Raw genomic sequence first — 56,658 nt, forward strand, 5'->3', positions numbered from 1 at the left:
CCGCCTGGGCGTTCGCGCAGTCCGGACACCGCCTCTACACGGAGACGTGGCGCGCGGTGCGCGGCTTCGCCGACCTGGTCGCCCTTAGCTGGCAGGAGCCCGACGCCGGCATCTGGGAGGTCCGCGAACCCGGCCAACACGTACATTCCAAGCTCATGGGCTGGCTCGCCCTGGACCGGGCCCTGCGCATCGCTGACACCCACCCACTGCCGGACCGCCAACGTCGACGCTGGCAGAAAACACGAGATGCCATCGCCGACGAGGTCCGGACACACGGCTTCGACCCGACGACGAACAGCTACGTCCGCAGCTACGGCTGCCGGGACCTCGACGCGGCCCTGCTCGTCCTGCCGCTGCTGGGCATGGACAGCGTCGACTCGCCCCGTGTGCATGGCACCATCGACGCCATTCGGGACAGACTTTCCGCTGGTGGTCCCCTCCTCTACCGCTACCCGCCGGGACGTGACGGCTTCCCCGGTACCGAAGGCGCGTTCCTGCCCTGCTCGTTCTGGCTCGTTCAAGCCCTCGCCCGCACCGGGCGCCGCATCGAGGCGCTCGAGCTGTTCGAGACCATGCTCGGCCACGCCAGCCCGCTCGGCCTCTACGCCGAGGAGCTGAACCCCGCGACCGGCGCCCACCTCGGCAACTACCCCCAGACGCTGACCCACGCCGCGCTCGTCCAAGCCGCACTCGCGATTCGAGACGCCCCCCACTCGTGATCCAGGCAGGTCGTCGCGGCTCGGCGCGGGCGTAGGGCTGCGGCAGGCAACCACATCCTTGCGGCGGTACGACTTCTGCGCGGGAGACGGGAGCGGCTTAGGCTCGTTATGACCCACTTGAAGGAGTTGGCCATGCTGAGCCTGTCGTCCCCTTCCACGACTGTCCTTCGTGCCGCCGTCGCGGCCGCGCTGGCCGTTGGCGTCGCCGCGTCCATGCCAGCCTGCACCTCGGCTGCTCCCACGGCTGGGGAAGCCACCGCCTCGCCGGTGACATCGGCACCCGCCAGCGGGGCCGTGGACACGCCCTCGGCCACCGGCTCCACCCCGGGCAACGAGTCGCAGCCGGCCGCCCCGGGGGCGGCCGGCAGCGCAGACCCGATCATGCGGGGCGAGCGGCAGGTCGTTCTGCGGCCGGTCGGGTCGTTCGAGTCGATCCTGGCGGTCGACGCCAAGGGCCGACTGAACCTGACCGACGGCGACACGGACAAGGGCCTGTTCGTGTTGTTGCCCGCCAGCGGCAACCGCTACCAGATCCGGACCGCAAAGGCCCACAACGGCAGCGAGCCCGACTGCATGGGCCTGCGCAACAACGGCAGCGCCCCGGCGACGGTCGTGGCCGCTGCCTGCGACGCCGGCCGAGCCGGCCAAATGTTCACCATCGAGAAGACGCAGGAAAAGAGCCAAGGCCGCCCGACCTACACCATCAGCGGCGAGGGCAAGGTCCACCTGCGCGCATCGGACGAGCAGGGCCTGATCGCCCAACGGATGGGCGAGGGCGACACCGGCGAAGGCCTCACCTTCGACTTCGTCGACAACGGCGCGGCGCCCGCGGGCCCGGGCGACTGAGCGCGCCGAGATCGCCGGGGCGGCGTCGTCGGGACGGACGCAGACACGCCGGGTCCTACCTGGAGGCCATGTCGGCTGACGACCAAGTCGGCGGTACCGACCCGGCAGATGCCTCACATGCTTCTCGTCGCCGCCGCCCTCGCGGCCGACCAGCCGGCCCCCGACGGCTGGCGGTCGAACCCGTCCCGCCAGACATTGAAGGACGCCCTTGAAAGGCCGCATAGCTCGTCCAGGACGATCTGGCTCGCTGCGGTGAGAGTTGACCGGCTGCGCACCGCCGCATAGACGTGGCGGCTCAACGGTCGGCGCAGCGGGCGGGTGTCGACGTGGTAGCGACGGTCGACGGCAAGCTCGGGCAGGAGCGACACGGACAGGCCGGCTTCGACATGCGCCAGAAGCAGTTCGTAGCTGGCGAAGCGGCCAGCCACCACTGGCTCGAAGCCGGCCTGCCGGCACGTACTCGTCACCAGGTTGGACAGGTACGTGCCGGGCATGTCGACGGACCACGCCGCATCGGCGAAGTCGGCCAGGTCCGCCGATTCGTCCGACGCGACCTGCGACCGTGGCAGCACGAGCACGATGGCATCGGTGAGCAGAGGGATGGTGTGCACGTCAGGATGCAGCGGCATGGACCCGTCGATGAAGTCCGCCGTCACGATGATGTCGTAGTCGCCGCGGCGCAGGGCCGGTTGGCTGGCCTGGGGATCGAGTTCGGCGACCTCGAGCTCGACCCTGGGATGCGCCTTCTGGAGCCGCACGGCGAGCGGAACGACGAGGGCCCGGATGGCGCTGGAGAAAGCCGCGAGGCGTACCGGTCCCGTTGGTTGTCCGGAGAGGCCCTGTAAGTCCACCTCGGCGGCCTTGATCTGGTCGAGGATGATGCGGGCGTGCCGGGCGAGCGTGCGCCCAGCAGGCGTGAGCTGTACGCGGCGGCCGGTGCGCCGCAGGAGTTCGGTGTGGGTCTCCGCCTCCAGGACCGCCAGCTGTGCCGACACTGCCGACGGACTCATGTGCAGGGCCGCGGCGACGGCCCGCATGGTGCCGAGGCCGTCCAGCAGGCTGAGCATCTCCAGGCGTGCTGTGTTGAGCCGCATCGGAAACTCCTTGTGCATAAATTCCGCACAGCGTAGCCAGAAACCTTGGCTTTTCGTGCATAACGAACGGCCCTATCGTGAGGCGTATGACGCTGACTACGGAGCAGAGCGCCGCCGAACAGTTCTGGTCTGACGTCGACCGCCATCTGGTGCGCTACGGCGGTCCGTTCACGCCCGAGATCATCGAGCGCGCGGCCGGCAGCTTCGTGTACGCCGCCGACGGCCGGCAGATCCTGGACTTCACCTCAGGTCAGATGAGCGCCATTCTCGGCCACTGTCATCCCGCGATCGTCCACACGGTGCAGCGGGAAATCGCCAGCCTGGACCATCTCTTCAGCGGCATGCTGTCGCGCTCGGTGGTCGACCTCGCGCGCCGGCTCGCCGAGTCCCTCCCCCCGCCACTCGAGAAGGCGCTGCTGCTGACGACCGGCGCCGAGTCGAACGAGGCAGCCATTCGGATGGCCAAGCTCGTGACGGGCAGACACGAGATCGTCGCCTTCGCCAAGTCGTGGCACGGCATGACGCACGCGGCGGCCGCCGCAACATACAGCGCCGGCCACCGGGGTTACGGGCCTACGCCGCCGGGAAACTTCGCGATCCCCACGCCCAACCCGTACCGCCCCGACTTCACCACCTCCGACGGCGAGTTTGACTGGCAGCGGCAGCTCGACTACGGCTTCACCCTCGTCGATGCCCAGTCGGCGGGGAGTCTCGCGGCGTGCATCGTCGAGCCGATCCTCAGCTCTGGCGGCGTCATCGAGCCACCGCCGGGCTACTTCGCCGCCCTGGCCCGCAAGTGCCGCGAGCGCGGCATGCTGCTGATCGTCGACGAGGCGCAGACCGGCCTGTGCCGCACCGGCACGTGGTACGCCTTCCAACGCGACGGCATCGTGCCCGACATCCTCACGCTGTCCAAGACGCTGGGCGCCGGCCTACCACTCGCCGCGGTGATCACGACCGAAGAGATCGAACAACGGGCACACGAGCTGGGTTACCTCTTCTACACCACCCACGTGTCCGACCCCCTCGTCGCCGCCGTCGGCAACACCGTGCTCGACGTCCTCCAACAGGAGCAGATGGACATCCGGGCGCGGGAGCTGGGCGGGTTCCTACGCGCCGGCCTGCTTGACATCAGAGACCGGCACGACGTGGTGGGAGACGTACGGGGGCGCGGCCTGATGCAGGGGATCGAACTCGTCATCGACCGGGAAACGCGCGAAGGCTCCGACGTCCTCGGCGCCCAGGTCACCCGCCGCTGCCTCGAACTTGGCCTCCACATGAACGTCGTGCAACTGCCCGGCATGGGAAGCACCTTCCGGATCGCACCACCCCTCACCACGACCCGAGAGGAACTGGCCCTCGGTCTGGAAATCCTCGACCAGGCGATCGGCGAAGCGGCGCCGGCCTGACCGGCCGCGTCACCCGTTCCCGTCGGCGCTGATGGCGTCACCTGGCCGCCGACGCAGACCAGATCGAGCAAGGCGTAGGGCGTACGCGTCTTGGCTCCTGCTCGAATACCGCGATGGCGCGTGCGCGCGGCGAGCCGGTCACGGTGCCGCGCCCGCCAGTGCGGCCCAGCTCGTTGATCAGGCCCTCGATCGTCGAGCGGGACGGGCGTGTCAACCGCCAGTTCGTCATGATCGCAGCACCCACCGCGGCATGGATAACGATCGCCGACACTCAATGACTCGCGACGAGACACGAGGTAACCGCTCAGCCGGGCCGACGTCGGGCCCGGTGTGCAGCGGACCGTCCCGGGCAAACAGCGCCCTCCAGCTCAGGACAGCACACGGTAGGTCACATGCGTAACCGAGGTCGCGGCTCGCGACTTCACCTGCTCGAGTTTCAGCGGCGGGACACCCTCGAACAGCCGCGTGCCGGCACCGAGCGTGAGCGGCACGATGTGCAGCCGCAGCTCGTCGATCAGGCCGGCGGCGAGGTACTGGTTGATGGTGGTCGCGCCGCCCAGGATCGCGACATCGCCGTCGCCGGCCACCGCGCGTGCCTGTGCCAGCGCCGACTCGACTCCGTCCGTGACGAAGTAGTACGTGGTGCCGCCGTCCATCGGCTGCGGGTCGCGCCCGTGGTGGGTGAGCACGAAGACCGGTGCGTGGAACGGCGGATCGTCGCCCCACCAGCCGTTCCACTGCCGATCCCACTCGCCACGCACCGGGCCGAACATGTTGCGCCCCATGATGAATGCGTTGGCGGCGGTCATCTGGTCGACCTCGGCCCGGTTCTCGGAGGGAGTGTCGAACATCCAGGCGTGCAGCTTGCCGCCCGAGCCGTCGCCGCCGTCGTCGCCGAACGGGCGTTCCTCGGTCTGGTTGAGCCCGGCCGAGTATCCGTCGGCCGAGATCGTGATGTCGCAGATCGCCCGGCCCATTCCGCTGGTCATTGCTTTCTCCTCCTCGTAACGGCATCCGTCGCCTTCGCAGGGTCGCGTCCCGCCGAGAGGGGCTGAGTCTCCGCTCGTCTTTTCGGGGGGTGCTGGTCCCAAAAGGTGTCGTCGATGAGCCAGTGGACGGCTTCCGATTCGACATCCTGCTGGACCGGCAATGTGTACCACCGTTCGCGCCATGCCACCGCCTCCAAGGAGGCGCTTCAGACCGCAGCGAACAACAACAAAGTGAACGATCCCACTTTAACGTATATCGCACCGGGGGGCTTGCCGCAAGACCCGGGGCTTACCGCAGAATCGTCGGCCGGACCCAAGAAAACGGATGAAGAAATGAGGGCACGACATGCGTGCGTCGTTGACGACCTATGGGAGGCGCGGTGACGTCGAAGCGCTGGTCGCGTTCCGGGTGCGATTGCGGCCGATCGACGCGGAGATGTGGGTGTGCGCACCGCCCGAATGGGCGGAGCGGCCAACCGACCGGCACAGGGGAAGGCAGGGAGAGACGAGGGCAAACCCAGCGGGTCGGACCGAGCTCGAAACGCGGGTGATCCGCCCGGTCGGTGGAGTGCGGCGGAGGACGGCCGCCTCGGAGGTATCGCGATGACCGAGCAGTACGTGACGAGCCTCCAAGAGGTCAACGAGATGCAGGCCGCGATCGTTGGCGGCAAGGGCGCGCACCTGGGGGCGTTGTCGCGGATCGACGACATCCGGGTGCCGGCTGGCTTTTGCGTGACAACGGACGCCTTCCGGCGGATCATGGCCGAAGCGCCGTCGATCGACGGCCGGCTCGATCAGCTGTCGCGCCTGAAGCCGGACGACCGGGAGACGATCCGCACGCTCAGTGCGGAGATCCGCCGGACCATCGAGGCGATCGCCCTTCCCGACGATGTGGCGGCAGCCATCACCCGGGCTCTCACCCAGCTGGGCGAGCGAGCTGCCTACGCCGTCCGGTCCAGCGCGACGGCAGAGGACCTGCCGACGGCCTCCTTCGCAGGGCAGCAGGACACGTACCTGAACATCATGGGGCGGGCGGCGATCCTCCAGCACGTCAGCCGGTGCTGGGCCTCGCTGTTCACCGAGCGGGCCGTGACCTACCGTCAGCGCAACGGTATCGACCACCGCGCGGTCCACATGGCCGTTGTCGTACAGAAGATGGTTTTCCCGCAGGTGGCCGGCGTCCTGTTCACGGCCGACCCCGTCACGTCCAACCGGAAGGTCGCCGCTGTGGAGGCCAGCTTCGGCCTCGGCGAGGCTCTGGTCTCCGGGTTGGTGAACGCGGACGCCTACAAGGTGCGCGACGGTAAGATCATCGACAAGGCGATCGCCACCAAGCGGCTTGCCATCCACGCCCTGCCGGCTGGCGGGACGAAGGAACAGCCGGTCGACTCGGAGCGGCAGGAGCAGCCGGCACTGGCGGATGCACAGGTCCTGCGGCTGGTGCAGCTGGGCCGGCGGATCGAAGCCCACTTCGGCCACCCGCAGGACATCGAATGGTGCCTGGTCGACGATGACTTCCAGATCGTCCAGAGCCGGCCGATCACCACGCTGTTCCCCGTCCCCGAGACCCGCGACGGGGCCAACCACGTCTACGTCTCCGTCGGTCACCAGCAGATGATGACGGACCCCATGAAGCCCCTGGGGCTTTCCGTGTGGCAACTGACGGCCCTCGCGCCGATGCACGACGCCGGTGGTCGACTGTTCGTCGACGTCACCCGGGCTCTGGCGTCGCCGTCGAGCCGCGCCGGCCTCCTGGAGCTCGTGGGAAGATCCGATCCGCTGACCAGGGACGCGCTGGAGACCATCATCGACCGCGGCGACCTCATCCCGTCGCTGCCCGACCAGGGTCCACCAGGGCAGCCCGCTGGCGGCGGCGCCCCCGAACCGGTCGAGACCGATCCGGCCATCGTCACCGACCTGGTCGAACGCAGCCAGGCCTCCATCGCCACCTTGCAGCGCGACATCGCGACGAAATCCGGGCCGGCGCTGTTCGACTTCCTCCTGGCGTCCTTCGAGGAGCACAAGCGGCTCATCGGCGATCCGCGGAGCATGCAGGTGATCATGGCGGGGATGGAAGCCTCGTGGTGGCTCAACGAGCAGTTGCAGGCGTGGCTGGGCGAAAAGAATGCTTCCGACACGCTCACGTTGTCCGCGCCCCACAACGTCACGTCGGAGATGGGGCTGGCGCTCCTGGACGTCGCCGACGTCATCCGCCCGCATCCGGAGGTCGTGACCTTCCTGCGGCAGGTCAAGGACGAAGGCTTCCTGGATGAGCTGACCGGGCTCCCGGGCGGCCAGGATGCGCGAGACGCAATCAGGGCCTATCTCGACAGGTACGGCATGCGCTGCGTCGGCGAGATCGACATCACGAGGCCGCGCTGGAGCGAACGCCCCACCACGCTGGTGTCCCTCATCCTCGACAACATCAGGAACTTCGCGCCGGGCGCTCGCAAGCGGCGCTTCGAGCAAGGACGCCAGGAGGCGGAGAAAAAGGAACACGACGTCCTGGAGCGCTTGCGGGCCCTGCCGGACGGGGAACGGAAAGCCGAGGAAACCAAGCGGATGATCGACCGGGTCCGCACCTTCATCGGGTACCGGGAGTACCCGAAGTACGTCATTGTCAGCCGCTACTTCGTCTACAAACAGGCCCTGCTCGACGAGGCCGAGCGCCTCGTGCAGGCCAACGTGCTTCGCGAGAAGGAAGACATCTTCTACCTGACGTTCCAGGAGCTTCACGACGTCGTGCGCACGAACCAGGCGGATGATCAGCTCATCCGGCAGCGCAAGGACGCGTTCAGGTCGTATCGAGCGCTCACACCGCCCCGGGTGCTCACGTCGGAAGGGGAAGGTGTCGCCGGGGCGTACCGACGAGACGATGTGCCGCACGACGCGCTGGTCGGCCTCCCGGTTTCCGGTGGAACCGTCGAGGGGCGAGCTCGCGTCATCCTGGACATCTCCGAGGCCGATCTCGCACCAGGCGACATCCTGGTCACCGCCTACACCGACCCGAGCTGGTCGCCCCTGTTCGTCGCGATCGAGGGGTTGGTGACGGAGGCGGGCGGCCTCATGACCCACGGGGCGGTGGTCGCCCGGGAGTACGGCCTGCCCGCCGTCGTCGGTGTGGAGCATGCGACCAGGCTGATCCGGGATGGGCAGCGGATTCGCGTGCACGGAACCGACGGGTACGTCGAGATCCTGCCCTGACTCCCATCGACCGAGAGGTCATCCGAGCTTCTGGCAGACGCCGAACTCGATCACGAGCGCCCGGAGCGGTCGGGCGGCGACCGCCCGTGGACGGGGACGTCACGGACGGTGCCGCGCGAACGGCACCCCCACGTGACCTCCGACGTCCACGGCGGCCGGTGACCGTTGCCGAGGTACGAGTACGGCGAGCCACCCGTTCCGTGCGGGTCGCCGAGGATCACACCTGGTGCAGCTCAGTGACGGTGGTCGAGCAGCGCGTCGGCGAGCTTCTCGGGGTCGATCCCGTTGACCGCCCGGAGCTGGTCGAACAGGTCCCGGGGGATGGCGGAGAGCCCGCTGACCGCGCCGGCCATCCCGGTCGCGATCGCGCCGATGGTGTCGGTGTCCCCGCCGAGGTTCGCCGCCAGCACGGCGCAGCGCAACGGGTCCGCGTCCGAGCGGACCAGCAGACCGATCGCGGCGGGCACCGTCTCGGCGGTCGCCACGCCACCACCGACCAGGTCGTAGAGGTCCGCGAGGAAGTCGACATCGTCCCCGGGCTGCCGCGCCAGGTCGGCGGCCCACTGGGCGCGGCGGACCACCGAGGGGCTGACCACCTGCTCGCCCCGGGTCGCGCCGAGCCGGCCCGCCTCATACCCGACCTCCAGCGCCCCGGCCAGCCGGGTGGGCCGGTCGGCCGAGCCAGGCGCCTCGACAGCGGCGCTGATGGTGCCCGCGACGAGGCTGGCACCGCTGATCGCCACGCTGGTGTGGTGGGACATCAGCGAGGCGGCCACCACCCCGTCGACCAGCGCGTCGAGTCGGTCGCTGCGGTGCAGCAGGCCGACCGGGGCGATCCGCATCGCGGCGCCGTTGGTCTCCCCGCCCTTGCCGGTCTCCGCCGGGTCGGCCCCCTCCCGGAGCCGCCGGATCGCCTGGGCCGAACTGGGGCCTAGGAAATTGCCCTCGCTCGCTCCCACCCGGTCGGCCCACTCGACGAGGTGCCGGGCGACCACGGCGGTGTCCACGGTGCCGCCCGCGGCGAGGATCGCCCCGGCGAGCATGTACGTCTGCTGCGTGTCGTCGGTGACCTGGCCGGCGACGAAGCCGTCCACCACGAAGTGGCCGTCCGGGCCGGGCAGGAAACGGTCGATCCAGCCGAAGGTCGACACGACCCGCTGGCGTGGCCACAGCTCGCCGGGCATGCCCATGGCGTCGCCGAGCGCGACCCCGGCCAGGCAGCCCCGCGCCCGATCCGCCGTGGTCACGGTGTCCAGCGTCGCTCGGTCGGTCATGTCGGGTACTCCATTCATCGGTTCTACAGTGGTCACAACGATCCCCACCCCGTCAGCCGGGCCCAGACGACCACGCCGACCACCACGGCGGTCACCACGGCTATGGCGGGATCACGCCAGGTCGGACGCAGGATGGTCAGCGCGGTGGGTTGCCGGGTGATGCCGTAGCCACGGTTGAGCATCGCGGCGGCCAACTCCTCGGACATCCGGATGCCGGTGGAGAAGAGCGGCACCATGATGGTGGTGTAGGCGCGAATCGCACCGATCATCCCGCCGTCGATCTTTGCGCCCCGGGCCCGCTGGGCGTCCAGTACCTGATTGGCCCGGTGCTGCATGGTCGGGACGAACCGCAGGGCGGTCATCACGATGAAGACCACCGGAAACGGCAGCCGGGCCATGCGCATCAGGGCGACGAAGTGCTCCACCGGCGTACTGACGATCAGCGCGGCGGTCAGGCACACCATGGTGAGGATCCGCAGGCCCAGGTTGGCGCCGTGGGCCAGGCCGCCGACGGTCAGCGGCAGGCCGTCACCGAACCAGAGGTGCACCAGCACCCGGGCGGAGGAGGACGAGCCGAAGTCGCCGGGGCCCCGACTGAGCGCCGCGAAGACCAGAATCAGGACGACGACCGGGGCCAAGGGCGCCAGTAGCTTGCCCACCTGCCGCCCCGGCACGCCAAGCGCGGGCAGGAGCAGCAGCGAGCCGACGGCCAGCAGCGCGTTGGGCAGCGGGTGGGCGAACTGGAAGGTCAACACCACCGCGACCACGAAGACGAGGAGCTTGGTGCGGACGTCCATCCGGTGAAAGAAGCTCGTGCCGTGCCGGTACTCGAGGAACATCAGGCTTCCTCCCACAGTTCGACGAACGCTTCCACGGTGGTGACCGGGGGCAGCCCGAGCCGCCGGGCCAGGCGGGTCACCTGGGGTGCGACGAGTTGGGTCCCGGCGAGCAGGTCCTCGTCGGCGAAGAGGTCGGCCACCGGAAGGTCGGCGCGCAGCCGCCCGGCATCGAACACCAGCGCCCGATGTGCGTACTCGGCGACCAGGGGCATGTCGTGAGTGACCATCAGGATGGTCCGGCCGGCCCGGTTCAACTCGCGGACCAGGTCCATGATCGCCCGCGCGCCGCGCCAGTCCTGGCCGGTCGTCGGCTCGTCGACGATGAGGATCCGGGGTTCCAGGGCCAGGACGCTGGCCACCGCCAGCCGCTGCCGCTGCCCCTTACCGAGCCGGAACGGGTGGTGGTCGAGGTGGGCGCGCATGCCCACCAGGTCGAGCACCTCGCGTACCTTCTCCTCGATCCGGTCGTCCGCCCAGCCCGCGTTACGGAGCCCGAACGCGACCTCGTCGCGGACGGTCGGGGCGAAGATCTGGTGATCCGGATTCTGGAAGACGTACCCGACGTCGGTGGCCAGGTCGCTGACCGAGCGGTCGCCGGTGGGGCGGCCGTACACCCGCAACTGGCCGGCAGTGGGACGGAGCAGGCCGTTGAGGTGCCGGGCGAAGGTTGTCTTCCCGGCGCCGTTACGGCCGAGCAGGGCGACGAACTCGCCCTCGCGGACCCGGACGTCCACGTCGGACAGGGCCTGGACCCCGGAGGGGTAGCGGTGGCCGAGGCCGGTCGCCTCGATCACGACGGCCGCGTCCGCCGCAACCGCCGGCTGCGGGGCTCGGGCGCTGGCGCGTGCCCGGGCGGTGACCGGCAGCCGGTCCTGGAGCACGGCGACCGCCTCGTCCAGGGTCACCGCCGTCCGGTCGGCGGGCAGCCGGTTGGCCCGCTGGAGCGCGTGGCAGACGGTGGTCACCTGCGGTGGTCGCAGTCCCACCGCCTCGGCCCGCTCCGCGGCGGCGAAGAACTCCGCCGGTGGGCCGTCGTGCACGAGGGCACCGTCGTGCAGGACGATCAGCCGGTCGGCCCACTGCGCCACGAGTTCCGGCTCGTGCTCGACCAGGACCACGGTCCGGTGGCGGTCGGCGGCGGCCTGCTCCACCACCGCGAACACCTGGGCCGTACCGGCCGGGTCCAGTTCGCTGGTCGGCTCGTCGAGCACGAGGATCTCCGGCGCCATGGCCAGGATGCCGGCGATGGCCAGCCGCTGCTGCTGCCCACCGGACATCTGCCCGGTGTCCCGGTCGGCCAGCTCGCCGAGGCCGACCGCGTCGAGGGCCCGGCGGGCCCGGTCGAGCACCTCGGCGCGGGGCAGCCCGAGGTTTGCCGGGCCGACCGCCGCGTCGTCCAGCGCGAGCCGGCCGGTGATCTGCGACTCCGGGTCCTGCATGACCAGGCCGACGTGCCGGACCAGGTCGACCACGTCGTGTTCGACGGTGTCCAGGCCGACCGCGGTCAGGTACCCGTGCATCTCACCGTCGTGGTGGTGCGGGATGAGCCCGTTGAACATCATCAACAAGGTGGTCTTCCCGGCCCCGGTGGCGCCCATGACGGCGACCCGCTCGCCGCGCCGGATCTGGAAGGAGACGTCGGTGAGCTGGCGCTCGGTGGCCGACCGGTACCGGAAGCCGACGCCGTCGGCGCGCAGCACGGCGTCCGGGTCGCCGGTGCCCCGCGACTCGCCGCCGGCGGCTCGGGTCAGTCCTCGGGTGGTCATGGTGCCTCCTCGGTCAGGTCGGCGACCACGCTCACCGGCAGCGGATCGGGGAAGGCGGCCCGGACCGCGGTCAGGTCGGTCGGGCGGCAGCTCACCAGGACGCAGGCCGACGGGCCGGCGGAGCGGTCGACCGGTACGGGATGGTCGCTCCGCCAGTCGACGGTGAGCCCGGCGCTGGCCGCGAGCTGCGGCACCTCCCAGGCCAGGCCCTTGGAGCCCACCGGGAGCGCGTCGTGGACGACGCCGCTGTCGAGCAGGGCCCGCAGGTCGGCGAGACCGACGAAGTCGGGGTGGCCGGGGACGACCCGGTCCCGGGGTGCCGAGCGGGGCAGACCCAGGCAGACCACCACGTCCCCCGGGCGGGAGGCCCCGGGGCGCAGCGCCCCGTGAGCCGCCTCGCCGAGGACGGTCACCCCGATGCCGGTGGCGACGGTGGGGACGTTGTCCTCGGTCGTACCGGTGACCCGGTCGGCGTCGAGGCCGACCTCGGCGGCGAGCGCGACGACCGCGGCGATCATCTCCCGGCCCTGCGGGTCGGCCTCCACGCAGAGCGTGTTGACCACGAGGGTCGGAGTGGCTCCGGCGCAGAGCACCTCCAGCAACGGCACGCGGGTGGCGAAGTGCGCGACGGTCGACGCCGGTACGGCCACCGTGTCGTGCGGCTTCGGGCCGATGCCGCCCACGGAGTCGCAGGCGACGACCAGGCAGCTGTCGGTGAGGTCGAGTACGGTGAGGTCCCGGATTCGCCGGACGCCGCGTACCGCGCCGGTCATCTGGTCTCCTCCTCTGCGAGGCCGGCGGAGCGCAGGGCCCGGGTCGCGGCGGCAGCGACCAGGATGTTGATCGCCGACCCGACGGTGAGCGGCAGCACGAGCGCGGCGAAGAGTCCGACGCCGCCGATCGGGATCATGATGGCGGCGCCGCCGACCCCGTTGAGCACGATGCCGACGACGATCGCGAGCCAGATGTTCACCCGGCGGGCCAGCAGGCCGAAGATCGCCACGAAGACGGCCATCTCGGCCGCGACCAGCAGGTGGACGGGGAGGCCGAGCGGGAAACCGGTGGTCAGGGCGGAGAGCAGGTGCCCGAGCGCCCCGACGATGGACCCTTCGAGCGGGCTGAACGCGGCGCCGGCGAGGAAGGCGGGCGCGGAGTCGAGCGCCACCGTGCCGGTCGGGCTGGGCAGCTTGATGAACGCGCCGACGGCGCTGAGCGCGACGAGGATGGCGATGCGGGCGATCCGGCGGGGGGTGAAGAAGCGCGCGGCACCGCGACGGCGTTCGACCCGCCGGGCTTCGCCATTGCTCGGGCCGGTTCTTTCCGGCGCTCGGAGACCGTCACGAGGTTCGTCCGGACCGTGCTTGATGTTTCGCTCGCTGGGCTCGCTCATGGGGGAACCTCCGGTCAGCTTTCGGGGGTGGGGGGTGTGTGCGGAGAACGGGCCGCCTCGAGGTCGAGGTCGGTGCGGATGGTGAACCGATCGGCGCGCAGGACGCTCTTGACGTACTCGACTGCGCGGTCGGCGGCGTCGTAGGTGACCCGTTCGACCAGGAAGGCGGGGGCGCCGACCCGCTGGTCGAGGCAGGTCGCCTCGAAGTCGTCGAGGACGGTGGCGGTGAGCTGCTCGTGCCCGCGTACCGGCTGGATGCCGAAGGCGCGCAGCGAGTCGTAGAGCGACCGGTCGTTCAGGTCGACGCCGAGCAGGGGGGCGCACCGGTCGGCGGGGAGCCACACCGTCTCCAGCGACACCGGGCTGCCGTCGAGGGAACGGACCCGGCGCAGCTCGATCACCGTGTCCGGGCCGTCGGCGACCCGGAGGACCTCGCAGAGCCGGGCGGAGGGACGGACGGTGCCCATGGCGAGGACGTTCGAGCGGACTCGGTGCCCGCGCCGGGCCAGCTCGGCGGAGAACCCGTGCAGGAACCGCATGTCGTGCTCGACCCGGGGTTCGGCCACGTACGTGCCGTCGCCCTGCCGCCGGTTGACGAGCCCATCGCGTTCGAGGCGGGTCAGCGCCTCGCGGACCGTCGCCCGGCTCACGCCCAACTGCTCGGCCATGGCCCGTTCGGTGGGCAGCCGGCTGCCCGGGGGGAGGTCGGAGCCGCCGAGCCGCTGCCGCAACGCCTCGTAGACCTGGTAGTACGCGGGTACCGGCCGGGTCTCGTCGACGACGACATCGCTGATGTCGGCGGGCTCGTACATGATCACCTCGAACATTGGGCGGCTATTGGTCCTGAACCGTAGACCAATGACCGCCCAATGACAATGCCCTGGTCAAGCTGCGTCTCGTGGGTGACCCCGCAACGGGCTCCCGGACGCACCCGACGGGTCGAGATCGCGGCACGACCGGCTCATCTGCCGAGCGGCGCCTCCTGGCGTGCGACGGTGCCGATGGCGTCGATGCGGCCCCACCGCCCTGGAATGTCGAGCAGTTCGATCCGACCGAACCGTTCGGGCAGTGCCGGCGCGACCACCAGATCCTCGCCGTACGGCTCAAGGCCGAGCAGCGTGCGCACCAGCAGCAGGGGGGCCGCGGTGGCCAGGGCCTGCGGGCTGTTCGCCGGCGGATACTGGACGGGGTGCCGGGTCAACTCGCGGTCGTAGCCGCCGAAGGCCTCCGGAAGGCGCCCCTGGAAATGCCGGGACGCGTCGAGGATTCCCTCGGCGATGCGCCCGGCCTCCTGGTGGAATCCGTAGCGGCGCAGGCCCCAGGCAATGAAGGAGTTGTCGAACGGCCAGACGGTGCCGACGTGGTAGCCGAGCGGGTTGTACCGCCCCTCGCCGTGCGCGAGGGTGCGTACCCCCCAGCCGGAGAAGAGGCGGGGGCCGAGCAGGTGCTCGGCGATCTTCGCGGCTCGGGATTCGTCGACGATGCCGCTCCACAGGAGGTGGCCGATGTTGGAGGAGAGGGCGTCGACCTGACGGCCGTCGCCGTCGAGGGCGAGCGCGTAGTACTCGCCGTCGTCGATCCAGAAGTCGCGGTTGAAGCGGTCCTTGAGTTCGGCGGCCTCGCTTTCCAGCCGATCGGCGTACGCGGGGTCGCGCCAGAACTGGCGGGCGAGTCGGGCGCCGCGGACCTTGGCGTCGTAGGCGTAGCCCTGCAGTTCGCAGGTCGCCCGGGGCTGGCTCGGCAGCCGGCCGTCGCGGAACGAGATGGCGTTCGGGGATTCCTTCCAGCACTGGTTCTCCAGCCCGGTCCGCTCGTTGCGGCGCTGGTACCAGACGTAGCCGTCGCCCATGATGTCGCCGTACTCGTCGATCCAGTGCAGCGCCGCGCGCGCCTCGTCCTCGAATTCGCGCACGAGTGTGGCGTCCCCCGTCCACCGCTCGTACTCGTCGAGCAGAATCACGTAGAGCGGGGTGCTGTCGGCAGCACCGAAATACTCCGACTGGGGGCGTTCCTCGAACGCGACCAGCTCGCTGTAGCGGACCTCGCGCGCGACCTTGCCCGGCTCCTCGTCGAGGAAGTCGTCGAGCACGGAGCCCTGGTCGATGCCGAGCATCCGCAGGGTGTGGACGGCCAACTCCGGCGTGAACGGCAACACCTGCAGGCTGGTGAGGATGGCGTCGCGGCCGGTGAGAGTCGCGTTCCACGGCAGCCCCGCCGCCGGCAACGGCTCGGTCGGCAGCGTCAGCGGCGCGAACCGGAGCGCGGCGAGATCGACCAGGCTGCGCTCGTAGGCCCGCTCCACCGGCTTCCAGTCGCAGCCCAACCGCGGAGCCTTGTCGAGCCACTGCCGCAGGTCGTCCTGCAGCCGCGCGGCGTCGCGTCGTTCGCGGGCGGGAGAAATGTGCTCTCGGACATCCTGACCGTCGGGGCGCAGCACCAGCCCCTGGACGTGCAGCTTGGTGCTCCACTGCCCGTGGGGTTCGATCCGGATGTGGTAGGTCAGCCCCTGTTCGTCGACCTGCGCCGGCTCAGTCGTGGAGATCACCGTCTCCCGCCGGAACTTCTCCCGCACGTAGCCGAGGTGCAGGCGCCCGTCCTCGACGTGCTGGTAGAGCCGACCGGGTCTCACCCATTCCTGTCCGATCGCGAGCACCGAGACGAAGTCACCGGCCGCGTCCACGCGGACCGTGAAATCAGCCGGTTCCCCGGAATGGTTGAGCACCGTCAACCGCTCCTCGAAGCTGCTGCCGACCACCGACCGTTCCCGGATCACCGACACCTTGGCGTCCACGTAGTGCGTCGGGGCCCCCGGCACCAGGAAGAACCGCACCTCGAAGTACGACGGGTCGTCCACGGCCAGCGCGCTCACCCGTTCGCCGTTGACGGTCAGCCGCCACCGCGACAGGAACCGGGTGTCGAACGAGAAGAATCCCAACGGGACGGTGGGGCCGGCGTCTATGTCGCCACTGCCGTCGCTCAACACGAAGACGTTGCCGTCCAGGACTCTGACGAGGTCGCTCTTCATCCCTGCCTCCGAACGTCACGGGCGGCGAACCGCGGGTGACGCGCGCCGGGCGGAGGCGCGAAAAGCCGCTCCAACAGGAGGACGAACCGGAACTGTCCTTCGGAGGTTATGTCGTTCCGCAGCCACGCCGCGAGCGGTTTGGCCTCGCCACGCGCCAACCGGTCGAAGAACGCGCTGTCGGCGCGGACGACCGCGTCGGCGTCGCTGTTCTGCTGCGACACCCGAACGGTGCCACCGCGGATCTCCACCAACCAGTGGTCGACCTCGTGGTCGTGCGCGAGGTCGAAGCGTATGGTGCCGTTCGTCTTCTTCAGCAGGCGTTCGTGGCCGTGGCGTTCGAGCGCCTCGAAGAACGTCCTGGTCGCCTCCGACATGGCACCACCTCCCGCAGAATCCGCCGGACCACGGGCAGCATCATTCGGACCAGGGTGGGGCCACCTCACCCGGATCGGATGAACCTGGCGGGCGTCCGCGGGCCCGCGCGGTGCCGCCGGCCCGCGGGGAGCAACTGCCCGCCAGGTCCGCCCCGGTCGGCCTGCCCACCGGGTACGCCCGACGGCTGCCGCCTCGATCGCGTGCGCCCCGGGAACGTACGCGCCTTCGCCCACGCCCGCGGACGGATACCTGGATCTCGGGTACGAGCGCGACCAGTTCCGGCGGGAGACGATCAACTCCACCAACGAGCCGGCGCGGGTCGACGAGGGCTGCAACCGCCACCGGCCGTGACTCGATCCTTACCGGTCTACAGGCGCTGCCCGTGGTGCCGGACCAAGCCGTGGCCACCTTGCGCCTACTCGGTCTCGATCAGGCTGCTGCCCAAGACGACTTCCGCGACGAGGAGCCGGGAAAGATCATGCACGAGTTCCGGTACAGCGAGTTGTCCGCGTTCGAGGAGCAGCCCGACACGCCGTACTTCGCCAGGACGTGGAGCCGACCATGAGACACGCAGCGGAGACCATCAGAGCGACACGACCCAACCGCCGTCGACGGTGAGCGTGTGCCCGGTGACGTACGCGGACGCGTTCGAGGCGAGGAACACCACGGCGCCGGCCAGGTCCCCCGCCTCGCCGACCCGGCCCAGGGGGATGTGCCTTGCCACCAGTTCGTCCTCGACTTCCCTGTTGGGCATGAGGTCGGCGGTCATCTCCGTGCGCATGTAGCCCGGGGCGATGGCATTCACCCGGATGCCATGCCTGCCCCACTCGTAGGCGAGGTTCTTCGTCAGCTGCACCACGGCGGCCTTCGACGCGTCGTACACCGAGGACCGCTCGCCGTCGACGACCAAACCGCCGATGGAGGCGAGGTTGATGATCCGGCCCCCGCCGCGCGGCCGCATGGCCCGCGCGGCGCGCTGGGCCACGAAGTACGTGCCGCGCAGGTTGACCCCCAGGGTCAGGTCGAACTCGGCGGCGGTGGCGTCCAACGCGCTGTTGCGCAGCGACACACCGGCGTTGTTCACCACCACGTCGGGGACGCGGCCTTGCTGTTCGAGGGCGCCGAACGCGGCCTCGATACTGTCGAGGGAGGTGACCTCCAGCGCCAGCGGAAGCGCGCGGACGCCCTGCTGGCGCAGGTAGTCGCAGGCCTGCTCGGCGCGGTCCGCCGTCAGGTCGGTCGCGATGATCTCGGCGCCGGCGTGGCCGAGGGCCAGGGCCTGGGCGCGGCCGAGACCGCCGTGGGCGCCGGTGACCAGGGCGCGTGCTCCGTCGAGGGTGAACAGGGATGTCAGTGCGGCCGGTGGCACGGCGCTGTCCTTTCCGGCGGCTCGGGCACGCCCCTCGGGCGGCTACAGGCCGTAGTTGGTGAGGATCTCGAACACCTGCTGGGAGTCGTGGCGGACGTGCTCGCGCATCTGCTCGGCGGCGGTGGCGGCGTCATCGTCGGCGATGGCCGCCGCGAGGGGACGATGGTCCACCGCGGTCCAGTCCGGGGTGGTGACCACCTTGGAGCAGAAGTACCACTGCCGCAGGGCCAGGTTGAAGTGGATCCGGGCGGTCGTCTTGAGGTACTCGTTGCGGCTCATCAGGTAGATGCCCTTGTGGAACGCGGCGTCCAGGTCGATGCACCGTTGCAGGTCGGTGGTGCGGGCCTGCTCCTCGGCGAGCGCGACGAGTTGTTCCTTCTCCGCTTTCGAGCCGCGGCGGCAGGCCAGCGTCGTGGCCAGGGACTCCAGTTCCAGTCGCAGTTCCATGACCGAGCGGGAGTCCTTGAGCGCGATCTCGGTGGCGTAGGTGCCGCTGCGCGGGTAGATGACCACCAGCTTCTCGAACTCCAGCCGCCTGATGGCCTCACGCACCGGGGAGAGACCCACGCCGAGGTCGGCCCGCAGGTCGTTCTCGACGAGCCGGTCCCCGGGCATGATCTCGGCGCGGACGAGTCGAGAGCACAGGCTGGCGTAGGCCGACTGGCTCAGCAGGGCGTTACCCGTCTGGTCAATGCCGACGAGCGCGCCCTTTCCGACGTACTCCGACAACATCGCGATTCCTTCCCCACGTCGTGCGCCGCTTCTGCGCAGCGGCCCCGCACTCTGGCAAGCTACCGGACGGTTACGGGCGCTTCGACGCTCCGGCGCGGGACGGGTCGCCGAGAAGGTCGTCGATCACCGTCGAGATGCCGTTCTCCACCGTGCAGGCATAGTCCCCGACGGAGAACTCCCCACCGAGCACCTCGACCACCTTCAACCCGACGCCGTTGACCGAGAGCGAGTCGGTGAGCTCGACGGCTGCGGGTCCGAAGCTCCGGTGCTTGAGAACGAAGTCCTTCGAGGTGTCCCGGGAGACGATCTCGAAGATCCGGAACCCCGGCCCGTCGGCTTCCGGCAGGGCGTGGACCTGAAGGTGCGGGTAGAGGGACATGTCGGCCCAGGCCGCGTTGTCGTGCCCGTCCCCGGGGGTCATCGAGATACCGAAGATCAGCTTGCCGGAGCGGTGCACGGCGCCGGAGACCGCGTCGGCGGTGTCGGTCAGCGCGATGTCCGCGTAATGCTTGGGATAGCCCCAGACCTCCCGGCCGAAGGCGACGCTCCAGGGCTGGTCCTCGTACTCGAAGAAGTAGTTGACTCCCCGGTGATCGCCGTAGCGGACGGGGATGACGACGCCCGAGTCGTAGAAGGGGCCGGGGGTGGCGTTGCCGAAGTCCGCGATCTGCACGACGAACCGGTCGTCGGCGAGCTCGAACGGGGTTGGCGCGAGGAGCGCCTCCAGGTTCGCCCGGTCGCCTCGGCAGTAGACGGAGAGGCTGCGCAGGTCCTTGCACCAGTAGGGCCGGTCGCCGCTCGGGTACCCGAGGTAGGTGAAGAAGTCCCTGGTGTCGTACGTCTTGCTCATCGGTTGGTTTCCCTGACCTTGTCTCATGGAGGGTGGGCCTAGTCCCGGCCGGCTTCGTGGATCTTGCGGAGGAACGACCGGAGTTCGGGCGCGGTGGGTGATTCGAAGATCTGCTCGGGCGGGCCCTGTTCGAGGATCACGCCCCGGTGCAGGAAGCAGACCTTCGATGAGATCTCGCGGGCGAAGGGCATCTCGTGGGTCGTCATCATCATGGTGATGCCGTCGGAGGCGAGTTCCCGGACCAGGTTCAGCACCTCGATCACGAGTTCCGGGTCGAGGGCTGAGGTGATCTCGTCCAGCAGCAGGGCCTGCGGGCGCATGAGCATCGCCCGGGCGATGGCGACGCGCTGCTGCTGGCCGCCGGAGAGCTGCGAGGGATAGGCGTCGGCCTTGTCGCGCAGGCCCACGCGGTCGAGCATCGCCCGCGCGTTGGCCTCGGCCTCGACCTTGCTCGCCACGCCGGCGCGGATCGGGGTGAGCGTGCAGTTCCGCAGCACCGTCATGTGCGGGAACAGGTTGTAGCTCTGGAAGACGATCCCGACCCGGCGGCGCAGCCCGACCAGGTCGACGCCCTCGCCGGAGACGACGTCACCGTCGAGGAGGATCTGCCCGCCCTGGACGTCCTCCAGCCCGTTGACGCAGCGCAGCAGCGTCGACTTGCCTGAACCGGAGGCGCCGATGAGCGTGACGACCTCGTGCCGGCCGACGGTGAGGTCGACCTTGTCCAGCACGGTGAGGTCGCCGTACCGCTTGGTCACCTTGTCGAACTCGATGAACGCTCGGGACATGACTCACGCCCCTGTCTTCCTGGCCCCGGTACGGGCGAGCAGGTAGTCGACGAACCGGGTCTGCGGGATGGTGATGAGAACGAAGACGATGCACACGGCGGTCACCGCGGAGAGGTTGAAATCGTTCGCCGAGTAGATCTTGGCCTGGCTGAACGCGTCGATGATGCCGACGACGATCACCAGCGCGGTGTCCTTCTGCAGGCCGATGAAGGTGCTGAGCATGGGCGCGGCGATGTTGCGGGCCATCTGCGGCAGGATGACGAACCGCTGGACGTCGGTCTGGGTCAGGCCCATGGAGAGGGCTGCGGAGCTCTGGCCGGGGTTGATCGACTCGATCCCGGCGCGGTACAGCTCCGCGTTGTAGGCGCTGTACGTCATGGCCAGCGCCACGATGGCGTAGACGACAAGCGATCCGCCGCTGAGGAACGGCACCTCGGTCAGCGGTAGGCCGTAGCAGACGAGGTAGATCAGGACGACCGACGGGATGCCGCGGAACACGTCGATGTAGGCGATGGACAGCGCCCTGACCGGGCGGAAGCCCCGGCCCGGCAGTTGCCGGCCGATGGCGAGCACGAGCCCGAAGACCATGGCGAGGACCTGGGCGCCGAGCGCGATCTGGATGTTGATCCACAGGGCGCGGAGGATGTCGAGGAAGCTGCGCGACATGTACTCGCCGTTGAAGAACGTCTTCTGCACCGCCCCGCCGTTGGTGAAGACCATCAGGGCGAGCACGGCCACGATGGCCAGGCAGCCGCTGAGTCCGAGGGACGAGATGGCGGCGTTACGGGAATGTGCCGCCGCCCGGCGGGCCTCGACGTACCGGCCGGCCCCCCAGTCCTGCCGGGAGCGGCGGCTGCGCCGGTAGGCCAGCGAGAGGGGCCAGCCGAGCGCGGCGACCGGGAGCGCGGCACCGAGCAGGATCCGGGTGGCGGGTGCGTCGACCAGCATGGTGGCGAGCTGGTAGCACAGGGTCGCGGCCAGGACGGTGAGGACGGCGGCGGCGGTGAGGTAGGCCGTCGTCGACAGTGGCCTGGTCGGAGTGAGGCCGGTACCGGACGTTGTCGGCGGGGCGTCACGTGTCTCGGGTGACTGTACCTTCATGGTCAGGCACTCCAGTCGGCCAGTTTGTCAGGGTCGCCGCCGAGGATCGGGTTCAGCCACTTGTCCATGATGGCGGCGAGCGTGCCGTCCTTCTCCATGTCGGCGAGGATCTGGTTGACCGCCGTGACGTTCTGCGAGCCCTTGGGGAACAGCGCTGCCACGTCGCCGCCGACCGGGTACTGTCCGATGACCTCGAGCTTGCCGTCCGAGCTGGCCGCCCGGGGCATGACGGTGGCGGTGTCGTTGAGCGCGGCGTCGACCTGCCCGGCCAGTACGGCGTTGAAGAGGTCGTCGTTGGAGGCGAAGACCCGCACCTGCTTGGGCTTGAGCGTCTCGTTGACGTACGTGAGCTGAACGGATCCGGCGAGCACGCCGACGGTGGCCGTCCTGATGCTCTCCTTGGTCAGGCTGGATCCGGTCTTGACGAGGACACCGGTGCGATAGGTGTTGTAGGGCGTGGAGAAGTCGACGGCCTTGCGCCGTTCGGGTGTGTCGTAGATGTCCCAGACCGCGAAGTCGAAGTTCGAGGTCTTGGCGGTGACGAGGGCCTCGAACGAGGCATTCACCAGCTTGATCTTGCTCAGTCCGGCGCGGTTGGCGATCTCGGCGTCGAGGCAGTACATGTAGCCGCCGTTGACCGATTCGAGGGTGTTGCCCCGGTAGCCGGCCGGGTAGGGCAGCGAGGCGGCGACGGTGAGGGTGCCCTCGGTCATGGTCTTCAACTCGTGGACCGTGGGGTTCGCTGTCACCTCACAGTCGCCGAAGCCGGTTGCCCCGGAGCCGGCGGACGAGGTGTCCGTGCCGCACGCGGCCAGGGCGAGCATCCCGGTGATGGCCGTGGCAACGCCGAGGGAGCGGAGTGACCTCTTCATCTGACACCTCCGTGTCGATGGTCATGACGCAATGGGGGAGAATGGAATGTCAGTGACATGTTAGTGAAGTGTGAAAGACGCTACACCTGATCAGCAGGTCAGTCCAGAGGGCTTTCAGCTGGTAGGGCCCGTCAGCGGGAGCCCATGTGGGGGTAACGATGGTCGCGCGGCGGGTCGAAGGTCTCCTTGATCGACCGCGGCGAGATCCAGCGGGTCAGGTTCGACGCCGCGCCCGCCTTGTCGTTGGTGCCCGAGGCACGGGAGCCGCCGAACGGCTGCTGCCCGACCACCGCCCCGGTCGGCTTGTCGTTGACGTAGAAGTTGCCGGCGGCGAACCGCAGCCGTTGGCTGGCCCAGGCGATCGCCGCGCGGTCGCGGGCAACGACCGCGCCGGTCAGCGCGTACGACGAGAATGATTCCATCTGGTCGACCGCGTCGGTGAAAGCGTCGTCGTCGAAGACGTGCACGGCCAGGATCGGCCCGAAGTACTCCGTGCGGAACATCTCGTCGGTGGGGTCGGCGCTGTGCACGACGGTGGGGCGGACGAAATAACCGGTCGAATCGTCGACCTCGCCACCGGCGAGCACCGTCAGCGAGTCCCGCCGGTGGGCCCGGTCGATCGCGGCCCGGTGCCGGCTCAACGCCCGGGCGTCGATCACCGCCCCCATGAAGTGGGAGAGGTCGGTGACGTCGCCCATCGTCAGTGCCTCCACCTCGGCGAGCAGCGGTTCGCGCACCCTGTCCCACACCGACCGGGCCACGTACGCCCGGGAGGCAGCCGAGCACTTCTGCCCCTGGTACTCGAACGCGCCCCGCAGCAGCGCCACCCGCAGCACGTCCGGATCGGCCGAGCCGTGCGCGAGCACGAAACCCTTCCCGCCGGTCTCTCCGACGATCCGGGGGTACGACCGGTAGCCCCCGAGGTTCGCCCCCACCGTCGACCACAAATGCTGGAACGTCGCGGTGGAGCCGGTGAAGTGGATACCGGCCAGGTCGCGATGGGCGAGCGCCACTGCCGAGACGTCGAGGCCGTCGCCCGGCAACATGTTGATCACGCCGGGCGGCAGGCCGGCCTCCTCCAGTAACTCCATGATCAGGCTCGCGGCGAGCTGCTGGGTCGGCGCGGGCTTCCAGAGCACCGTGTTGCCCATCAGCGCCGGCGCGGTCGGCAGGTTTCCCGCGATCGCGGTGAAGTTGAACGGGGTGACGGCGTAGACGAAGCCCTCCAGGGGGCGATGGTCGGTGCGGTTCCACACCCCACGGGAGTTCGCCACCGGCTGATCGCCCATGATCTGCCGGGCGTAGTGGACGTTGAACCGCCAGAAGTCGGCCAGCTCGCACGCGGAGTCGATCTCGGCTTGGACAGCGGTCTTCGACTGGCCCAGCATCGTCGCGGCGTTCAGTCGCTGCCGCCACGGGCCGGCCAGCAGATCGGCAGCCTTGAGCAGGATCGCGGCGCGGTCGTCGAGGGACAGCTCGCGCCAGCCGGGCGCCGCCTCCCCCGCCGCCGCGATGGCGTCCTCGGCGTCGGTCCGGGTGGAGTTACGCAGCACCCCGAGCACGTGGCGGTGGTCGTGCGGCTGCACCACCGCGATCTCCGCTCCCCCACCCATCCGGCGGCGGCCACCGATCGCGGCGGTCAACTCCACCGCTCGGCTCTCCTGCCGCGCCAGCTCCCGCTCCAGCTCTGCCCGCTCGGGGCTGCCGGGGGCGTAGCTCAGGGTCGCTTCGTTGACCGGGGACGGCGGACTCGTAACGGCATCCACTCTTGTCCTCCTCGCATCGACGGAATCCACGGTCCAACTGAGGCCGGACCGGCGGGTGGGCGCGGTTGGTGATGCCCGCCGAGGCTTACCCAGATCTGGGCACCTCGGCCGGCGGGCTGACATTACACTAAAATGTCAGATGGGCCAGCCCTCAACTCCTGACTCCCCTGCCGCCTGACCACTGACGCCGCCAACGCACAGTTGGTCTCGAATCGCCCCCGCGATCCCGACGCGGGTTCGCCCCACTCAGCCACGCCTGCCCGCGCACCAACAACATGATCATTGTGTGCGACCACCGCGCATGGACCCTCGAAGCCGAGACCGCGGATCTACACCCTCGGCGCACGCGGGCCGCCGCCCAGGCCCCTGCCGGCAGCACGGCCGGGCAGCGCCACCGGGCCGAGGACATCCAAGAGCGCGGTCGCGTCATCCTCACCAACCCTCGCTACAGCGGGGTGGCAGGTGTGGAACCAAGCAACGCGCCGACGAGGTACTACTGGACGTCGAGGACGTGGCGATGGACCACCGGCGTCATGCGCTGGAACGCCTGCGACAAGTAGGTGGTCTCCAGGGAGATCGCCCGTGAGCACTCATCAACGAACGAATCCTTCCCGAATTTTCGCCCCACCTTGCACTCAGGTCCCCTGCCAGTCTGGGGTATGGGACTGGACATCCGCCGGGATGCCGATTCGCCCATTCGTCAGAACAAGAGGCGTGATCTCCGTCGTCTCGCAGAAGCGCAGGTAGCCGACGAAGCACTCGACACCGTCACCGCAATCGACAGCGCGCAAGCCCAGCCACTCCAGCAGCGCCCGAAGCTGGTAAAACATGTCAGGATGCAGTTCCTGGCGCACAGTCAACGCCCAGCCGTCCGGCTGCTCCCGCCTGACCAACTCGGCGATGAGCGCGCCTCCCGCTCGCCAGGCCACGCCCCGTTGCCCGAACATCGGCGCTGGTTCGGCGGTCTCCCACTCGCAATCGGGATCGTCGGGATCCCCCAGCGGATAGGTCTCCAGATAGGCGTCCGCGCCGATCAGCAGCTGCCCAGGCCTGGGCCCCTGTCCCACGTGCCACCGCAGCTCGGCAAGCTCCCCGTCGGGGACGTCGCCACGCAAGTCGATACTCAACACAATTTCGTACAGGTCTCCCACTAAGCGCACCCTACCCTCTCTACCAAGACCAGATAAGACCCCCGAGGGACCCAGACCTCACGGAGAACAGCGGTGGCGTCAGGCTGGTTCGGGCGAGGAATCAGTCGAGCAGGTCGGGGCGGTACTGGATGCGCTTGAGCCGGTTCTCGATCCTCGCGAAAAGGTGGTCGACGCCGTAACAGCAAGTTGCCGATGCTGCGTTTCAAGTGCGACCGGACGCCCTCTAATACTTCAGAACACAGTAAACAACAGTGGGGTGCGTGAACCGGTACCAGTGGTTCCACCGGTAGTCCCGCGTGCACCTGTCGCCGTTGGACGCCCCTGGGACGATGTCGACAACGTGAACCGTGCCCTTTGCCTTACACTTCGACGCGCCGACGATCCAGCCATCATCCTTTGGGAATTTGTAACAGTAATTGCGCACCAGGTGAAGCTCCAGGCACAGGCGGTAGCCGTCTTCCGTAATGTACGCAGACTCGGGATCGGCGCACGCACCCCGGTCATAGTCCACCGAAACCACCCGATAGGTGCCACGCGTGCCGTTGCAGTTGCCAATCCCCAGGAAGTCACCGTCTTCGCTGACGACGATGCACTGCCCGATCTTCGCGGGCGGCGGTGGCGGAGCCGCCTCGGTCGTCCGGTCCTCCTCCTCAGGCGGGGAATACGTCTCCTCGGTGGACGGCGGTGAGGGTGTCGTCGGCGACGGCACGGGAGAGGATCCGTCCGCGACGTTTGTGGGCCGGCCATCGTCGCCCATGTTGGAGACGACGAGCGCGCCGGCCGCGACCACGCAGGTCCCGAGCAGGCACAACGCCAGCACCCCGGCGATGACGCCGATGATGAGCCCGTTGCGCTTCGGCGGCGCCGACGGCGGCGCGGCCATGCCGGGTTCCGGTGGGGTCACACCCTGGTTGTGGGGCACGTCAGACGGCGGAGGCAGCGTCACCCGAGGAGTGTGACATAGATCCACTAAGGACGGCCAGACTCTCGGCCCGGGCCAGATCAGCGGCCAGCAGGCTGGTCTTCAGCGGGCACCGTACCGCGCTGGCTCGGTAGATCAGCCGATGCGGGAAGGCTCACGCCATGCGATCGTCACCGCTGGCCCGCGACGGCGGCCGGGACCAGAGGGGATTCCGCCTTGAGATCGTGAATCCGCTGCCGCAGCGATTCTTCGACTCCCGGCGGCTGCGGTTCACCCCGGTCGCGGCGCAATCGGGCGAACGCCAGGTCCAGTTGCGCGGAGTGCAGACGCCTCATCCGGGTGTAGGCCGGACGGTCGCCACGCAGGAGTGCCTGTAGCCGCATCCGGAAGCGCAGTGGCGGATTCACCAGTACGGGCACCTCGGCCGGGATGATCGCGCCGCGCGAATCGCGGGCCTCCCTCCGGAGGTGCTGGTGCAGCGACCTGGTTTCTTGACGCAACGCGATGATGACGAGCAACAGCAGGATGGCGAACGCCGGTCCCTTGAGGACGACGAGGTTCAGCGGCTGCACCACGAACAGCTGAAGCAGGGAATTGTCAGACTCCCAGTACAGGCGGCCCATTGCGAAGACGTCCCAGATCAGGTGGGCCGCGATGGCGACGAGGAAGCCGCTACCGACGCAGACCGCCCGCCGCCGCCAGTCGTTGAACTGTGTGGCGAGTCCGATGCCGGCGCCGATGATCCCCGTGTAGGTGGCGTGGCTGACCAGGAGCCCGGTGACCTGCCGGTACCAGTGCTGGTAGAGCACGGTGCCGAAGTCTCCCGTCATGTAGGACATCGACTCGGCGAACTGGAAGCCGATTCCGACGCAGGCGCCGATGACGATGCCACCGAGCATGCCGTCGACGCGCCGCCAGGCGAGCAGCACGATCACGAGGACCCCCGCACCCTTGCCCAACTCCTCCGGGACCGCGGCGGCGGCCGCGTGACTGAGGATCGCCGCGGTGCCCGGCAGAAGCTCTGCCGTGATGACGACGTGCAGGATGCCCTCGACCATCTGGGCGAAGTACGCGGCGACGAACAGGCCCCAGGCGAAGGCGACCACGACCAGTCGCCACGGTGGCTTGCGGTTGCGCTGCATCCGGCGGAATGTCCACAGCGCGAAAAGGGTCGTTGGAATGCTCAGCAGCGCGCCCCGCCAGGCGATTCCCACCTGCAGGAGGGTGAGGAACACAACCAGGAGGGCGGGCACGGCGAACACCAGTCCACCGCAGATGGCCCAGGTCATGAAGCGGCGACGCGGCGAGCCACCCGCGGCTGAGGTTACGGCGACGACGACAGCGGCGATGCAGGCGGTGAACAGTGAGATGCCGGCAACCCCGAGGCTGACCATGCCGAGGACGCGTACCCCCGTGCCGTCATCGCGGATGACACCGACCAGCGACGCTACGGCGATCATCACCAGCAGCGCCTCACCCGTCGTGAGCGCGGCGCCGAGCCGGTCGAGCCGGTACGCCGCCGGCACGGTCGGATCCGGCACCACCGGGCGGGGCGGCGGTGCGAGGCCGAGCCCGGATCCCTCCGGCGGTGCGCTGGTCGGCTGCGGCGTCTCCTCCGTCATCGCTCGATTTCCACGTGCACCCAGGCGAGCACCTCCTCCGCCCGGTTTCCTCGGACGGTGGCCAACACAAACTGGTATGTCCCAGCGGGTACCGCGGAGGTGGCACTCAACGGCACGGGACTGGCCCGCAGGCCGTCGAGATCCGGCAGGTCCACGCTGTTGGTCCGGTGGCCGAACGCGTCGTACCAGCTCGCCCGCGCGGGTTCCGCGGCTACGGACGCGGCCACACCCTCGTCGATCGTGGCGGCCGGGATCTGTCCCTGCCGGAATCTCTCCTGCGGCAGATCGCCGATGCTCGCGGTGGCCGAGTCGTATGCGTAGAGCCGGATCGGCAGGGCCGGAGAACGTTGTGGGGTGGCCGGCCAGGACACGGCCAGGACGACAGCCGAGGCGAGGACGACGACCACCGCGATCAGACCGAGGACAGTCATCACGCGTACCGGAAGGCGAGCTTCCGTGGGCTCGGTCCCGTCTGGCACGGCTCCCTCCGTCCACGGTGGTGGGTTACCCTAGCCTAACCCGTAGCGGCGGTCGTACAAGCGTACGTGGACGCGCATGCGCATAGCTCAATCCCGACGCTCGGATTGGGAGGCTATGTCTGCGGCGGTGTCTGTCAACGTGCTGGCCGAGGGCGTACCCATCGATTGTGGCGGCATGGCCGACGGCCTCGCCGGCTGTTACGGAGCGGTCCCCGCCGTCGGCATCGCAGCGATCGCGGTGCTGGGTGGCGCCGCCCTCGCCGGTTACACGGCGTTCGCCGTGTTCTTTCCACAGGTGCTCGATGCCCTGATGGGAATACCGGCGACGACGGACTCGATGGGCCGCAGGTCGGACTGGAAAGATCCCGGCACACATCCGCACCAGCCGACCCGGCCGCCGGACTCGCAACTCGCCGGTGGCGACCCGGTCTACCACCGCCCGGGCGCCACGGCGATCGGCTACGACGAGCGGACCATGCGGAACTTCGACGCCGTCGCACCCGAGCCGGGTTACCACGACGTCGTGGTCCATGGTGAGCGCAACGGGCTGTTCCTGCCGGGCCTGATCGGGGCAGACGGTGCCGACCATCCGTCGAACTACACCCACCCGGCCCAGATCGCCGAGGCGATCCGCGGCAATCCGCACTACGACGGCGGGCCGGTGCGTCTGGTGTCCTGCCACTCGGGCACCGTGAGGCCCGACGCGGGTGTCCCGCCGCCGGCCCAGCAGGTCGCGGACGCGCTGGGGGTGACGGTCATGGCGCCTACCGACGCGGTCGGTGTGAACCGGTATGGTCCGGTGGGGCAGGTTCCTCGGATCAGGCCCGGCGGCCAGTGGGTGACCTTCTATCCCGGCGGGGGGACCGATGGGTAAGCCGGCGTTGCGGTTCGCCGGGATGTTCCGCGAACTGGGACCTGTCGGCCTGGGCCTGGTTCAGGAGAGCATCTTCGACAACGTCTCCGCCGAGGAGATGCCGGATGTCGACGAGGTCGTCCGTTACCTGAGAGCGGGGTACGTCCTCATCGACATGATGGACCTGGCCGGCGACCCGTTCGACTCGGCGCGACAGGTCATGAACGGGTCGACGATCCGCACCGACGGCGACTGGCTGTGGCGCGACGATCTGGCGTACTACGTCCACCGGCACCGGGTGGCCCTCCCCGAGGACTTCCTGGCGCTGATCCGCGAACGCCGCTACACCGTGCCGCACCGGGACGACGAACTGCTCCGCGAATGCTCACTGGTGGCCGAGGAACTGATGTTCTGACCACAACACCCTGGTCGAGGTCCGAAGCGTCAGCACTGGCGCGGCATCGCCCGGCCAGGCACCGCGTCGGCGGCAGTGGGGCCGAGCGCTGACAGGCGGCGTACGGCCACGAGCGCGGGACAGCGTTGCCGTCCAATTAAGCCAGGTCAGCCGATCCATCCATCGACGCCGGCGTCTCGACGCCGATCTCGTCGCGGACCCGACGCAGCGCCGCGAGCAGTTCGGTGCCGATCTCCCGGCCGCCGGAGCGGTCGGGGCGGAGCAGCTGGGACAGTCGTTCGCTGCCGATCATCGGCTGCCACGGGCGGTGCAGCGGTACGCCGGGGGCGGCCGCGTCCACCCGCAGGCGCACGGTCGGGGGTTCGCCGGTCGCGGGGAGCGCGGCGGCGGTGACCGGCGCGGAGAGCGGACCGGTGACCGTCACCTCCGGCACGGAGGCGACCGACGGGGAAGCGGGCTGGCCGATCCTGCGGCGCAGGCATCGGCCTGCGCCGCAGGATGGTCAACGGCCTCGCTGCGGCGTCAGGGGGTCTCCGGGCGCGGCAGGGAGAACTGCTCCATCCGCATCAGCGGCGCGACACGCTGCTTCATGGCGCCCTCGCTGAACGGCTTACGAAGCAGGTCCTGGGCGAGCGCGTTGCCCAGCGCCGCCATGACCATGCCCTGGTCCAGCGCCAGGTAGCGCTTCGACACCTGCCCACTGGTCACGTTGACGGCGTCGTAGAAGCCGCCAGGGCCGTACGCGTCGAAGTCCCGCCGCAGGTTGGCCAGGTTCCGCAGGGCGTCGTCCTCGGCGTAGCGCAGCGCGAGGAACGAGGCGTGGGGGGTCACCACACCCTGCCCGTACGCCGTGGGCAGCGGCTGCGCCGGCCGGCATTCGCCGTACCCGTAGTCGACGGTGGTGCGCTCCTGGTCGGAGCTGTACCCGCCGGCGTCCATCCCGATCGGGTCCACGCCGTACTCCCGGTACCCGCCGGCCGGGTTGTTCGACGGCGAGAATCCCCAGTAGCCGTAGCCGGCCTCGCGCAGCCCGTGCTCGATCTGCGCCCGGACGTACGTCGGGTGGTTGATCGCCCAGCTGTCCTTGCCCCACTGCTCCTCGGGTACGAACAGCGGCACCATCAGCGCCTCGAACATCGAGCCGCCCCAGGTGGGCACCAACTGCATGCCGCGGTAGCGGTAGGCGCCCTCGAACAGCCGCACCCCGAGGTAGGTGCGCCACTTGCCGACCGCCCGCTGCTCGGACCACGACCAGTCACAGCCCTCCGGCGGGAAGGTCCGCCACATGCCGAAGTAGTGCTGGGGCGGGATCTGGCCGGCGGCGATGCCCAGGTAGCTGGCGATGCGCGGCTCGGTGTTGAAGGCGCCGTAGTGGTGGCAGGTGTAGTACACGTCGGGGCCGCCGCGGTAGTTGCCGGCGACGGAGCAGCCGGGCGGCGGCTCCGCCCAGAAGCCGCCGCGGATCTGCCGCTCGGCCGGGTTGTAGTAGTAGCCGAAGTCCATCCGGCGCAGCAGCGCGTCGGCCGGCGCCGCCAGCTCCGGCACCTGGTCCTTGACGATCGTCAGGGCGGTGGCGATCCAGCCGTTGTCGACGCTGGACAGGAACGGGTGCAGGGTGCTGCCGTCGGCCGGCCAGGTGGTGAGCTTCGCCCCGGTCGACGGGTGGTACCAGTTGTAGTACATGCCCGATGCCTCATGGATCTCCAGCCGGGCCAGCGTGGCCAGGGTCTGGGCGATGCGGGCCCGTGCCTCGTCGGCCGGGATCAGCCGGGTCTCCCGGGCGACAACGGTGCTCCACAGGTAGGCGCCGATGTTGGTCGGTGAGGTGTACGCCGAGCGGTCGGCCGGGTCGAGGCCACCGCCGATGTTGTCGGCGACCAGGCCGGTGGCCGGATCGACCAGGGCGGCGAACGAGCGCCACGTGTCCGCGGCGTACTGGTGCAGGAGAGCGTTGTGGCCCGTGGTGGACCGGGTGGCCGGAGAGGGGGCGGCGGTGGCCGCGGGGGCGGCGGCGACGACCAGTCCGACGGACATGATCACCCCCGCGGCGACGGTCAGACGATTTCTGGGTCGCACGGAAGACTCCTCACTTGAGGCCGGTCATGGCGATGCCTTGCACGAAGTAGCGCTGCAGCAACACGAAGATGAGCAGGATCGGCAGGATGGTCACCACCGCGCCCGCCATCAGCAGGCCGTAGCGGGTGTTGTTCTCCCCGATGGCGTAGAGCGCGAGGGCCACGGGGAGGGTGTACTTCTCCTCGGACTGGGCGACGACCAGCGGCCAGAGGAAGTTGTTCCAGGTGGCCAGGAACTGCAGGATCCCGAGCGTGGCCAGGGCCGGTCCGCACAGCGGCAGGATGACTCGGGCGAAGATCCGGAACTCCCCGGCACCGTCCACCCGCGCCGCCTGGATCAGGTCGTCGGGCAGGCCCAGGATGAACTGTCGCATCAGGAACACCCCGAGTGGCTGGGCCAGCCACGGCAGGATGAGCCCGGCATAGCTGTTCACCATGCCGAGCTTGCTGACCAGCATGAACAGCGGGACGAAGGTGACCATGCCCGGCACCATCAGCATCCCGAGCACGAGCGCGAACACCGCCCGCCTGCCGGGGAAACGGAGCTTCGCCAGGGCGTAGCCGAGCATCGAGCAGAAGACGAGATTGCCCAGGGTGATGGCGACGGCCACCAGGGTGCTGTTGAAGAAGAACTGCGGGAAGTCCAACTGCGTGAACAGGTGCCGGTAGTTCTCCAGCGTTGCGGACTCGGGCAGCCAGGTGGGTGGCACCCGGCGGACCTCGGCGTTGGTCTTGAACGAGCCGAGCAGCATCCAGACGAACGGACCGACCAGGAGTACGAGCCCACCGGCGAGGACGGCGTACACCCACAGGTGGCCCCGGGCCTCCGGCGCGCCACCCACGACCCGGCGCCTTCTGCCGGTACGGCGCGGTGCGGGCGGGGCTGGTGTGTGCACGGACGTGGTCATGACGGCTCCCTCACGTCTTCGACCGGAGCAGCCGGAACTGCACCAGGGTGAGGACGAGGATGGCGATGAAGAGGACATAGCTGATGGCCGCGGCGTAGCTGTAATTGCCGAAGCCGAACTGGTTGTAGACGTAGAAGGCCACCGACAGCGTCCGGTCCAGGGGCCCGCCCTGCGTCATCACGAACGGCTCCTCGAAGAACTGCAGGTAGCCGATGCCGGTGATGACGCCGCCGAACAGCAGCGTGGGCCGCATCAGCGGCAGCGTGACGTGGCGGAACCGCGACCACGCGCCGCTGCCGTCCATGGCCGCCGCCTCGTACAGCTCCCCGGGAATCGCCTGCAGGCCGGCCAGGAAGATCACCATCAGGTACCCCAGGTTCCGCCAGGCCGCCATCAGGATGAGCGCGGGCATCGCCGTCGTCGGGTCGGTCAGCCAGCTCGGGCCGTCGATGTCGACGTAGCCCAGCAGCGTGTTGACCAGCCCGCCGTCCGGCTCGAGCACGAAGCGCCAGACGACGGCGACGGCCACGATGCTGGTGACGACGGGCAGGTAGTAGCCGACCCGGAAGAACGTCCGGAACCTGGTGATCCCCGCGTCCAGGCCGACCGCGGCCGCGAGCCCGAGCACCATCGTCAGCGGGACCCCGACCAGCACGAAGTACGCCGTGTTGATGGCGGCCTGCCGGAACGTGTCGTCACCGAACAGCTTGACGTAGTTGTCCAGGCCGACCGGGTTGACCCCGAGGGGGTCGCGCAGGTCGGCGCTGCGCAGGTCGGTGAAGCTCATGGCGAGCGAGGCCAGCACCGGGCCCGCCATGAACACCACGAACACGAGCAGGAACGGGAGCGCGAAGCCCCAACCCGCGATGCCCTCCCGGCGCCTGCCCGTGGTCGTCCGGTTGCCGCCGGTGCACGCGGGTCGCGCGGTGGCGGAGGTCATCTCAGCTCCCGGTGCCGATCGAGGACGCCTTGGCCTGCATCTCCTTGGTGGCGGTGGCGGGATCGGAGACACCGCGGACCACCCGCTCGATGCCGTCGTCGATGACGTCGGCGACCTGCTCCCAGGTGGCGATCGCCGGGGCCGACTTCGCGTCCTTGAGCTGCTGGCCGAACGCCTTCAGGAGCGGGTCGTCGGCCAGCTTGCCGGACTGCCAGGCCTCCTGCACCGACGGGAGGCTGCCGACCAGGTCGTACAGCTTCTGCTGCGCCGCGGGCGTGGTGAGGAACTGGACGAACTTCCAGGCCGTGTCGCGGTTCTTGGAGTCCTTGTAGACCACCAGGTCGGAGCCGCCGATGAAGGAGGTGCCGGCCTTCTCGCGGGGCATCTGCGCGACGTCCCACTTGCCCTCGAGCGCCGCGCCGCCGTCCTCACGCAGGATGCCCATGTGCCACGGGCCGGACACGAAGGCACCCACCTCACCCTTGATGAAGCCGGGTCCCACGGCTTCGGGGGCGAGCTGCGCCGACGCGAGTCCCTGCTTGAAGAACGAGGAGTAGCACTCCAGCGCCTTCTGCATCTCCGGGGTGTCGAGGGTGAACGTGCCGTCCCGCATGATGTCGGCGCCGGCCTGCCAGGCAAAGGGCATGAACGTCTGCCACGAGCCGGTCCCGCCCGGTTGCAGGTAGATGCCCCACTTGGCGCCGCCCCTGTCCTTCATGCCCTTGGCGAAGTCGGTGAGCCCCTGCCAGTTGGTCGGCTTCTGCACGCCCGCCTTCGCGGCGAGGTCGCTGCGGTGGAAGATCAGCCGCGTCTCGACATACCACGGGACGCCGTAGGAGGTGCTGTTGACGACCGTGGTGTTCCACGCGCCCTCGAAGAACTTGCTCTTGTCGACAATCCCGTCGGGGGTGGGGTCGAGCGCACCCGTCTTGGCGAACTCCCCCATCCACGTCGTACCCATCATGCTGACGTCCGGCGTCTGCCGACCCGCGATGGCGGTGGCGATCTTGTCGTGCGCCGCGTCGAAGGGGAACGACGTGACGTTGACCTTGGCCTCCGGGTTCTCCTTCGTGAATTCGGCGGCGAGCGCGGTCAGCTTCTCGCCCTCGGCGCCCATGGCCCAGACCGTGATCTCGCCCTTGGCCTTGCCTTCGGCGATCTCCTTGCCGGCGGGCTGGCCACCGGAACCCGAGCCGCCGTCGTCCCGGCCACAGCCGGTCACGCCCAGCGCAAGGGCAGCCACCAGGGCTGTGGCGTACCTCCAGTGTTTCTTCATGGCTTTCCCTTCCTTGGGGTGGTCGCCGACGCATGGTGGCGAGCTCCTCGATCGTGTCGTGGGAGACGGTTCCGCCGAGCACCGCCAGGCCGTCGACCCGGTGGGCCATCTCGATGACCTCGGCCTTCGAGTCGGCGCGCAGATGGGTGCAGAGAATGTGGACGCTGGTTCTGGTCTTCACCGCCTCCGACTCGAAGCCCTGGATCAGCTCGGAGAAGTAGGGCCCGGACAACCCCGGAAAGACCAGGCCGACCGCGCCGTGCCGGCGTGCCGCCAGGGCCCGGCCGAGATGGTCCGGCCGATAGCCGTGCTCTTCGATGGCCCGCAGCACCCGGCGGCGGGTCTCCTCGGACACCTGCCCGGTGCCGTTGGAGACCCGGGACACCGTCGCGACCGAGACCCCGGCCAACCGAGCGATCTCCCGGACCGTCAGCCGACTGTTGCTCATGCCACCACCGACCCGTTACGTCTTCGATCCCTGAAACCGGTTACAGCAGCACCATAGGCAGCTGTGTCCCAGTTCACAACCTCACGGCCCGAGATTTCCGACGACGAGGAGTTGGGACGCCACCGTCGCACCAGGGTCGAATGTGGAACCGACCCCACCGGACGGCCGCCGACCAGCGCGGCCACCGCGCCCTTCACCCCGGCCCCGATGGCCGTCCCCGGAGGCGAGACGCCATGATCGAACCAGTGCCGGTCAGTTAAGGTTCGCGCATGCCTAAAGCGCCATCGGGATCGCAATGGACGATCAGCTTCGGCAACCAGACCGCCGTCATCGTGGAGGTCGGCGGAGGCCTGCGGACCTACCAGGCCGGAGACCGCGAGGTCGTCGACGGGTACGCCGAGGACGAGATCTGCCCGGCCGGCGCCGGTCAAGTCCTCGCGCCCTGGCCCAACCGGCTGCGCGACGGGCAGTACACCTTCGGCGGGCACACCTACCGGCTACCGCTGTCCGAACCGGCGACCCACAACGCCGTCCACGGCCTGGTCCGCTGGGCCCCCTGGCGGCTGCTGGAGCAGACCCCGTCCGCCGTCACGCTCGGCTTCGACCTTCCGGCACAACCGGGGTACCCGTGGAGCCTCAGCCTGACCACCCGGTGGGAACTGGCGGGCGACGGCCTGACGGTGACCCACACCGCGACCAACGACGCCGCGGAGCCGGCGCCATTCGGCTTGGGTGTCCACCCCTACCTGCTGCCGCCGGTCTCGGTCGACGAGACCTGGCTACGCATCCCGGCCCGGTCACGGCTGCTCTTCGACGCGCGCCATCTGCCGATCGGGGAGGCGAAGGTCGCCGGCTCGGAGTTCGACTACACCGTCCCGAAGCAGATCGGGACCGCCCGCCTGGGCACCGCCTTCGGCGACGTCATCCTGGCCAGCCGAGATCGGCACACCGTCACGCTCGGCACCCCAGACGCGCCGGTCACCAGCGTGTGGGCCGACGCTGCGTTCGCCTGGTGGCAGGTGTACACGGCCGACAGCGTGCCGTCGCCCCGCCACCGGCGGTCGATCGCGGTGGAGCCGATGACCTGCCCGCCGGATGCCCTGCGGTCAGGTCGCGACCTGATCGTGCTCAAGCCGGACGAGCCGTGGAGCGCTTCCTGGGGCATCACCCCCCACTGACAGATGCTGATGAAGCACTACCCCGCGCAGTTCAAGGCCGACGCGGTGACGTTGTACCGGTCTCGGCCGGCTGCGACGATCGCCGGTGACGCGTTGGTCAGCGCGGGGCGGGGACGACGGCCGGGGCCTGTTCCAGCAGCGCCGCCGGAAGCTGGGGCCCGGCGGGCAGCGCCACCGGTTCCTTGGCGCGGATGACCAGGTCGACCACGGTTCGGCTGAGTCGCTGCGAGGACTCCGACATCGACTGGTTGGCGGTGACGATGGCGGTGACCACCTCGGCCCGCTTCTGCTGGCCGTAGCGGACGGCCTCCTCGATGCCCCGGGCCTGGGCGTCGATCGACTCGGCCACCTCCAGGATGGTTTCCGGGCGGACGGTGGGGGTCTGGATCACCCGGGCGATCTGCGGCACGGCCGTCTTCGACGCCGCCGCGTACGCGGACAGCACGTCGTTGGCGCCCGGTCCACCCGTCGTTGTCGCCCATCGAGCCGCTGCCGTCGAGGCAGTAGTAGACGGCGACCGGCCGGCGGTAGCGGGTCTGGTAGCGGACCAGCGCGGCCTGGATGACCAGGGCGAACGGAAACTGGATGGGCCGCGCGGGGTACCCGGGCCGTTGCCGGCGAAGTGGTCGGATGGACGCTGGCCGAGGGGCCGACGGCCCGAACCTTCGCGGTCCGGGCCGTCGGGTTGTCGCGGGTGCCGCTGGCGTCGCGCAAGCCCGGGACAGCCTCAGCCGGGCTGGCCCCGCAACTGCCGGCGCCACCGCGCCCTTTCCTCGGGAACGCGGAGCACGCCCGGCGCGACCCAGGTGCCCGCATCGTCACGGGCGCCGACGAGGGCGAGCCCGTAGAAGACGCGCGGTGCGCCATCCAGGACGAGAGACACGGTGCGGCCGGTCGCCGGCAGTTCGGTGACCTGCCCGATGGAGTCGACCTGGCGCACTGAGTCAGCCTTCGTGACGGCCGTGATCTCGGTCTTTGTCGGCCACGGGTCGACCCAGACCTCCGGGGCCGGGAAGTACCACCCGCTCGGGTCGTGATCGGGGTTGAGCAGGTAGCCGTCGGCGCGGTTCCACAGCACCGCCGCCTCGCCGTCCGGGGTGTCGAAGAGCAGCCCCTTGGTCTTCGGGTCGGCGAACGTGAGCCACCCGATGAAGTCGGCCCGGTCGAGCAGCCGCGCCGCGTTCGCGTAGGCCAGGAGCGACGGCTTTGCGCTGAGGTCACGGTTCATCAGGCCGAAGTGGTACTCGACGTTGCCCGGATCGGCCACCTGCGGGTTGCCGAGGACGCTGTCGTGGAACTGGTACCAGCAGACCCCGCGTACCCCTTCCGCCTTGGCGAGCGCGAGGGTGAGGAAGACGTTTTCCGCCGCGTGCCGGTAGGTGTCGTTCCACCAGGCGTTCGGCCGGGTGCACGCGTACGCCTCGGTCAGCCAGATCTCCTTCTCGCCGTACTCGGCCATGAGTGCCTTGAGTTGCCGCAGGCCGCCGAGGAAGTTCCAGTAGGTTCCCGTGCTTCCCGCGTCCCAGTCGTCACCGTCCGGCACGTAGTCGGGGGTGAAGTTGCCCCGCCCCGGGTGGTAGGCGAAGGCGTCGATGAGGTCCCAGCCACCGCCTGCGTAGAAGTTTTCGAGCCACGGCTTGTCCATGCCCGCCAGGCCGTTGTTCATGATTTTGATCGGCGCCCCGATCGCGGCGGCACGATCCGCCACCGGGCGTAGCGCCTTGTCGATGTAGGCCTGCGCCGCCAGCCCGGTGTTGAACGGGCGATTGAGCTCGTTGCCAACCTCGAAGTAACCTGCCCCCGCATCGAGCGCCGTCGCCAGGCTCGACGCGGCCCAGGCGGCGGCCTGCTCGTCGGTGACCTGTAGGGATGGCTGGAGCTCGATGTTGTGGCGCATCCCCCGCTCGTCGAAGGCGCTCGGCGGCAGGCCCGGTCCCCCGGCATACGAGATGCGGACGACACTGACCCCGACGGCTTGCCACAGGTCGAGCAGCGCGTCGGCGGACGGCCGCTGCAGCCACGGATAGTTGGCCATGCCGAACATGCTCGATGCACCCGCCTCGTACGTGTGCGGTTCGAGCACGGCGAGATTCGTACGGGCGAAGGCCTCGTCCCCTCCTGACGACGCCGTGACCTCAGAGACGCAGATGCCTGCGGGCGGGGCCGGGAGGCTGAACGTGTGCTCCCGTGCGGCCCGCGCTGGGACGGTGATCTGCGCGACATCCGTGGCGAGCTGCGCGCCGTCGAAGTCCCGGACCCACCACCTCAGGTTGACGACCCGGTCGCTGGCGCCGCCGTTCGCGACCAGGGCCGTCACCTCCATCGGCTCGCCTCCGGCCTGCCAGATGTTGAAGTCGCGGTTTGTCCACAGCTCGATGCCGAGGTCGCGACCACGACCGATGGTCGCCGTCGCCGAGGGTCGGGTCGCACTGAAGAAGAAGTCTGCTTCACTCCGGTATGTCCCGTCATTCTGGAGGACTCCTGGCGCGTGGATCCACGTCGAGTTCGTCCAGGCCTGTCGGGACCGCTGGAGGAGAAACATGCCGTGGAGGGTCGCCCACGTCGACACGTGCGCGACGCCCGAGGTCACCTCGAAGGGGATGCCGCCCCCGCCGTCTCGCACCCACTCGGTCACCGCGACGTAGTCGTCCGGCTCCGTCGGGCTGAGGATCGCCCGGCTGAAGAGGAACCCCTCGGGCACGAGGGTCTCGGGGCCCGAGACGTGCCATTCGATGTGCGCGCGGTCGGTCGACACCGACACGAGGGCGTGGACGGCGACCCCGCCCGCCGCCGGGCCGAAGGTGTAGTCCATGCGGATCATCGGCGATCCGTCCGCGCCTTCGACGAGGCTCGGGAGGCCGCCGGTCGACGTGTGGATCCCCGTGATCCGGTCCTTGACCTGGAACCGCGACCCCTGCGATCGGATGGTGCCAGCCCCGTCCCGGATCGCGAGCCGCCCACCGACACTCCCGACGACGCTGATCCCCGCCGCCGACAGCACGATGTCACCCGCGGTGGCGGCGGCGCTCACCGGGCTCGGCTCGACCATGAGGAGCACTCCCCCGACGAGGGTCGCTCCGAGGAACCCGCGCCGGGTCAGGCTGGGCTGTTGGGGCCGTGGTGACGCCATGGCGACCTTCCTCTCCCCGGCGGACGCCGAGTGATAATGCGTATCTGCGGATGAGTCGGCGCCATCGTGGACTGCCGGCGATGGCGCCGTCAAGACTCTTGCGCGACACCGCTGATACGGATTATCTTCACCATCCCCGGGTGCAGATACGGATTATCACGGTGGAGACCACATGACGTCCAAGTCCCGCAAGATCACTCAACGCGAGATCGCCCGCATCGCCGGCGTGAGCCAGACAACCGTGTCGACGGTCCTCAACGACCGGGAAGGGTCCACCGCGCGCATCCCTGCGGCGACACGCGCGCGGGTCATGGAGGCGATCGAGCGATCGGCCTACGTCGCCGACCCGGCGGCGCGGCGCCTCGCGGGCCTGGACAACCAGATCATCGGCGTTTTCACGTACGAGCCCGCCCTCTCCCCGGAGAGCATGGACTTCTACGGGCCGCTGCTCAACGGCATCGAGCGCAGCGCCGAGACGCTCGGCTGCGACCTCCTCTTCTTCACCAGTTCGCCGGTCCAAGACGGGAGGCGCAAACTCTTCCACCGCAGGACTCGCCTGGGGCTCGCGGACGGCTGCATCCTCCTCGGCCAGGAGATGGACGGGGCCGATCTCGATCGACTCGTCGACGAGCGCTTCCCCTTCGTGGCGGTGGGACGCCGGGACGAGACGGACGCTCGGGTCCCGTACGTCGGGATCGACTACGCGGCCCCGACCGTGGACCTCATTGACCGGGCGGTCGGGCTGGGCCACGAACGGGCCGTCTACGTCCACCGCGGCCGCGAGACCGCCACGGCGCGCGACCGGCGCGGGGCCGTGCAGTCCCCCGCCGCCACGCGCCGGCTCCGGACGACCCTCGTCACCGACGAGGACCTGACCGCCGTGGCCGGGACCGTGCGCGACGCGGGGGCGACGCTCGTCCTCGCCGAGGACGCCTTCCTCGCCGAGGACGTCGTCCACGTCCTGCACACCGAGGGCTTCGACGTGCCGAACGCTGTCTCCGTCGCCGCTCTCGCCGAAGTACGAGGGCACCGCATCGGCGAGCGCGCCCTCACCGGTTTCCACGTGCGACGCAGGCAGGTCGCCGCGGAGGCACTCGCCCTGCTCCAGCAGCTCATCACAACAACGCCTGAGGAGTGGGACGCCCTCGACACCCAGCGCCTCCTCAGCGCGGATCTCGAGGCCGGCGAGACCGTCGTCGAACGGCGGCCGGCATGAGGACCATCACCGCCGACGTCGCGGTCATCGGCGGCGGGCTCGGCGGCGTCGCGGCCGCCCTCGCCGCCCTCGAGCGCGGCATGCGCGTCGTGCTGACCGAGGAGCATGAGTGGCTCGGCGGCCAGTTGACGTCCCAGGCCGTTCCGCCCGACGAGCACGTGTGGGTCGAGCAGTTCGGCGTCACCGCCCGCTATCGCTCGCTTCGGGAGGGGATCCGCTCCTACTACCGGTCCTTCTACCCCCTGTCGGAGGAGGCTCGCACGGACCGCGCGCTCAACCCCGGCCGGGGACGCGTCAGCGCGCTGTGCCATGAGCCGAGAGTCGCTGTCGCGATCATCGACCAGATGCTCGCGCCCTATCGCTCCAGCGGACGGCTCGTGCTGGTGCAGCAGGCACGCCCGGTCGACGCGGTCGTCGTCGACGACGCGGTCCGCTCCGTCGTGGTCGAGGACCTTCGGTCCGGAGAGCTCACCACCGTAGCGGCGCCCTTCGTGCTCGACGCGACGGAGACCGGCGATCTGCTCCCGCTGACCAACACCGAGTACGTCGTCGGCACCGAGTCACGGACCGAGACCGGCGAGCCGAGCGCGCCGGAGCTGGCCGATGTGAGCAACGTGCAGGCCATTGCCTGGTGCTTCGCGTTCGACCACGCGCCCGGCGACCACACGATCGAGCGCCCGGCCAACTACGACGAGTGGCGCCAGCACGAGCTGCCCTTCTGGGGAGCGCCGATGCTGTCGTTCACCGCCCCGAATCCGCGAACCCTGGAGCCGGAGGCACGTACGCTCCACGTCAACCCCGAGCAGGACCCGACCGGCGACCCGCGCGTCGACCCGGGCGACCGCGACCTGTGGCAGTTCCGCAGGATCGCCGCTCGGCGCAACTTCCGGCCCGGCTTCTACGAGAGCGACATCGTCCTGGCCAACTGGCCGCAGCTCGACTACGTCGGCGGCTCGATCATCGACGTCGCCGACCGGGAAAAGCACCTCGCCGCCGCGAAGGCCCAATCCCGGGCGTACTTCTACTGGCTGCAGACCGAGGCACCGCGACCCGACGGGGGCCGTGGCTGGCCGGGTCTCCGCCTGCGCGGCGACGTCGTGGGCACCGACGACGGCTTCGCCCAGGCCCCGTACATCCGCGAGTCACGACGGATCCGCGCCCACCGGACCATCGTCGAGCAGGACATCTCCGTCGCCGCCCGCGGTCACGCAGGTCCAGCGCGCTTCGAGGCGTCCGTCGGCGTCGGGATGTACCGGATCGACCTTCACCCCTCCACCGGGGGCGACAACTACATCGACGTCGAGTGCGCGCCCTTCGAGATCCCCCTCGGGGCGCTCGTACCCCTGCGCACCACCAACCTCCTGCCCGCAGCGAAGAACATCGGCACGACGCACATCACCAACGGCGCGTACCGGCTGCACCCGGTCGAGTGGAACGTCGGCGAGGCCGCCGGCGAGCTCGCGGCCTTCTGCATCGAGCGATCCGTGCTGCCGGCCGCCGTCCTCGCCGACCAGGCCCTCGTCGCCGAGTTCCAGGCCCGCCTCGTCAAGGCGGGCGTCGAGATCCACTGGCCCCACATCACCGGCTACTAGAGAAGAGAAAGACCATGTTCACCCGAAGGAAGCTTCTCACCGCCCTCACACTCGCGACGGCCGTCGGGCTCGCCGCGTCGGGCTGCTCCGCCGCGTCGCCGCAGGCCTCGTCGGCCGCCCCCGGCAGCGTCGACCTCCGCATGACTGTCTGGACGTCGAACAAGGACCAGCTGGCACTGCTCGACTCGATCGCGCAGTCCTACAAGGCCTCCCGGCCGGCCATCAAGTCGATCACCTTCGACAGCCTCCCCTTCGCCGACTACAACTCGACGCTGACGACACAGATTGCCGGCGGCAACTCCCCCGACCTTGTCTGGATGGGTGACCTGTCGAAGGACCTCATCTCCGCCAAGGCGCTCGTCCCGCTGACTGACCACCTCAAGGCAACACCGGAGTGGGGCTACGACGACCTCCTCGAGAGCGTCACCGCCGAGTTCTCGGCCGACGGTCAGCTCTTCGCCTACCCGTTCTCGAACTCGCCCTTCGCGCTCTACGTCAACAAGGACCTTCTCGCCCGCGCGGGGCAGAAGCTCGACCCCGCGGGCCTCACGTGGGATCGGGTCTCGACGATCGGGGCTGCGGTCCATTCAGCGACCGGCAAGGCGGGCTTCGTCGTGCGCGACTTCGACTACTCGTCGTGGAACATGTTGGCGACCGTCTGGACGGGCTGGGGCGCCTCGGCATGGTCGGCGGACGGAAAGACGTGCACCTTCGACAGCCCGCAGATGACCGACGCCATGCGCTTCCTCCACAACGCGGCCTTCGTCGACAAGTCGATGCCGGGGCCGGGGACGAAGGTCGACTTCTTCGCCGGCGACGCCGCCTTCACCGTCGCCCAGGTTTCCCGCGCGTCGCTGCTCGACGGTTCCTTCGCCTTCGACGTACTCCCCCTGCCGAAGGGCCCGGCCGGCGCCTACTCGGTGATCGGGCAGGCCGGCGTCGGAGTCCTCGCCTCCAGCCGTCACGTGGAGGAGGCGACGAACTTCCTCGCATACCTGACCAACCCCGAGAACGCCCGCCTCCTCGCGCAGTACTTCCCGCCGCCGCGCGCCTCACTGCTCACCGGCGACAAGCTCGCGGAGAACAACAAGAAGCTCTCCGCCGCCCAACTGCAATCCGTCGTCGTCGACCAGCTGCGCGGAGCCGTCACCCTGCCGAACCACACGAACCCGGCCGAGGTCGCCAAGAGGGGCAAGGCTGCCCTCGACGGTCTCTGGACCGAGAAGGCCGACGTGCCCGCGGTGCTCGGATCCGTCTGCGCCGCCCTCGACCCCGTCCTCGCCAAGTGACGACCGGACCGCTTCTCACGGCCGGGGCGGAGCACGACGTCGCCCCGGCCGCGGGGCCACCGCCACGGCGCCGTCCCAAGCGCACCCGGCGAGGTGAGGGCCTCGTCGGCTACCTCTTCATCGCACCGCAGTTGCTCGGCGTGCTCGCCTTCGTCATCGTTCCCGTCGTTCTCGCCGTGTACTACAGCCTCAACAAGTGGAACATCTTCACCGGTCAGCTCACGTTCGTAGGGGGAGACAACTACGCGGAACTGTTCCGGGACCCGCAGCTACCCCGCGTGCTCGGCGCGACCGCGGTCTTCTCCCTCGGCGTCGTTGTCCTCAACATCACCCTCGGGCTCCTCCTCGCGGTCCTGCTCAACCGGCGCTTCCGCGGCACTGCGCTCTTCCGAACCCTGTTCTTCTCCCCAGTCGTCGTCTCGGTCGTCGCCTGGACGCTCGTGTGGGGATTCCTCCTCCAGGACAACGGTGGGGTCAACGGGTTGCTCGCGCTCGTCGGCGTCGACGGCCCGAACTGGCTCCAGCAGGGCGACACCGCCATGGCATCCGTCATCGTCACGCAGGTCATCCGCAGCGTCGGCGTCAACATGGTCCTGTTCCTGTCCGCGCTCCAAGGGGTGCCGTCAGAACTCCACGAAGCGGCCCGTATCGACGGAGCCTCGAACCGGACGATCTTCCGGCGGATCACCCTGCCCCTCATCTCGCCGACCCTCCTGCTCACCGCGATCATCACAGTCGTCGGCGCCCTCCAGGCGTTCGCTCAGGTCGCGGTGCTCACCGAGGGCGGCCCCGGCCTGTCGACCACCGTGCTCGTCTACTACGTCTTCCAGCAGGCCTTCGAGTTCAACAACATCGGCTACGGGTCGACGCTCGCGCTCATGCTCGTCACCTTCGTCATGCTCCTCACGCTGCTCCAGTGGCAGCTTCGCCGGAAGTGGGTCTTCTATGAGGCCTGACACCGCCACCGCCCGACCCGGCCGCGGTGCCCGCGTGGTCCGCCGCGCCGTCCTCATCGGCTCGCTCGCCCTGCTCGCCACCCCGTTCGTCATCCCCACCGTGTGGATGGTCACGTCGTCGTTCAAGCCATTGAGCGAGATATTCAAGGCACCACCGACGATGTTCACCGCCTCGCCGACGACCGCCGCGTACGCGGAGGTCTTCACCTTCCAGCCCTTCGCGAGGCAGTACTTCAACAGCCTCTACATCGCGACCGCGGTAACCCTCATCACGCTTCTGGTCTCGAGTCTCGCGGGCTACGCCTTCGCCAGAATCCGGTTCGCCGGACGCAACGTCCTGTTCATCGTCGTCCTCACCGGCCTCCTCGTCCCGAGCGAGGTCACCATCGTGCCGCTGTTCCAGATGTTCAAGCAGGCCGGCCTCGTCAACACCCACTGGCCGCTGATCCTCGTGACCGCTCTGGCGGCACCCTGCGTCCTGGCGACCTTCATCATGAGGCAGTTCTTCATCGCCCTGCCGGTCGAGCTCGAGGAGGCCGCCCGCCTCGACGGCTTACGGCATACGGGGATCTGGTGGCGCATCAGCCTGCCCCTCGCGCGGCCCGCCCTGTCCGCCGTCGCCATCCTCACGTTCCTCGCCTCGTGGAACCTCTACCTCGAGCCCACGGTGTACCTCACGTCACCGGAGCTGTTCACCCTGCCCCAGGCCCTGCCCCGCTACACGGACCCCTACGGCGGAGAGATGTGGAGCACCCAGCTCGCGGCAGCCACGTTGTCGGTGGTGCCCATGCTCATCGTCTTCGTCGCAGCGCAGCGGCACTTCGTCGAAGGCATCGCGCACTCCGGGCTGAAGGGCTGACGGGATGGCGGATGCACGAGAAAGCAGGTCGTTCCGTGGATGAGATCGAAACCCCTGAGCCGGACAAGGCGCGCTCGGTGCCCGCCGAATGGTGGCGTTCCGCCGTCATCTACCAGATCTACCCGCGTAGTTTCGCCGACGGCAACGGTGACGGCATCGGAGATCTGGCGGGCGTCCGCGCGCGCCTGGGCCACCTGGCCGGCCTCGGCGTCGATGCGATCTGGTTCAACCCCTGGTACGCCTCGCCGCAGGCGGACGCCGGCTACGACGTCGCCGACTACCGGGCCATCGACCCGGTGTTCGGCACCCTGACCGAGGCCGAGGACCTGATCCGCGAGGCGCATGCGCTCGGTATCCGGATCGTCGTCGACGTGGTGCCGAACCACTGCTCGAACGCGCATCCGTGGTTCGTGGAGGCGCTGCACAGCGGGCCGGGTTCGGCCGCGCGCGACCCGTTCTGGTTCCGCGAGGGGCGGGGCGCGGACGGGGAACTGCCGCCCAACGACTGGCAGTCCATCTTCGGAGGTCCGGCTTGGACCCGGACAGTCAACCCTGACGGCCGCCCCGGCGAGTGGTATCTGCACCTGTTCGCACCCGAGCAGCCCGACCTCAACTGGGAGCATCCGAAGGTCCGCGAGGAGTTCGAGGACGTGCTGCGGTTCTGGCTCGACCGCGGGGTGGACGGCATCCGGATCGACTCGGCCGCGCTGCTGATGAAGGACGGCGAGCTCGCCGACTTCGACCCGGACGACCTTCCGGTCCCGCACCCGTACACCGACCGGGACGAGGTGCACGACGTGTACCGGGCGTGGCGCGCGATCGCCGACAGCTACCCGGAGCCGCGCGCGCTGATCGGTGAACTCTGGCTGCCGGACGCCGAACGGCTCGCCGCGTACCTGAGCCCGGACGAACTGCACACCGCGTTCAACTTCGCCTTTCTCGGCTGCCCATGGGACGCGACCGCGCTGCGCCAGGTCATCGACGAGACCCTTGCGCTGCACGCCCCGGTCAACGCCCCGGCCACCTGGGTGCTGTCCAATCACGACGTGCCTCGGCACGTGACTCGCTACGGCCGCGCCGACACGTCGTTCACCCTTCAATACCGCCAGCTCGGCGCACCCACCGATCGGGCGCTCGGCCGGCGTCGGGCCCGCGCTGCCCTGCTGCTCAATCTGGCGCTGCCCGGCTCGGTTTACCTCTACCAGGGTGAGGAACTCGGCCTCGAGGAGGTGGAGGACATTCCCGCCGCGCTGCGCCAAGACCCGATGTTCTTCCGCACCCACGGCGAGAACCTCGGACGGGACGGGTGCCGGGTACCCCTCCCGTGGTCGGGCCAGGAGCCGCCGTTCGGCTTCAGTCCGGCCGATGCGGCGCGCGAGCCGTGGTTGCCGCAGCCGCGCGGGTGGCGTGACCATACCGTCGAGGCGCAGACCGGCGACCCCGACTCCATGCTGGAGCTGTACCGTCGCGCGTTGGCCTGCCGGCGCGGGCAGTCGGCGCTCGGCGACGGCCCGTTCGCGTGGCTGCCCGCACCCGATGGGGTCCTCGCCTTTACCCGGGGGTCTCATCGAGCGTTCGCCTGTGTGGTCAACCTGTCGGGCCGCCCGATCGAGTCTCCGGTCGCCGGGACGGTCGTGCTCGGCAGCGGCCCGTTGGACGAGGGCTGGCTGCCGCCGGACACGGCCGTCTGGGTGGTGCCCGGATAGCGAGACGGGACCGATCGACGGCAGGCGTTGGCAAAGTTCTCCGCACCCCGACCGCCGGCTGGGCCGGCGAGCCGACTCCCTGCCTTCCGGTGGGTCGGCCACGGTCACCGGTATGTGCTCCATGGCGACCTGCCAGCGATGCTGCCGGCCCACCCGACCGGTGGCGTCACAGGGCAGCGTCAGGTGATGGCGAGTAGCACCGCTTGGCCACGGGCGGCGGCCATCCGGTAGAACCGGCACAGGTCGGCGAAGGCGGGCGCCGCACCGACCCCGTCACCGATCTTCCACGCGGTACCTGGCGGGCGACGCCGCTCGCTCGTGTCGAGTCGGGGCCGGCTGGTAGACGCTCGCGTCGACGTAGCCAGCGTACGGGTTGATCGGGAGGTCGAAGGTTCGGTTGGTCAGTGCGGACAGGTCGTTTCCAGGTAGATTGACGATCTCGCCGCGGATCGCCGTTCTGGTGATCCCGGTCCGTCTTTGCCGGGGCAGAAGGCCGCGGGATCGAAGCGGTCGGCTGCGGAGAACGGCACGGGCGGTAGCGTGATCGCCCAGGCATCGGCAGCCGGGCCGACCGCGGCGGTGGCAGATGGACGATCTGACCGGGCTGCAACCGTGACAGGTCGTCCGGCAGTTCGAGCATGACGAGCATGCTCGGCCCCGAGCCGGTCGCTCAAGCCTCATGGGCCTGCCGTGATTGTGCTTGTCCCCTACCAGGTCGCGGTGCACGACCGCGTGACTGAGGAAGAAGGAGGGTCGTGCGGTGCCGACCAACCGGCTGGAGGCGTTCAGTGATGGCGTCCTTGCCATCATCATCACGATCATGGTGCTGGAGCTCAAAGTCCCGGCAGGTCACGACCTCTCTGACCTTGTCCGCACGACCGGCGTCGGGCTGCTGACGTATCTCCTCACCTTCGTCTATGTCGGCATCTACTGGAACAACCATCACCATATGTTCCATCTGGTACGGCAGGTCAGCGGCGGAGTACTGTGGGCGAACCTGGCGCTACTGTTCTGCCTGTCGCTGTTCCCGTTAACGACGGCCTGGGTCGACGACTCAAGGTTCGAGCCGATCCCAGTCGTCATCTATGGTCTGAACCTGCTCAGCGCGGCCATCGCATATTTCGTGCTCCAGACGGTGATCATTCGGCAGCAGGGACCGGCGTCGGCGCTGAGGCGGGCCATCGGCACCGACATCAAGGGCAAGGCCTCGCCCGTTCTCTACGTCGCGGGGATCCTCAGCGCTCTGCTGATCGACAGGAGCGGACGTGTCGGAGTTGGGCTAGCCCTGGCGTGTTTCGTCGTCGTGGCGATCATGTGGGTCGTACCCGACCGCCGCATCGACCGGGCGGTCCGCCAGCACGAGACCCCCGACTCCTGATCAGGGCGGTGAGCACGGCACGGTCGGCCCAGTCGTCGATCACTGCTCGCCGCCGGGAGATGCACCAGAATCCGAGCGAATCCCTGCCCGTTTGGACCAGTTCCCCGACGCCCGAGCAGCCACTGGGCAGCATGGGTCGCCGTTCACGACGCCGAGCCGCGAACCACCGAGACTTGCCGCCATGCTGGAGGGGTGAGCCCGCCAGAAGTCGGAGTACCGGGCGTACGACGTGAAGCGGGGCCGGCCCGATGGGACCGGCCCCGCTCCGGGGTGTTCCCCGTTGAACCCCTCGATCAGCGCTTGGGATCGACCACCGTCAGGGTGAATTCGTCGTACGACGCCGCGTGGGTCTTGTCGCCGCCGTAGACCGCCCGCACCTTGTGGGTGCCGGGGCCGGGCAGCATTTTGACCGTGCAGGAGGCGGTGCCCTTCTTGACCGGGGCCTCGCAGAGCACGTCCTCACCGATCATGAACTGCACCGGGCCGGTCGCCGTGGTCGGCGTGACGGCTGCGGTCAGTTTCAAGGTCTGCTTCCAGTTGACCTGCACGTCGTTGGCCCGGACCGAGGTCGGGGTGAGTTCCACGATCGGGGCCGGGGTGACGGTGACGACCCGGTTGGCGACCGCCTGGTTGCCGTTGGTGTCGGAAACCAGGTAGGTCAGCGGGTAGCTACCCGGGGTGGCGGTGTCGACGGTGCCGATCACCTGGATCCGGTCGGTCACGTCGCCGTCGGTGTTGTCCACCGCGGTGACCCCGGCCAGCGGATCGAAGGCCTGGCCCTGCTTGACCGAGGTCGAGGCCGGGACGGTCAGCACTGGCGCGGTGGCGTCCGTGCCGGCGGCGGTGGCGATGAAGATGCCGCCGAACTGGTCGACCGAGCCCACCTGGTCACCGTCGCCGGTGCGGCTGGTGGTGGTCCAGGCGTAGAGCTCGCGCTCGGTCAGGCCGCTCCACTCCACCGTGGCCGGCCAGCCTGACTTGACCGTGTCCTGACCGATCACCGTGTCGGTCGGCGTGACCAGAACGAGACCGTCGGTGCTGAAGCTGGTCTTCCGTGACGACAGGTCGATCGGCAGCACCATATTGTCCTCCGCGCCGTTGTAGCGCTTGCGGTCGTCGTACTCGGTGGCACCGAAGTTGTCGAGCATCGGCGAGTAGGTGTCGATGCTCATCTGGGCCCGGTCGACGTCGATCTGCAGCAGCCGCAGGAAGCTGGCGCCGAACTGCAGCAGGTCGTCCTTCCTGTGGTCGACGGTGCCGTCGCCGTCGAGGTCGAGGTTGCCGTTGGCGTCGACCTTCTCCGGCCACAGCTCGCCGGCGGTCATCTTGTAGAACTGGTAGTCCGCGAGCAGCTCGACCACGTTGTGCTCGACCGTGACGCCGACCCCGGTCTTGAGGTTGGTGCCGACGCCGTGCTCGTGGCCGGCGAGGACCAGGAACACGTTCGGGTTGGCCGCGACGATGCTCGAGAACGCCCGCGACCCGTCGGTGGAGAAGTTGGCGCCTCGGCCGTCCGGCTTACCCGACGGGGCGATGTAGGCGTGCGTCAGCAGGATGCCGTTACGGTCGTGGTAGCGCCGGAAGATCGAGCTGGCCCAGTCGGCCTCGGCCTGGGTGACACCGTAGGAGAGGCCCACCGCGACGAAGTCCAGACCGCCCGCGGAGAAGAGGACGTAGTTGTTCTGGTTGTCCTTGCCGCGGGTGACCACGGCGCCAGAGGCGTCGGTGGTCTCGTCCCAGGCGTGGTACGACGCCCTGTACTCGGCCGGCCACAGCTTGGACCCCTCGTAGTAGCGCTCCGGGCCGTAGTACCGGTTGAACCGCGAGTCCGGGCCGGTCTCGGCACCGCCCTGGTTGTCGTGGTTGCCCGCGACGACCTGGTTGACCAGTCCAGCCGCGTCCAGGGTGCGCTGCGCCTCGGCAGTGAACTGGAACTCCTTGGTCACCTGCTCGTCCAGACCGGGGCGGAGCAGGTTGCCGTTGGCATCGGTGGCCAGCGGGTCGTAGTAGTCGTTCTCCGTGATGTCACCGGTGTGCGCGGTGTAGGCGATCTTCCGCTTGGCGGCGTTGTCGGCCAGCCACTGGGTGGTGTCCCGGTAGGACTTCGCCCAGAGCGCCTGCTCCTCCATGGTCATCTTGTCGCTGGGCTCGTCGATGCCGTCGAAGTCGTCGTACGTGCCACCGACAGCGCCCTCGGCGAGGTACTGCGTGTCGGTGAAGTGGGCCAGCGAGAAGTCGTAGGTCGACGGGTCCCCGAAGTGGTCCCGGTTGACCGGGGCGCCGGCGGTGGCGTCGCGCGGCGCCAGGTCGTCGGCGAACGGGTCCTGGCCGGTGACCAGGACGTGGATCACGCCGTTGTCGACCAGTTCCGGCCGGACGACGGCCTTCAGCCCGGTCTCACCCTCGGCCTGGCCACGGGCGGTGGCGAGCTCGGTCCACGCCTGGGTGGTGCTGTTCCAGGCGTGCAGCGAGACCGCGCGCTCGGGGTCGACCACACCGTTCCACAGGATCTGGCGGCGCTCGGCCGACGCCGGCACCTGGACGTCGTACCGCTGGAAGGGGATGTCGCCCGTGGAGGGGCTGTCGATGGCCTTGCCGTCGGGGCGCGGTGCGGTGCCGATCTGGCTGCCCTCGCTGTAGGAGAAGTCCAGCGTCGAAGGCATCACCGGGACGACACCCTGGATGCCCCCGGTCGGGACGCTCGGGGTGGCCTGCTTGAAGGTGGTGGTGACCTCGCCGCCGTCGGGGTTGTGGGCGATCGCGGAGAGGGTCACCCGGCCGCTGCCCTGACCGACGTCGGTGCCGCCGCTGGTCGGAATGGCGTCGGAGGTAAAGCTCACGGTCTTGCTGATCGGCTTGCCGAAGACGTCCGTCGCCGAGATCTGCAGGGTGTGGCTGCCGGACTTCAGGCCGGCGCCGATCTCCTGGCCGACCTGCACCGGCGCGCCGTCGAGCAGGTACCGCCAGCCGGTGGCGTTGCCCTGGTTGGCGACGGTGATCTTGAACTCGGTCGGGCTGCGGAGGTGGGCACCCTCGGCCGGGACGGTCGAGGTGACGGCAACACCCGCGTCACGGACGTCGCCGAAGGCGGCGATGTTGAGCGCCTTGACCTCGTCGAGGGTCAGCACCTTGGAGTAGATCCGGGTGTTGAGCACCGAGGCCGGGGCCCAGAACTGGTTGACCGCGTCGGCGCCGATGTAGAAGGCGTTGCGGGCGGCGCCACCGGGCAGCCCGAGCGCGCCGGCGGCCGGTGCCTCGGCCGCGAGGACGCCGTCGACGTACAGCCGGATCGTCTGCCCGTCCCAGGTGCCGACCGCGTGGTACCAACGGCCGGAGGCGATCTGGGTCTGCGCCGACTTGTAGCCGCCACCGACGTGCGCGGTGAAGGTCAGCTTGTCGCCGTAGATCACGATCGAGTAGCCGCCGCCCTCCTTCTCGGAGCAGACGGAGTGCTCACCGCTGTTGGGCAGGGTGCCGTTGGACTTCAGGGTGCACTCGATGGAGACCTTGGTGCTGATCTTGCTCCACTGGTCGCCGAAGGCGTAGGAGTAGGCGTCGTCGGAGCCGTCGAAGGAGGCGACCCGCGCCTTCACCGCGGTGTCCTGCGCGATCACCGGGTTGCCGTGGATGGTGACGGCGAGGTTCTGCGCGTCGTCCTTCGGGGTGCCGTCGTCGAAGTCGACGTCGAGGACGTCGGCCACCGGGACGGGCGGCTTGGTGTTGTAGGCCGACGCCAGCTCGGCAACCTGAGCGCTGGTCAGTCCCGTGCTCCAGACCTTGCTCGCGGCGAACGAGGCGGGCGGGGCAAACTGGCCGACTCCGGTCGGGGCGGCGTCGGCGCCGATCACGAATCGGCGCGCGGTGGACGCCGGCGGGGTGAGCGCACCGGTGGCCGCGGTCGAGCCGGCCAGCTGCCCGTTCAGGTAGAGGCTCAGGGTCCGGCCGTCCCAGACCGAGACGGCGTGGAACCAGCGGTTACCGCTGATCGGGGCCAGCAGCGACTTGTAGCCGCCGCCGATGTGGGCCATCGTGCCGAGGTTGCTGCCGTTGACGTAGATCGAGAAGCCGCCGGCCTCCTTGTCGGAGCAGAGGTCCCTCTCGGGGCTCACCGGCATGGTGGTGTCGACCCGGAAGACGCACTCGATGGTGAAGCCGGTGGAGAACTTGCTCCACTGGTCGGTGAAGTCGAAGGAGACCGCGTCGTCGACACCGTCCACCTTGAGCAGGTCGTGGCCGAACGCCGCGTCGGTGGCGTAGCTCGGAGCGCCCCAGGTGGTGGGGGCGCGGCCCTGGGCGCGGTCGGTGGTGGCGCCGCCGGTGAAGGCGACGTCGAGCACGTCGGCCGCCGGTACCGTGGCAGCCTTGCTGGTGCCGAGCAGGGCCGGAGCGGCCTGGGCGGGCGACATCAGCGCACCGCCGGCCACCGCGAGCCCGAGGGCGGCCGCGGTCAGACGGCGCCACCTCCGGGCGTACGGATGGAGTCGTGTGGTCACGACATCTCCTTTTCGGGGGTCATCTGTTGGTGTTGGGTGGGCAGCTGGCCGGGAGGCCGAGGGAGCAGGTCAGGTGCCGGGTAGGCCGGCTACGGCGGCGGCGGAGATGCCGACGCCGATGAGGGTGATCCCGCAGGCGGCCAGCACCGGGGCCACCCGGGTGGCCAACTGCAGGAGGACGTGGGACTTGGCGGCACGCGTCACGAGGGAGCGGCCGGTGAGAGCCATGAGGCCGACGGTGAAGAGCACCGCGGCGAGCCCGAGGCCGAAACAGACCACGAGGACGAGAGCGAACCCGGCCCGCCCGGCGAAGATGCCGGTCACCAGTACGAGGAAGGCCGCCGGCGAGGGCGTCAGGCCGCCGGACACGCCGAGGAGGAGGAGACCCGGGCGGGACGTGCTGGTGTGGCCATGTCCGTGGTCGTGCGCGTGGCCATGTCCGTGGTCGTGCGCGTGACCGTGCCTGTGGCCGCGTCCACGCAGGTGGCGTCGCAGCAGCCAGAGCCCGACGGCGACGACGGTCAGGCCAGCCGCCAACTGCAGTCCGGTGGTCAGTCGCTCAAGGCTGACCAGGTCGGAGAGGGAGAAGAAGGTCCAGGCGACCGCGATGGCCAGCACCGAGACCGAGTGCATCACGGCCACCGAGAAGCCCAGCCAGGCAGCGTCGCGGACCCGGCCCCGGGAGCCGATCAGGTACGCCGCCGCGAGACTCTTGCCGTGGCCGGGAGCGAGCCCGTGCGCAGCCCCAGCCACGAAGGCGATCACCAGTGCCATCGGCACGAAACCCGGCGACTGCACCGTCTCGATCAGCCGATCGCCGAGGTCAGCGGCTCCGAAGAAGTCGACCTCGAGAAGGGCCACGGGGCCGGAGCCGAGGGGTGCCGCTGCGGCGCCGACGCTGGTGGTGGTGTTCATGGTTCAGGCCTTTCGTCCGCGCCGGCGGTACCAGAAAGTCCCGGCCGCTCCGGCGGCCAGCAGGACGCCCCCGACGACCGACAGTTGCAGGGCACTCCCGCCCGAAGACACCGCGGCGACGGTCCGGGCGGACGCGGGGCGGGAACCGGTGCCCGTGCCGGCGCTGATGGCCCAGTCCGCCGACTCGTGCGTGGCGTCGTACACCGCTTTCTGCCCATCAGGGCCCCTGGCGAGGGTCCGGTAGGCCTCGTGCAGGTCGGTGAGCATCCGCGACGTCACGGTCACCGTGCTCACCGGTTCGGGGCAGGTGAACAGCACATCGGCGCCGCCCGAGGCCGGGTCGCCACTCACGCTGGCCTCGCCCTCGCAGGGCCGCCCGTCCTGGGTCACGGTGATCCGCTCGGTCAGGTACCCGGCGAACTCGGGAGCCCCAGCCAATGCCTCAGCGTCGGAGGCCTCGTAGATCACCGCGCCGTCCAGCATCACCCGGTCCTCGGGGAGCACGCCGAGGGCGATGCCGAGCAGGGTCAGGTCATCGGTACCGCCAACAAGCCAGCGGACCCGCACACCGTGATCGCCCTCGCCTGCGACCACGATCTGCTGTGGGGCACCGAACGGATGCGCCGAGGCCGAATCCGGAACCAGCACCCCCATCAGCACCAGTACGAGTACGCCGCAGAAGCAACGCCAGGCGTGGCGCAGGGCACGGCACAGGGCAGACACAACAGACTCTCACTCGCTCGGAGACCGACCGGAAACGCAGTGACTGTTGTGGCCGCACATGACCAACGAGGTCACGGAAACTGAGCGAACCCTTACGGAGAGATTGCCGGACCACGAAACTATGAGCCCTTGTCATCGTGGGTAGCCGGTATGCACCACCACGCGGCGGGCCTTTGACGTTGTAGAGCGGGCCCCACGTCACGTCGGGGTGGTCGGACTGATCGGGTTCTGCCATCCTGGCCCGGGGTGAAGCCCAACCTGGAAAGAATCCCGGGGAAGCAGGACCGACTGGCGGAGGCGATCCTCGCGCGCACGCCGCGACGCATGGATCAAGGGTTCGTCAGTTCCCTTGATCCCTCTGCTGCACTCGCCCTCGGGCGATACGGCGTCCGCCTCGCCACACTGGCACTGCGGCGAAACTCTTCCGACCTACTACACCGTTCATTGCTGGCCACAGGGCTCGCCGGGTGTTTGGAGCCCGATGATGGCCGGGACCTCATGGTGGGTTTGGCATTGCCGTGGATCGTGGCACAGCAGCTCGGGGCATCCCCGGCCACGGTGTTCGCCACCGTCGGCGACAGTCTTCCGGACGGCCCGGTCGCCAAACTGTTCAAGGCCTTCGGTGCCCGGACAGACATCACATTGGAAGCCTTTGGCTGGGAACTGGTCACAACCGCCAGCGGCCCGGATTTCCGCCCGCTGTACTGACCACCAGGAACACCCGGCGCGGCGACACGAGCGGCGGTGGCGTACCCCATGCCGCTGCTGCCGCCGACGACGATCAGCTTGCGTCCGGTGAAGTTCATGTCCGGAGTTCCCATGGTGGCCTTTTCAGGCGGTCTCGTAGATGCGGACCTCAGGCTCGGCCTTCAGCAGCGGTGAGAGCGCTTCGACGACATCCTTGGTGAACAGCTCCGTCGACAGGTAGGCCTGCGCGTTGGCGGTCGTGGCGAATCCGTGCAGCACCTGAACGTCCTCGTCGCGCACGAGCAGCTCCTTGCTGGTTGCACCGACGGGTCTGCTGTCGAGCGGGCGTTCCGCGACCAGCTCACGCGCATGCTCGGGCGGCAGGCAGACCATGTGCGTGAGATCCACGTCGTCGACTGGAGCCGCGAGCGGTTCACGGTCCCACGACACCCCGCGTACCGGACGTCGACGGACACGTTCGGGGCGGCGGTGTTCCAGCAGCCGGTGCACGATCGGGTCCACTGGGCCTCGACGGAGACCGCGACGGCTTACGCCGGGCACATCGAAGGAGCGGTCCGCGCCGGTTTGAGCGCCGCCAAGACGATCGCACGAACAGTGCGCGGAGAACGACGCTGAGGGCCGACGCTTGGCGTTGAGCAGGTGACCCTCAGCGTTGACACCCGCGCCGACGAGATCGCCCCCGAATTCAAGCGCCCTCGGGAGGCGCCAGCGCTCTCGGACACGTGCAGCACCTCGTTGCTGGGATCGCAGGGCCAGTCATGCCTCGTGCACCTCGTGCTTTCGAGCACTGGACACGGTGGTGGCGGCGTCGCGGGTACTGGCGCGTCTGCGCCGCACCTGCATGAGGCTCCATGCGGCCAGGGCGGCGGCGATGACGATGGCGACGACGAGGAGGTCGGGGACCCTGTTGGCGCCTTGCAGAACGGCGCCCTCGATGCGGGCCTGGTCGGCGGCGCCGAGGACGCCGCCGAGGAGAGTGGTGCCGCCGGTGGCCAGCAGCAGAATTCCGACGGCGACC

General features: G+C 69.4%; 52 protein-coding genes and 1 pseudogene (2 of these 53 running past the window's edge). 19 read left to right on the forward strand and 34 right to left on the reverse strand.

Annotated elements, in window-relative coordinates; translation table 11 throughout:
* Together ACGFZ2_RS19005 and ACGFZ2_RS19010 are read left to right on the forward strand one after the other, a co-directional pair.
* A protein-coding gene (locus ACGFZ2_RS19005) for a glycoside hydrolase family 15 protein (protein ID WP_393268614.1) crosses the window boundary here: on the forward strand, positions 1-719 show its end. It extends 1,096 nt beyond the left edge of the window; the window shows 719 of its 1,815 coding nt (coding positions 1,097-1,815); the start codon falls outside the window, past its left edge; its stop codon occupies positions 717-719.
* Positions 720-851: 132 nt separating this feature from the next.
* A complete protein-coding gene (locus tag ACGFZ2_RS19010; RefSeq protein WP_393268617.1) occupies positions 852-1,565 on the forward strand; it encodes a hypothetical protein in 714 nt (237 codons plus the stop codon).
* Between the two features lie 113 nt (positions 1,566-1,678).
* On the opposite strand, the gene ACGFZ2_RS19015 is transcribed toward ACGFZ2_RS19010, so the two are convergent.
* Positions 1,679-2,659 carry a LysR family transcriptional regulator gene (locus ACGFZ2_RS19015; protein ID WP_393455106.1) on the reverse strand — a complete coding sequence of 327 codons (981 nt, stop codon included), beginning with the start codon at positions 2,657-2,659 and terminating at the stop codon, positions 1,679-1,681.
* Between the two features lie 86 nt (positions 2,660-2,745).
* Here ACGFZ2_RS19015 and ACGFZ2_RS19020 point away from each other — a divergent pair, with 86 nt between their 5' ends.
* The gene (locus ACGFZ2_RS19020) at positions 2,746-4,068 is read left to right on the forward strand and encodes an aspartate aminotransferase family protein (RefSeq protein ID WP_393455109.1); all 1,323 of its coding nucleotides are present in this window, start codon (positions 2,746-2,748) and stop codon (positions 4,066-4,068) included.
* A gap of 368 nt (positions 4,069-4,436) precedes the next feature.
* Here the strand turns inward: ACGFZ2_RS19020 and ACGFZ2_RS19025 are convergent, their stop codons facing one another.
* The gene (locus ACGFZ2_RS19025) at positions 4,437-5,057 is read right to left on the reverse strand and encodes a dihydrofolate reductase family protein (RefSeq protein ID WP_393455112.1); all 621 of its coding nucleotides are present in this window, start codon (positions 5,055-5,057) and stop codon (positions 4,437-4,439) included.
* Positions 5,058-5,171: 114 nt separating this feature from the next.
* Between ACGFZ2_RS19025 and ACGFZ2_RS19030 the strand changes: the two genes are divergently transcribed.
* Positions 5,172-5,441 (forward strand): hypothetical protein, encoded by a 270-nt coding sequence (locus ACGFZ2_RS19030; RefSeq protein ID WP_393455115.1) that lies wholly within the window; start codon positions 5,172-5,174, stop codon positions 5,439-5,441.
* A 219-nt stretch (positions 5,442-5,660) separates the two neighbouring features.
* Positions 5,661-8,261 (forward strand): rifamycin-inactivating phosphotransferase, encoded by a 2,601-nt coding sequence (gene rph, locus ACGFZ2_RS19035; protein WP_393455118.1) that lies wholly within the window; start codon positions 5,661-5,663, stop codon positions 8,259-8,261.
* A 233-nt stretch (positions 8,262-8,494) separates the two neighbouring features.
* On the opposite strand, the gene ACGFZ2_RS19040 is transcribed toward rph, so the two are convergent.
* From ACGFZ2_RS19040 to ACGFZ2_RS19075, 8 genes are all read right to left on the reverse strand, one after another.
* Positions 8,495-9,535 (reverse strand): ADP-ribosylglycohydrolase family protein, encoded by a 1,041-nt coding sequence (locus ACGFZ2_RS19040; protein ID WP_393268631.1) that lies wholly within the window; start codon positions 9,533-9,535, stop codon positions 8,495-8,497.
* Positions 9,536-9,567: 32 nt separating this feature from the next.
* The gene (locus ACGFZ2_RS19045) at positions 9,568-10,374 is read right to left on the reverse strand and encodes an energy-coupling factor transporter transmembrane component T family protein (RefSeq protein WP_393268634.1); all 807 of its coding nucleotides are present in this window, start codon (positions 10,372-10,374) and stop codon (positions 9,568-9,570) included.
* Positions 10,374-12,140 carry an ABC transporter ATP-binding protein gene (locus ACGFZ2_RS19050; RefSeq protein WP_393455121.1) on the reverse strand — a complete coding sequence of 589 codons (1,767 nt, stop codon included), beginning with the start codon at positions 12,138-12,140 and terminating at the stop codon, positions 10,374-10,376. The genes ACGFZ2_RS19045 and ACGFZ2_RS19050 overlap by 1 nt, the downstream gene beginning before the upstream one ends.
* A complete protein-coding gene (locus tag ACGFZ2_RS19055; protein ID WP_393455124.1) occupies positions 12,137-12,913 on the reverse strand; it encodes a hypothetical protein in 777 nt (258 codons plus the stop codon). Before ACGFZ2_RS19055 ends, ACGFZ2_RS19050 begins: the two co-directional genes overlap by 4 nt.
* The gene (locus ACGFZ2_RS19060) at positions 12,910-13,530 is read right to left on the reverse strand and encodes an ECF transporter S component (RefSeq protein WP_393268639.1); all 621 of its coding nucleotides are present in this window, start codon (positions 13,528-13,530) and stop codon (positions 12,910-12,912) included. The genes ACGFZ2_RS19055 and ACGFZ2_RS19060 overlap by 4 nt, the downstream gene beginning before the upstream one ends.
* 14 nt (positions 13,531-13,544) lie before the next feature.
* Positions 13,545-14,357 (reverse strand): GntR family transcriptional regulator, encoded by an 813-nt coding sequence (locus tag ACGFZ2_RS19065; RefSeq protein WP_393455127.1) that lies wholly within the window; start codon positions 14,355-14,357, stop codon positions 13,545-13,547.
* Between the two features lie 134 nt (positions 14,358-14,491).
* Positions 14,492-16,555, reverse strand: coding sequence for a glycogen debranching N-terminal domain-containing protein (locus ACGFZ2_RS19070; protein WP_393455130.1), 2,064 nt, complete (start codon positions 16,553-16,555; stop codon positions 14,492-14,494).
* Positions 16,552-16,929 (reverse strand): SCP2 sterol-binding domain-containing protein, encoded by a 378-nt coding sequence (locus ACGFZ2_RS19075; protein WP_393268647.1) that lies wholly within the window; start codon positions 16,927-16,929, stop codon positions 16,552-16,554. Before ACGFZ2_RS19075 ends, ACGFZ2_RS19070 begins: the two co-directional genes overlap by 4 nt.
* Before the next feature lie 401 nt (positions 16,930-17,330).
* Here ACGFZ2_RS19075 and ACGFZ2_RS19080 point away from each other — a divergent pair, with 401 nt between their 5' ends.
* Positions 17,331-17,495, forward strand: coding sequence for a hypothetical protein (locus ACGFZ2_RS19080; protein WP_393268650.1), 165 nt, complete (start codon positions 17,331-17,333; stop codon positions 17,493-17,495).
* An 18-nt stretch (positions 17,496-17,513) separates the two neighbouring features.
* Here ACGFZ2_RS19080 and ACGFZ2_RS19085 read toward each other — a convergent pair whose 3' ends face one another.
* From ACGFZ2_RS19085 to ACGFZ2_RS19135, 11 genes are all read right to left on the reverse strand, one after another.
* Complete coding sequence (locus ACGFZ2_RS19085; RefSeq protein WP_393455133.1) at positions 17,514-18,299, reverse strand: SDR family NAD(P)-dependent oxidoreductase; 786 nt, start codon at positions 18,297-18,299, stop codon at positions 17,514-17,516.
* 42 nt (positions 18,300-18,341) lie between these two features.
* Complete coding sequence (locus ACGFZ2_RS19090) at positions 18,342-19,031, reverse strand: GntR family transcriptional regulator (protein WP_393268655.1); 690 nt, start codon at positions 19,029-19,031, stop codon at positions 18,342-18,344.
* 70 nt (positions 19,032-19,101) lie between these two features.
* On the reverse strand, positions 19,102-19,881 hold the full coding sequence (locus ACGFZ2_RS19095) for an acetoacetate decarboxylase family protein (protein WP_393455136.1): 780 nt from the start codon (positions 19,879-19,881) through the stop codon (positions 19,102-19,104).
* A 38-nt stretch (positions 19,882-19,919) separates the two neighbouring features.
* A complete protein-coding gene (locus ACGFZ2_RS19100) occupies positions 19,920-20,669 on the reverse strand; it encodes an amino acid ABC transporter ATP-binding protein (RefSeq protein WP_393268661.1) in 750 nt (249 codons plus the stop codon).
* Positions 20,670-20,672: 3 nt separating this feature from the next.
* Entirely contained in the window at positions 20,673-21,770 is a 1,098-nt protein-coding gene (locus ACGFZ2_RS19105) for an amino acid ABC transporter permease (protein ID WP_393455139.1), read from the reverse strand.
* 2 nt (positions 21,771-21,772) lie between these two features.
* Positions 21,773-22,642, reverse strand: a complete 870-nt coding sequence (locus ACGFZ2_RS19110) for an ABC transporter substrate-binding protein (RefSeq protein ID WP_393455142.1) — start codon at positions 22,640-22,642, stop codon at positions 21,773-21,775.
* A gap of 131 nt (positions 22,643-22,773) precedes the next feature.
* Complete coding sequence (pruA, locus tag ACGFZ2_RS19115) at positions 22,774-24,408, reverse strand: L-glutamate gamma-semialdehyde dehydrogenase (RefSeq protein WP_393455145.1); 1,635 nt, start codon at positions 24,406-24,408, stop codon at positions 22,774-22,776.
* A gap of 635 nt (positions 24,409-25,043) precedes the next feature.
* Positions 25,044-25,559 carry a hypothetical protein gene (locus ACGFZ2_RS19120; RefSeq protein WP_393455148.1) on the reverse strand — a complete coding sequence of 172 codons (516 nt, stop codon included), beginning with the start codon at positions 25,557-25,559 and terminating at the stop codon, positions 25,044-25,046.
* A 223-nt stretch (positions 25,560-25,782) separates the two neighbouring features.
* Positions 25,783-26,505 (reverse strand): hypothetical protein, encoded by a 723-nt coding sequence (locus tag ACGFZ2_RS19125; protein WP_393455151.1) that lies wholly within the window; start codon positions 26,503-26,505, stop codon positions 25,783-25,785.
* Between the two features lie 146 nt (positions 26,506-26,651).
* The gene (locus ACGFZ2_RS19130) at positions 26,652-28,007 is read right to left on the reverse strand and encodes a PrsW family intramembrane metalloprotease (protein ID WP_393455154.1); all 1,356 of its coding nucleotides are present in this window, start codon (positions 28,005-28,007) and stop codon (positions 26,652-26,654) included.
* Positions 28,008-28,099: 92 nt separating this feature from the next.
* Positions 28,100-28,534 carry a hypothetical protein gene (locus ACGFZ2_RS19135; RefSeq protein ID WP_393455157.1) on the reverse strand — a complete coding sequence of 145 codons (435 nt, stop codon included), beginning with the start codon at positions 28,532-28,534 and terminating at the stop codon, positions 28,100-28,102.
* A gap of 175 nt (positions 28,535-28,709) precedes the next feature.
* Here ACGFZ2_RS19135 and ACGFZ2_RS19140 point away from each other — a divergent pair, with 175 nt between their 5' ends.
* Together ACGFZ2_RS19140 and ACGFZ2_RS19145 are read left to right on the forward strand one after the other, a co-directional pair.
* Positions 28,710-29,456, forward strand: coding sequence for a hypothetical protein (locus tag ACGFZ2_RS19140; protein WP_393268682.1), 747 nt, complete (start codon positions 28,710-28,712; stop codon positions 29,454-29,456).
* On the forward strand, positions 29,449-29,850 hold the full coding sequence (locus tag ACGFZ2_RS19145; protein WP_393455160.1) for a hypothetical protein: 402 nt from the start codon (positions 29,449-29,451) through the stop codon (positions 29,848-29,850). Before ACGFZ2_RS19140 ends, ACGFZ2_RS19145 begins: the two co-directional genes overlap by 8 nt.
* 136 nt (positions 29,851-29,986) lie before the next feature.
* On the opposite strand, the gene ACGFZ2_RS19150 is transcribed toward ACGFZ2_RS19145, so the two are convergent.
* The 5 genes from ACGFZ2_RS19150 to ACGFZ2_RS19170 all read right to left on the reverse strand — a co-directional run bounded on the left by ACGFZ2_RS19150 (position 29,987) and on the right by ACGFZ2_RS19170 (position 35,049).
* On the reverse strand, positions 29,987-30,283 hold the full coding sequence (locus ACGFZ2_RS19150) for a hypothetical protein (RefSeq protein WP_393455163.1): 297 nt from the start codon (positions 30,281-30,283) through the stop codon (positions 29,987-29,989).
* Between the two features lie 89 nt (positions 30,284-30,372).
* A complete protein-coding gene (locus tag ACGFZ2_RS19155) occupies positions 30,373-31,926 on the reverse strand; it encodes a glucoamylase family protein (protein WP_393455166.1) in 1,554 nt (517 codons plus the stop codon).
* Between the two features lie 10 nt (positions 31,927-31,936).
* Positions 31,937-32,833, reverse strand: a complete 897-nt coding sequence (locus tag ACGFZ2_RS19160) for a carbohydrate ABC transporter permease (protein ID WP_393455169.1) — start codon at positions 32,831-32,833, stop codon at positions 31,937-31,939.
* Between the two features lie 10 nt (positions 32,834-32,843).
* Positions 32,844-33,773 carry a carbohydrate ABC transporter permease gene (locus ACGFZ2_RS19165; RefSeq protein WP_393455172.1) on the reverse strand — a complete coding sequence of 310 codons (930 nt, stop codon included), beginning with the start codon at positions 33,771-33,773 and terminating at the stop codon, positions 32,844-32,846.
* Between the two features lies 1 nt (position 33,774).
* The gene (locus tag ACGFZ2_RS19170; protein ID WP_393455175.1) at positions 33,775-35,049 is read right to left on the reverse strand and encodes a sugar ABC transporter substrate-binding protein; all 1,275 of its coding nucleotides are present in this window, start codon (positions 35,047-35,049) and stop codon (positions 33,775-33,777) included.
* A 32-nt stretch (positions 35,050-35,081) separates the two neighbouring features.
* Between ACGFZ2_RS19170 and ACGFZ2_RS19175 the strand changes: the two genes are divergently transcribed.
* Positions 35,082-35,270 carry a hypothetical protein gene (locus tag ACGFZ2_RS19175; protein WP_393455178.1) on the forward strand — a complete coding sequence of 63 codons (189 nt, stop codon included), beginning with the start codon at positions 35,082-35,084 and terminating at the stop codon, positions 35,268-35,270.
* A gap of 131 nt (positions 35,271-35,401) precedes the next feature.
* Here ACGFZ2_RS19175 and ACGFZ2_RS19180 read toward each other — a convergent pair.
* A pseudogene (locus tag ACGFZ2_RS19180) lies at positions 35,402-35,497 on the reverse strand (LacI family DNA-binding transcriptional regulator); the annotation flags it as partial.
* A 269-nt stretch (positions 35,498-35,766) separates the two neighbouring features.
* Here ACGFZ2_RS19180 and ACGFZ2_RS19185 point away from each other — a divergent pair.
* Positions 35,767-36,675, forward strand: coding sequence for an aldose 1-epimerase family protein (locus ACGFZ2_RS19185; protein ID WP_393455181.1), 909 nt, complete (start codon positions 35,767-35,769; stop codon positions 36,673-36,675).
* 97 nt (positions 36,676-36,772) lie between these two features.
* Here the strand turns inward: ACGFZ2_RS19185 and ACGFZ2_RS19190 are convergent, their stop codons facing one another.
* Both ACGFZ2_RS19190 and ACGFZ2_RS19195 read right to left on the reverse strand, forming a co-directional pair.
* Positions 36,773-37,120 carry a hypothetical protein gene (locus tag ACGFZ2_RS19190; RefSeq protein WP_393455184.1) on the reverse strand — a complete coding sequence of 116 codons (348 nt, stop codon included), beginning with the start codon at positions 37,118-37,120 and terminating at the stop codon, positions 36,773-36,775.
* Between the two features lie 282 nt (positions 37,121-37,402).
* Positions 37,403-39,805, reverse strand: a complete 2,403-nt coding sequence (locus ACGFZ2_RS19195) for a hypothetical protein (RefSeq protein WP_393455187.1) — start codon at positions 39,803-39,805, stop codon at positions 37,403-37,405.
* A gap of 172 nt (positions 39,806-39,977) precedes the next feature.
* Between ACGFZ2_RS19195 and ACGFZ2_RS19200 the strand changes: the two genes are divergently transcribed.
* The 7 genes from ACGFZ2_RS19200 to ACGFZ2_RS19230 all read left to right on the forward strand — a co-directional run bounded on the left by ACGFZ2_RS19200 (position 39,978) and on the right by ACGFZ2_RS19230 (position 48,801).
* A complete protein-coding gene (locus ACGFZ2_RS19200) occupies positions 39,978-41,021 on the forward strand; it encodes a LacI family DNA-binding transcriptional regulator (protein WP_393455190.1) in 1,044 nt (347 codons plus the stop codon).
* A complete protein-coding gene (locus tag ACGFZ2_RS19205) occupies positions 41,018-42,613 on the forward strand; it encodes an FAD-dependent oxidoreductase (protein WP_393455193.1) in 1,596 nt (531 codons plus the stop codon). The genes ACGFZ2_RS19200 and ACGFZ2_RS19205 overlap by 4 nt, the downstream gene beginning before the upstream one ends.
* A 14-nt stretch (positions 42,614-42,627) precedes the next feature.
* A complete protein-coding gene (locus ACGFZ2_RS19210; RefSeq protein ID WP_393455196.1) occupies positions 42,628-43,902 on the forward strand; it encodes an ABC transporter substrate-binding protein in 1,275 nt (424 codons plus the stop codon).
* Positions 43,899-44,858, forward strand: coding sequence for a carbohydrate ABC transporter permease (locus ACGFZ2_RS19215; RefSeq protein WP_393455199.1), 960 nt, complete (start codon positions 43,899-43,901; stop codon positions 44,856-44,858). The genes ACGFZ2_RS19210 and ACGFZ2_RS19215 overlap by 4 nt, the downstream gene beginning before the upstream one ends.
* Positions 44,848-45,717, forward strand: coding sequence for a carbohydrate ABC transporter permease (locus ACGFZ2_RS19220; protein ID WP_393268709.1), 870 nt, complete (start codon positions 44,848-44,850; stop codon positions 45,715-45,717). Before ACGFZ2_RS19215 ends, ACGFZ2_RS19220 begins: the two co-directional genes overlap by 11 nt.
* A gap of 35 nt (positions 45,718-45,752) precedes the next feature.
* Positions 45,753-47,423, forward strand: coding sequence for a glycoside hydrolase family 13 protein (locus ACGFZ2_RS19225; protein WP_393455202.1), 1,671 nt, complete (start codon positions 45,753-45,755; stop codon positions 47,421-47,423).
* Between the two features lie 760 nt (positions 47,424-48,183).
* On the forward strand, positions 48,184-48,801 hold the full coding sequence (locus ACGFZ2_RS19230) for a TMEM175 family protein (protein WP_393455205.1): 618 nt from the start codon (positions 48,184-48,186) through the stop codon (positions 48,799-48,801).
* 293 nt (positions 48,802-49,094) lie between these two features.
* Here ACGFZ2_RS19230 and ACGFZ2_RS19235 read toward each other — a convergent pair whose 3' ends face one another.
* From ACGFZ2_RS19235 to ACGFZ2_RS19245, 3 genes are all read right to left on the reverse strand, one after another.
* Positions 49,095-53,294, reverse strand: a complete 4,200-nt coding sequence (locus tag ACGFZ2_RS19235) for a LamG-like jellyroll fold domain-containing protein (RefSeq protein WP_393455208.1) — start codon at positions 53,292-53,294, stop codon at positions 49,095-49,097.
* A 69-nt stretch (positions 53,295-53,363) separates the two neighbouring features.
* The gene (locus tag ACGFZ2_RS19240) at positions 53,364-54,209 is read right to left on the reverse strand and encodes a cobalt transporter (protein WP_393455211.1); all 846 of its coding nucleotides are present in this window, start codon (positions 54,207-54,209) and stop codon (positions 53,364-53,366) included.
* A gap of 3 nt (positions 54,210-54,212) precedes the next feature.
* Positions 54,213-54,869: a hypothetical protein gene (locus ACGFZ2_RS19245; protein ID WP_393268720.1), complete on the reverse strand. Its 657-nt coding sequence runs from the start codon at positions 54,867-54,869 to the stop codon at positions 54,213-54,215.
* A 309-nt stretch (positions 54,870-55,178) separates the two neighbouring features.
* Here ACGFZ2_RS19245 and ACGFZ2_RS19250 point away from each other — a divergent pair, with 309 nt between their 5' ends.
* On the forward strand, positions 55,179-55,640 hold the full coding sequence (locus tag ACGFZ2_RS19250; protein WP_393455214.1) for a hypothetical protein: 462 nt from the start codon (positions 55,179-55,181) through the stop codon (positions 55,638-55,640).
* 123 nt (positions 55,641-55,763) lie between these two features.
* On the opposite strand, the gene ACGFZ2_RS19255 is transcribed toward ACGFZ2_RS19250, so the two are convergent.
* Positions 55,764-55,919: a hypothetical protein gene (locus ACGFZ2_RS19255; RefSeq protein ID WP_393455217.1), complete on the reverse strand. Its 156-nt coding sequence runs from the start codon at positions 55,917-55,919 to the stop codon at positions 55,764-55,766.
* Positions 55,920-55,988: 69 nt separating this feature from the next.
* On the opposite strand from ACGFZ2_RS19255, the gene ACGFZ2_RS19260 reads away from it, so the two are divergent.
* Complete coding sequence (locus ACGFZ2_RS19260; RefSeq protein WP_393455617.1) at positions 55,989-56,255, forward strand: FAD-dependent oxidoreductase; 267 nt, start codon at positions 55,989-55,991, stop codon at positions 56,253-56,255.
* A gap of 141 nt (positions 56,256-56,396) precedes the next feature.
* Here the strand turns inward: ACGFZ2_RS19260 and ACGFZ2_RS19265 are convergent, their stop codons facing one another.
* Positions 56,397-56,658: the final stretch of a cytochrome c biogenesis CcdA family protein gene (locus ACGFZ2_RS19265; RefSeq protein ID WP_393455220.1), read on the reverse strand. It continues 605 nt past the right edge of the window; the window shows 262 of its 867 coding nt (coding positions 606-867); the start codon falls outside the window, past its right edge; its stop codon occupies positions 56,397-56,399.

It is taken from the genome of Micromonospora sp. NPDC048063, assembly GCF_043202855.1.
Taxonomy (GTDB): Bacteria; Actinomycetota; Actinomycetes; order Mycobacteriales; family Micromonosporaceae; genus Micromonospora.

What these genes read in the sequence shown, in the direction of transcription:
- ACGFZ2_RS19170 (WP_393455175.1), bottom strand. Translation starts at nt 35,049, where the DNA reads ATGAAGAAACACTGGAGGTACGCCACAGCCCTGGTGGCTGCCCTTGCG.
- ACGFZ2_RS19055 (WP_393455124.1), bottom strand. Translation starts at nt 12,913, where the DNA reads ATGACCGGCGCGGTACGCGGCGTCCGGCGAATCCGGGACCTCACCGTA.
- ACGFZ2_RS19020 (WP_393455109.1), top strand. Translation starts at nt 2,746, where the DNA reads ATGACGCTGACTACGGAGCAGAGCGCCGCCGAACAGTTCTGGTCTGAC.
- ACGFZ2_RS19030 (WP_393455115.1), top strand. Translation starts at nt 5,172, where the DNA reads ATGAGCCAGTGGACGGCTTCCGATTCGACATCCTGCTGGACCGGCAAT.
- rph (WP_393455118.1), top strand. Translation starts at nt 5,661, where the DNA reads ATGACCGAGCAGTACGTGACGAGCCTCCAAGAGGTCAACGAGATGCAG.
- ACGFZ2_RS19205 (WP_393455193.1), top strand. Translation starts at nt 41,018, where the DNA reads ATGAGGACCATCACCGCCGACGTCGCGGTCATCGGCGGCGGGCTCGGC.
- ACGFZ2_RS19015 (WP_393455106.1), bottom strand. Translation starts at nt 2,659, where the DNA reads ATGCGGCTCAACACAGCACGCCTGGAGATGCTCAGCCTGCTGGACGGC.
- ACGFZ2_RS19045 (WP_393268634.1), bottom strand. Translation starts at nt 10,374, where the DNA reads ATGTTCCTCGAGTACCGGCACGGCACGAGCTTCTTTCACCGGATGGAC.
- ACGFZ2_RS19210 (WP_393455196.1), top strand. Translation starts at nt 42,628, where the DNA reads ATGTTCACCCGAAGGAAGCTTCTCACCGCCCTCACACTCGCGACGGCC.
- ACGFZ2_RS19175 (WP_393455178.1), top strand. Translation starts at nt 35,082, where the DNA reads ATGGTGGCGAGCTCCTCGATCGTGTCGTGGGAGACGGTTCCGCCGAGC.
- ACGFZ2_RS19240 (WP_393455211.1), bottom strand. Translation starts at nt 54,209, where the DNA reads ATGAACACCACCACCAGCGTCGGCGCCGCAGCGGCACCCCTCGGCTCC.
- ACGFZ2_RS19160 (WP_393455169.1), bottom strand. Translation starts at nt 32,833, where the DNA reads ATGACCACGTCCGTGCACACACCAGCCCCGCCCGCACCGCGCCGTACC.
- ACGFZ2_RS19050 (WP_393455121.1), bottom strand. Translation starts at nt 12,140, where the DNA reads ATGACCACCCGAGGACTGACCCGAGCCGCCGGCGGCGAGTCGCGGGGC.
- ACGFZ2_RS19095 (WP_393455136.1), bottom strand. Translation starts at nt 19,881, where the DNA reads ATGAGCAAGACGTACGACACCAGGGACTTCTTCACCTACCTCGGGTAC.
- ACGFZ2_RS19110 (WP_393455142.1), bottom strand. Translation starts at nt 22,642, where the DNA reads ATGAAGAGGTCACTCCGCTCCCTCGGCGTTGCCACGGCCATCACCGGG.
- ACGFZ2_RS19060 (WP_393268639.1), bottom strand. Translation starts at nt 13,530, where the DNA reads ATGAGCGAGCCCAGCGAGCGAAACATCAAGCACGGTCCGGACGAACCT.
- ACGFZ2_RS19185 (WP_393455181.1), top strand. Translation starts at nt 35,767, where the DNA reads ATGCCTAAAGCGCCATCGGGATCGCAATGGACGATCAGCTTCGGCAAC.
- ACGFZ2_RS19090 (WP_393268655.1), bottom strand. Translation starts at nt 19,031, where the DNA reads ATGTTGTCGGAGTACGTCGGAAAGGGCGCGCTCGTCGGCATTGACCAG.
- ACGFZ2_RS19070 (WP_393455130.1), bottom strand. Translation starts at nt 16,555, where the DNA reads ATGAAGAGCGACCTCGTCAGAGTCCTGGACGGCAACGTCTTCGTGTTG.
- ACGFZ2_RS19010 (WP_393268617.1), top strand. Translation starts at nt 852, where the DNA reads ATGCTGAGCCTGTCGTCCCCTTCCACGACTGTCCTTCGTGCCGCCGTC.
- ACGFZ2_RS19100 (WP_393268661.1), bottom strand. Translation starts at nt 20,669, where the DNA reads ATGTCCCGAGCGTTCATCGAGTTCGACAAGGTGACCAAGCGGTACGGC.
- ACGFZ2_RS19200 (WP_393455190.1), top strand. Translation starts at nt 39,978, where the DNA reads ATGACGTCCAAGTCCCGCAAGATCACTCAACGCGAGATCGCCCGCATC.
- ACGFZ2_RS19165 (WP_393455172.1), bottom strand. Translation starts at nt 33,773, where the DNA reads ATGACCTCCGCCACCGCGCGACCCGCGTGCACCGGCGGCAACCGGACG.
- ACGFZ2_RS19195 (WP_393455187.1), bottom strand. Translation starts at nt 39,805, where the DNA reads ATGGCGTCACCACGGCCCCAACAGCCCAGCCTGACCCGGCGCGGGTTC.
- ACGFZ2_RS19260 (WP_393455617.1), top strand. Translation starts at nt 55,989, where the DNA reads ATGCTCGGGCGGCAGGCAGACCATGTGCGTGAGATCCACGTCGTCGAC.
- ACGFZ2_RS19220 (WP_393268709.1), top strand. Translation starts at nt 44,848, where the DNA reads ATGAGGCCTGACACCGCCACCGCCCGACCCGGCCGCGGTGCCCGCGTG.
- ACGFZ2_RS19135 (WP_393455157.1), bottom strand. Translation starts at nt 28,534, where the DNA reads ATGACTGTCCTCGGTCTGATCGCGGTGGTCGTCGTCCTCGCCTCGGCT.
- ACGFZ2_RS19040 (WP_393268631.1), bottom strand. Translation starts at nt 9,535, where the DNA reads ATGACCGACCGAGCGACGCTGGACACCGTGACCACGGCGGATCGGGCG.
- ACGFZ2_RS19065 (WP_393455127.1), bottom strand. Translation starts at nt 14,357, where the DNA reads ATGTTCGAGGTGATCATGTACGAGCCCGCCGACATCAGCGATGTCGTC.
- ACGFZ2_RS19145 (WP_393455160.1), top strand. Translation starts at nt 29,449, where the DNA reads ATGGGTAAGCCGGCGTTGCGGTTCGCCGGGATGTTCCGCGAACTGGGA.
- ACGFZ2_RS19075 (WP_393268647.1), bottom strand. Translation starts at nt 16,929, where the DNA reads ATGTCGGAGGCGACCAGGACGTTCTTCGAGGCGCTCGAACGCCACGGC.
- ACGFZ2_RS19105 (WP_393455139.1), bottom strand. Translation starts at nt 21,770, where the DNA reads ATGAAGGTACAGTCACCCGAGACACGTGACGCCCCGCCGACAACGTCC.
- ACGFZ2_RS19025 (WP_393455112.1), bottom strand. Translation starts at nt 5,057, where the DNA reads ATGACCAGCGGAATGGGCCGGGCGATCTGCGACATCACGATCTCGGCC.